Annotated in this window: 48 protein-coding genes, 1 tRNA gene and 1 pseudogene (1 of these 50 cut by a window edge); 26 read left to right on the top strand and 24 right to left on the bottom strand. The window is 64.1% G+C overall.

What is annotated here, in order from left to right:
• Window positions 1-383: 383 nt before the first annotated feature.
• Window positions 384-596, bottom strand: coding sequence for a DUF6894 family protein (locus tag AC5ZG5_RS29220; RefSeq protein ID WP_130226903.1), 213 nt, complete (start codon window positions 594-596; stop codon window positions 384-386).
• 385 nt (window positions 597-981) lie between these two features.
• On the opposite strand from AC5ZG5_RS29220, the gene AC5ZG5_RS29225 reads away from it, so the two are divergent.
• The 3 genes from AC5ZG5_RS29225 to AC5ZG5_RS29235 all read left to right on the top strand — a co-directional run bounded on the left by AC5ZG5_RS29225 (window position 982) and on the right by AC5ZG5_RS29235 (window position 2,107).
• Window positions 982-1,290 carry a hypothetical protein gene (locus tag AC5ZG5_RS29225; protein ID WP_456644871.1) on the top strand — a complete coding sequence of 103 codons (309 nt, stop codon included), beginning with the start codon at window positions 982-984 and terminating at the stop codon, window positions 1,288-1,290.
• Between the two features lie 220 nt (window positions 1,291-1,510).
• Window positions 1,511-1,828: a DUF2934 domain-containing protein gene (locus AC5ZG5_RS29230; protein WP_456671223.1), complete on the top strand. Its 318-nt coding sequence runs from the start codon at window positions 1,511-1,513 to the stop codon at window positions 1,826-1,828.
• Between the two features lie 99 nt (window positions 1,829-1,927).
• A complete protein-coding gene (locus AC5ZG5_RS29235; RefSeq protein WP_130232076.1) occupies window positions 1,928-2,107 on the top strand; it encodes a hypothetical protein in 180 nt (59 codons plus the stop codon).
• A gap of 312 nt (window positions 2,108-2,419) precedes the next feature.
• Here the strand turns inward: AC5ZG5_RS29235 and AC5ZG5_RS29240 are convergent.
• The 5 genes and pseudogenes from AC5ZG5_RS29240 to AC5ZG5_RS29260 form a co-directional block, all read right to left on the bottom strand.
• Window positions 2,420-2,975: pseudogene (locus AC5ZG5_RS29240) on the bottom strand (SOS response-associated peptidase family protein).
• A gap of 9 nt (window positions 2,976-2,984) precedes the next feature.
• Window positions 2,985-3,359 carry a hypothetical protein gene (locus AC5ZG5_RS29245; protein ID WP_456644873.1) on the bottom strand — a complete coding sequence of 125 codons (375 nt, stop codon included), beginning with the start codon at window positions 3,357-3,359 and terminating at the stop codon, window positions 2,985-2,987.
• Window positions 3,360-3,605: 246 nt separating this feature from the next.
• Window positions 3,606-3,681 (bottom strand) — tRNA-Lys (locus AC5ZG5_RS29250).
• A gap of 257 nt (window positions 3,682-3,938) precedes the next feature.
• Window positions 3,939-6,617, bottom strand: coding sequence for a glycosyltransferase (locus AC5ZG5_RS29255; RefSeq protein WP_456644874.1), 2,679 nt, complete (start codon window positions 6,615-6,617; stop codon window positions 3,939-3,941).
• 189 nt (window positions 6,618-6,806) lie between these two features.
• The gene (locus AC5ZG5_RS29260; RefSeq protein ID WP_028165526.1) at window positions 6,807-7,394 is read right to left on the bottom strand and encodes a hypothetical protein; all 588 of its coding nucleotides are present in this window, start codon (window positions 7,392-7,394) and stop codon (window positions 6,807-6,809) included.
• 244 nt (window positions 7,395-7,638) lie between these two features.
• On the opposite strand from AC5ZG5_RS29260, the gene AC5ZG5_RS29265 reads away from it, so the two are divergent.
• Window positions 7,639-9,264, top strand: coding sequence for a glycoside hydrolase family 17 protein (locus AC5ZG5_RS29265; RefSeq protein WP_456644875.1), 1,626 nt, complete (start codon window positions 7,639-7,641; stop codon window positions 9,262-9,264).
• On the opposite strand, the gene AC5ZG5_RS29270 is transcribed toward AC5ZG5_RS29265, so the two are convergent.
• Both AC5ZG5_RS29270 and AC5ZG5_RS29275 read right to left on the bottom strand, forming a co-directional pair.
• Window positions 9,224-9,604: a hypothetical protein gene (locus tag AC5ZG5_RS29270; protein WP_028165524.1), complete on the bottom strand. Its 381-nt coding sequence runs from the start codon at window positions 9,602-9,604 to the stop codon at window positions 9,224-9,226. The genes AC5ZG5_RS29265 and AC5ZG5_RS29270 overlap by 41 nt on opposite strands.
• Window positions 9,605-9,700: 96 nt before the next feature.
• A complete protein-coding gene (locus tag AC5ZG5_RS29275) occupies window positions 9,701-11,023 on the bottom strand; it encodes a hypothetical protein (RefSeq protein WP_456644876.1) in 1,323 nt (440 codons plus the stop codon).
• Between the two features lie 168 nt (window positions 11,024-11,191).
• Between AC5ZG5_RS29275 and glmU the strand changes: the two genes are divergently transcribed.
• The 4 genes from glmU (at window position 11,192) to AC5ZG5_RS29295 (ending at window position 16,583) form a co-directional block, all read left to right on the top strand.
• Window positions 11,192-12,550 carry a bifunctional UDP-N-acetylglucosamine diphosphorylase/glucosamine-1-phosphate N-acetyltransferase GlmU gene (gene glmU, locus AC5ZG5_RS29280; RefSeq protein WP_456644877.1) on the top strand — a complete coding sequence of 453 codons (1,359 nt, stop codon included), beginning with the start codon at window positions 11,192-11,194 and terminating at the stop codon, window positions 12,548-12,550.
• Between the two features lie 383 nt (window positions 12,551-12,933).
• Window positions 12,934-14,760 (top strand): glutamine--fructose-6-phosphate transaminase (isomerizing), encoded by a 1,827-nt coding sequence (gene glmS / locus AC5ZG5_RS29285; protein ID WP_456644878.1) that lies wholly within the window; start codon window positions 12,934-12,936, stop codon window positions 14,758-14,760.
• Window positions 14,761-14,852: 92 nt separating this feature from the next.
• Entirely contained in the window at window positions 14,853-15,635 is a 783-nt protein-coding gene (locus AC5ZG5_RS29290; protein ID WP_165435607.1) for a DUF502 domain-containing protein, read from the top strand.
• Window positions 15,636-15,725: 90 nt separating this feature from the next.
• On the top strand, window positions 15,726-16,583 hold the full coding sequence (locus AC5ZG5_RS29295) for a DUF1932 domain-containing protein (protein WP_456644879.1): 858 nt from the start codon (window positions 15,726-15,728) through the stop codon (window positions 16,581-16,583).
• 111 nt (window positions 16,584-16,694) lie between these two features.
• On the opposite strand, the gene AC5ZG5_RS29300 is transcribed toward AC5ZG5_RS29295, so the two are convergent.
• Together AC5ZG5_RS29300 and recG are read right to left on the bottom strand one after the other, a co-directional pair.
• Entirely contained in the window at window positions 16,695-16,982 is a 288-nt protein-coding gene (locus AC5ZG5_RS29300; RefSeq protein WP_130229499.1) for a GIY-YIG nuclease family protein, read from the bottom strand.
• 250 nt (window positions 16,983-17,232) lie between these two features.
• Window positions 17,233-19,341 (bottom strand): ATP-dependent DNA helicase RecG, encoded by a 2,109-nt coding sequence (recG, locus tag AC5ZG5_RS29305; protein ID WP_456644880.1) that lies wholly within the window; start codon window positions 19,339-19,341, stop codon window positions 17,233-17,235.
• A gap of 207 nt (window positions 19,342-19,548) precedes the next feature.
• Between recG and AC5ZG5_RS29310 the strand changes: the two genes are divergently transcribed.
• The 3 genes from AC5ZG5_RS29310 (at window position 19,549) to AC5ZG5_RS29320 (ending at window position 23,971) form a co-directional block, all read left to right on the top strand.
• Window positions 19,549-19,833 carry an FAD assembly factor SdhE gene (locus AC5ZG5_RS29310; protein ID WP_028163490.1) on the top strand — a complete coding sequence of 95 codons (285 nt, stop codon included), beginning with the start codon at window positions 19,549-19,551 and terminating at the stop codon, window positions 19,831-19,833.
• Entirely contained in the window at window positions 19,830-23,348 is a 3,519-nt protein-coding gene (mfd, locus tag AC5ZG5_RS29315) for a transcription-repair coupling factor (protein WP_456644881.1), read from the top strand. The genes AC5ZG5_RS29310 and mfd overlap by 4 nt, the downstream gene beginning before the upstream one ends.
• A gap of 179 nt (window positions 23,349-23,527) precedes the next feature.
• Window positions 23,528-23,971 (top strand): hypothetical protein, encoded by a 444-nt coding sequence (locus AC5ZG5_RS29320; protein WP_456644882.1) that lies wholly within the window; start codon window positions 23,528-23,530, stop codon window positions 23,969-23,971.
• A gap of 9 nt (window positions 23,972-23,980) precedes the next feature.
• Here the strand turns inward: AC5ZG5_RS29320 and AC5ZG5_RS29325 are convergent, their stop codons facing one another.
• Window positions 23,981-24,220, bottom strand: coding sequence for a hypothetical protein (locus tag AC5ZG5_RS29325; protein WP_456644883.1), 240 nt, complete (start codon window positions 24,218-24,220; stop codon window positions 23,981-23,983).
• Between the two features lie 465 nt (window positions 24,221-24,685).
• On the opposite strand from AC5ZG5_RS29325, the gene AC5ZG5_RS29330 reads away from it, so the two are divergent.
• Together AC5ZG5_RS29330 and AC5ZG5_RS29335 are read left to right on the top strand one after the other, a co-directional pair.
• Complete coding sequence (locus tag AC5ZG5_RS29330; RefSeq protein ID WP_456644884.1) at window positions 24,686-27,742, top strand: autotransporter outer membrane beta-barrel domain-containing protein; 3,057 nt, start codon at window positions 24,686-24,688, stop codon at window positions 27,740-27,742.
• A 299-nt stretch (window positions 27,743-28,041) separates the two neighbouring features.
• Window positions 28,042-29,436, top strand: coding sequence for an FAD-dependent oxidoreductase (locus AC5ZG5_RS29335; RefSeq protein WP_456644885.1), 1,395 nt, complete (start codon window positions 28,042-28,044; stop codon window positions 29,434-29,436).
• Between the two features lie 28 nt (window positions 29,437-29,464).
• On the opposite strand, the gene AC5ZG5_RS29340 is transcribed toward AC5ZG5_RS29335, so the two are convergent.
• The 3 genes from AC5ZG5_RS29340 to AC5ZG5_RS29350 all read right to left on the bottom strand — a co-directional run bounded on the left by AC5ZG5_RS29340 (window position 29,465) and on the right by AC5ZG5_RS29350 (window position 34,170).
• Window positions 29,465-30,691 carry a GGDEF domain-containing protein gene (locus tag AC5ZG5_RS29340; RefSeq protein ID WP_456644886.1) on the bottom strand — a complete coding sequence of 409 codons (1,227 nt, stop codon included), beginning with the start codon at window positions 30,689-30,691 and terminating at the stop codon, window positions 29,465-29,467.
• A gap of 211 nt (window positions 30,692-30,902) precedes the next feature.
• The gene (locus tag AC5ZG5_RS29345) at window positions 30,903-32,405 is read right to left on the bottom strand and encodes an AMP-binding protein (RefSeq protein WP_456644887.1); all 1,503 of its coding nucleotides are present in this window, start codon (window positions 32,403-32,405) and stop codon (window positions 30,903-30,905) included.
• A 49-nt stretch (window positions 32,406-32,454) separates the two neighbouring features.
• Complete coding sequence (locus tag AC5ZG5_RS29350) at window positions 32,455-34,170, bottom strand: extracellular solute-binding protein (protein WP_456644926.1); 1,716 nt, start codon at window positions 34,168-34,170, stop codon at window positions 32,455-32,457.
• A gap of 378 nt (window positions 34,171-34,548) precedes the next feature.
• Between AC5ZG5_RS29350 and AC5ZG5_RS29355 the strand changes: the two genes are divergently transcribed.
• Entirely contained in the window at window positions 34,549-35,379 is an 831-nt protein-coding gene (locus tag AC5ZG5_RS29355) for an invasion associated locus B family protein (RefSeq protein ID WP_456644888.1), read from the top strand.
• Between the two features lie 109 nt (window positions 35,380-35,488).
• Here the strand turns inward: AC5ZG5_RS29355 and hspQ are convergent, their stop codons facing one another.
• Window positions 35,489-35,821, bottom strand: a complete 333-nt coding sequence (gene hspQ, locus AC5ZG5_RS29360) for a heat shock protein HspQ (RefSeq protein ID WP_028166473.1) — start codon at window positions 35,819-35,821, stop codon at window positions 35,489-35,491.
• Between the two features lie 118 nt (window positions 35,822-35,939).
• Here hspQ and AC5ZG5_RS29365 point away from each other — a divergent pair, with 118 nt between their 5' ends.
• A complete protein-coding gene (locus tag AC5ZG5_RS29365) occupies window positions 35,940-36,893 on the top strand; it encodes an AEC family transporter (protein ID WP_456644889.1) in 954 nt (317 codons plus the stop codon).
• Window positions 36,894-36,899: 6 nt separating this feature from the next.
• Here the strand turns inward: AC5ZG5_RS29365 and AC5ZG5_RS29370 are convergent, their stop codons facing one another.
• Window positions 36,900-38,090 carry a UbiH/UbiF family hydroxylase gene (locus tag AC5ZG5_RS29370; RefSeq protein ID WP_456644890.1) on the bottom strand — a complete coding sequence of 397 codons (1,191 nt, stop codon included), beginning with the start codon at window positions 38,088-38,090 and terminating at the stop codon, window positions 36,900-36,902.
• A 134-nt stretch (window positions 38,091-38,224) separates the two neighbouring features.
• Here AC5ZG5_RS29370 and pcsA point away from each other — a divergent pair, with 134 nt between their 5' ends.
• From pcsA to AC5ZG5_RS29385, 3 genes are all read left to right on the top strand, one after another.
• A complete protein-coding gene (pcsA, locus tag AC5ZG5_RS29375) occupies window positions 38,225-38,965 on the top strand; it encodes a phosphatidylcholine synthase (protein WP_051397005.1) in 741 nt (246 codons plus the stop codon).
• The gene (locus AC5ZG5_RS29380) at window positions 38,962-39,687 is read left to right on the top strand and encodes a TerC family protein (RefSeq protein ID WP_456644891.1); all 726 of its coding nucleotides are present in this window, start codon (window positions 38,962-38,964) and stop codon (window positions 39,685-39,687) included. Before pcsA ends, AC5ZG5_RS29380 begins: the two co-directional genes overlap by 4 nt.
• A gap of 80 nt (window positions 39,688-39,767) precedes the next feature.
• Complete coding sequence (locus AC5ZG5_RS29385; RefSeq protein ID WP_028166468.1) at window positions 39,768-40,742, top strand: quinone oxidoreductase family protein; 975 nt, start codon at window positions 39,768-39,770, stop codon at window positions 40,740-40,742.
• 105 nt (window positions 40,743-40,847) lie between these two features.
• Here AC5ZG5_RS29385 and AC5ZG5_RS29390 read toward each other — a convergent pair whose 3' ends face one another.
• The 3 genes from AC5ZG5_RS29390 to rimO all read right to left on the bottom strand — a co-directional run bounded on the left by AC5ZG5_RS29390 (window position 40,848) and on the right by rimO (window position 44,510).
• Entirely contained in the window at window positions 40,848-42,044 is a 1,197-nt protein-coding gene (locus AC5ZG5_RS29390) for an acetylornithine transaminase (RefSeq protein ID WP_456644892.1), read from the bottom strand.
• Window positions 42,045-42,272: 228 nt separating this feature from the next.
• A complete protein-coding gene (locus AC5ZG5_RS29395) occupies window positions 42,273-42,914 on the bottom strand; it encodes a hypothetical protein (RefSeq protein WP_456644893.1) in 642 nt (213 codons plus the stop codon).
• 276 nt (window positions 42,915-43,190) lie between these two features.
• Window positions 43,191-44,510, bottom strand: coding sequence for a 30S ribosomal protein S12 methylthiotransferase RimO (rimO, locus tag AC5ZG5_RS29400; RefSeq protein WP_456644894.1), 1,320 nt, complete (start codon window positions 44,508-44,510; stop codon window positions 43,191-43,193).
• 196 nt (window positions 44,511-44,706) lie between these two features.
• Here rimO and AC5ZG5_RS29405 point away from each other — a divergent pair, with 196 nt between their 5' ends.
• The 5 genes from AC5ZG5_RS29405 to AC5ZG5_RS29425 all read left to right on the top strand — a co-directional run bounded on the left by AC5ZG5_RS29405 (window position 44,707) and on the right by AC5ZG5_RS29425 (window position 50,505).
• Window positions 44,707-45,297, top strand: a complete 591-nt coding sequence (locus AC5ZG5_RS29405) for an ANTAR domain-containing response regulator (RefSeq protein ID WP_027578578.1) — start codon at window positions 44,707-44,709, stop codon at window positions 45,295-45,297.
• Window positions 45,294-46,460 (top strand): CmpA/NrtA family ABC transporter substrate-binding protein, encoded by a 1,167-nt coding sequence (locus AC5ZG5_RS29410; RefSeq protein WP_456644895.1) that lies wholly within the window; start codon window positions 45,294-45,296, stop codon window positions 46,458-46,460. Before AC5ZG5_RS29405 ends, AC5ZG5_RS29410 begins: the two co-directional genes overlap by 4 nt.
• A gap of 345 nt (window positions 46,461-46,805) precedes the next feature.
• Window positions 46,806-48,584 (top strand): NirA family protein, encoded by a 1,779-nt coding sequence (locus tag AC5ZG5_RS29415; protein ID WP_456644896.1) that lies wholly within the window; start codon window positions 46,806-46,808, stop codon window positions 48,582-48,584.
• Window positions 48,581-50,176 (top strand): sulfite reductase subunit alpha, encoded by a 1,596-nt coding sequence (locus AC5ZG5_RS29420; RefSeq protein WP_456644897.1) that lies wholly within the window; start codon window positions 48,581-48,583, stop codon window positions 50,174-50,176. Before AC5ZG5_RS29415 ends, AC5ZG5_RS29420 begins: the two co-directional genes overlap by 4 nt.
• Window positions 50,177-50,352: 176 nt before the next feature.
• Window positions 50,353-50,505, top strand: a complete 153-nt coding sequence (locus tag AC5ZG5_RS29425; protein ID WP_456644898.1) for a hypothetical protein — start codon at window positions 50,353-50,355, stop codon at window positions 50,503-50,505.
• Window positions 50,506-50,645: 140 nt separating this feature from the next.
• On the opposite strand, the gene AC5ZG5_RS29430 is transcribed toward AC5ZG5_RS29425, so the two are convergent.
• Genes AC5ZG5_RS29430 through pxpB form a run of 3 tightly spaced genes read right to left on the bottom strand, consistent with a single transcriptional unit; the run spans window position 50,646 to window position 53,226 of the window.
• Complete coding sequence (locus AC5ZG5_RS29430) at window positions 50,646-51,419, bottom strand: LamB/YcsF family protein (RefSeq protein ID WP_456644899.1); 774 nt, start codon at window positions 51,417-51,419, stop codon at window positions 50,646-50,648.
• A 35-nt stretch (window positions 51,420-51,454) separates the two neighbouring features.
• On the bottom strand, window positions 51,455-52,498 hold the full coding sequence (locus AC5ZG5_RS29435) for a 5-oxoprolinase subunit C family protein (protein WP_456644900.1): 1,044 nt from the start codon (window positions 52,496-52,498) through the stop codon (window positions 51,455-51,457).
• Complete coding sequence (gene pxpB, locus AC5ZG5_RS29440; RefSeq protein ID WP_456644927.1) at window positions 52,495-53,226, bottom strand: 5-oxoprolinase subunit PxpB; 732 nt, start codon at window positions 53,224-53,226, stop codon at window positions 52,495-52,497. The genes AC5ZG5_RS29435 and pxpB overlap by 4 nt, the downstream gene beginning before the upstream one ends.
• A 210-nt stretch (window positions 53,227-53,436) precedes the next feature.
• Between pxpB and AC5ZG5_RS29445 the strand changes: the two genes are divergently transcribed.
• Window positions 53,437-54,135: a ribonuclease activity regulator RraA gene (locus AC5ZG5_RS29445; RefSeq protein WP_028166458.1), complete on the top strand. Its 699-nt coding sequence runs from the start codon at window positions 53,437-53,439 to the stop codon at window positions 54,133-54,135.
• 23 nt (window positions 54,136-54,158) lie between these two features.
• Window positions 54,159-54,563: a (R)-mandelonitrile lyase gene (locus AC5ZG5_RS29450; RefSeq protein ID WP_028166457.1), complete on the top strand. Its 405-nt coding sequence runs from the start codon at window positions 54,159-54,161 to the stop codon at window positions 54,561-54,563.
• 116 nt (window positions 54,564-54,679) lie between these two features.
• Here the strand turns inward: AC5ZG5_RS29450 and AC5ZG5_RS29455 are convergent, their stop codons facing one another.
• On the bottom strand, window positions 54,680-55,495 hold the full coding sequence (locus AC5ZG5_RS29455) for a DUF2147 domain-containing protein (protein WP_456644901.1): 816 nt from the start codon (window positions 55,493-55,495) through the stop codon (window positions 54,680-54,682).
• Window positions 55,496-55,680: 185 nt separating this feature from the next.
• Window positions 55,681-56,463: a transporter substrate-binding domain-containing protein gene (locus tag AC5ZG5_RS29460; RefSeq protein ID WP_456644902.1), complete on the bottom strand. Its 783-nt coding sequence runs from the start codon at window positions 56,461-56,463 to the stop codon at window positions 55,681-55,683.
• A gap of 92 nt (window positions 56,464-56,555) precedes the next feature.
• On the opposite strand from AC5ZG5_RS29460, the gene AC5ZG5_RS29465 reads away from it, so the two are divergent.
• On the top strand, window positions 56,556-56,563 hold the start of the coding sequence (locus tag AC5ZG5_RS29465) for a DUF1993 domain-containing protein (protein ID WP_283813282.1). The gene runs 511 nt beyond the window's last position; the window shows 8 of its 519 coding nt (coding positions 1-8); it begins with the start codon at window positions 56,556-56,558; its stop codon lies beyond the right edge, outside the window.

Here is a 56,563-nt window from a genome sequence, read left to right on the forward strand (position 1 = left end):
GGAGCAAGGAGGGCGGAGGGGGATGACGATGGGAGCTTGCCCCAACTTGTCTTTGCCGCGGTGCTGCGTCCACGCACTACGATCATCAACGCGCACCGATGTGCTTACCGCTTCGGTGGCTTGCGCGCAGAGAAAATCCCGTATCCCGCTGTCGTGCAGGCAAACTTAACGTCCACCGCTGTGGGCGGTTACTCTCGATGCTCCGTCCAGCTTCGCTCCCCGCACTGGCATTAGTAGATGCGTATGGTCAGCCCTCGCGTCGAGTCTAGCATCTGATGTGTAAGCTCTGGTTGAGCCCCGCATCTACAACAGCTTTCGTCATGGTTCCTGGATGCGTGGAGGCTGGGAGATCTGGGGCGTGTCGCCCATATCCGCCGCTCTGTTCATCCTTCTTCGCTCGTGATGCTGATCCGGTACAACAAGCGATCGCCAGCCTCGACATCGAGGCTCCAACTCTCCCCGGGCTGTAGCCATGTTTCGATGTCTCGGGTCAGCAACAGAGCTTCCTTCCAAGCAGCGCGATCGTCTCGAAGCTCGGTTCCGACTTCATCCCGAAACGGGAACTTTCCGTTGATGTGAAAGAAGAAACGGGGCATTGACCGCAACCACGACTTTCCGTCCCCAAACGCGACCTTCCGCAGACCGTTCCTAAACGGCTGGGCTAGGAACGTTAAACCGGCCGGGTGAATTGAAGTTGAGTGGGGCCAATCGGCGCCCGGGGGCGAGCGCGGACCAGTGTCATGGCTGAGCACGGAGATATTTGCCGCACGCGAGCTGAGCACTGCCGGCAACAAGCCGCGAAGACGGTCTCTTCGATAGACAAGCAGCAACTGCTGCGGCTTTCCGAAGAATGGCTGAGGCTCGCACAGCGCCCCTCATTCAGGGACGAGTTGGCTGCCGACGGCAGTGAGGCTATCGGCCCCGCTCTCAGGCATCCAACGGTTCACTGAGCGTTCGCAGTCAGATGAGAAGGAAAGAACCATGAAAACGATCTATTTCGCTTCGGTTTGTGGCGCCACTTTTTTGACAGTCACCAGCTTCGCAAACGCACAAGGAACGGGCGTTAGTGCAAACCGCGATCAGGGCGTCACGCCCAAGCAATGCTGGGATGTCAGCAGCAACATCATTCGCGAAAAGAACCCGAGCTCCGCTGGTGCATCATCTTCGGAAAAGGCACCTGAAACGACTGTGGGCTCAAGCACGCCGGGCGCAACCGGTTCTGGCGCTTCTGGCTCAACCGGCTCCACTGGAAATGCGTCGGCACGTCCGGCGGGAATGCCGGATTGCTGACACGCCGCGAAAGAGCTTTGCTCGTATAGATCACAGTGGCGGCTTGTTTCGTTGAGCGCGAACTTCACCGCCAATTGGTCCGATGACGATGAGCGGAGATCGGAATGATCCTAGTCGGGAGACCGCTATGTCGTGACTTACGCGAACAACTCGTTGCCAGCAGGCGTGATTTTCGCATACGGGGCGCACCTCATGGCCCCGCTTCTCAAACAAGCCAAAAATGAACAATTTTGCCGACTTATTTCCGGCGGAGGTGACCATGAGCCAGAGCACCGATCGCCAAGAGTTACAGCGCCAGCTCGAGCAAGCGAAGCGGCTGGCTTCCGAGATAACCGACCAAACGACCTATCAGCGGCTCAAGGCGTTCGTCGAGGATCTGGGAGAGAGCCTGCAACGGCGCTTAGCTGCGCGCCGGTCCAAGCAAGCAATCAGGGCTCGTGCCCACGAACTCTGGGAACAGCACGGGCGGCCTACGGGACGGGATCTAGAGTTCTGGTTACAGGCAGAGCGGGAACTTAGCGAGGATGAAAACGAGTGAGCGCGTATTCCGAAGCGAACGCACCTAGCCAAGCGAGAGTTCTGGCCCCCGTTTCTTAGGAGCGCGTGCTATTGTGTCGGCACACAGGAGGGAGACGCGATGTCGACGTCAAAGAAGCCGCTGAAGCCCGACGATTTTCCCGTGAGTGCCGAAGGCAAAACGATCAAGAAGCAGGACGGCACGCCGATCGCGACGACGGAAGATTCACCTATCGCTGATGACGTGGCCGAGCGCCTCAATGAGGACGAAGCCCGGCGCGAAGAAGATAAGTGGGCCTGATCTTCCGTCGTCGATGGACGACGGGCGGCCGCGTGCGATCAGTCATCGATTAGCGTGCCGATCAACTCGAGGAGCGCTCGGTGTTCTGGCCCATTAGCTCCGTCTCGAAGAAATTTACCTATGGCCGTGTCGGACACCTGCCCTCCAGAGCTTAGATTCGGCTGATGCCTTACGACGGGCATTTTGGAAGTCGGATCCCGCGCCAGGAACCAGGTGTCCCCGTTGCTGCTTTCGTACAAGATTCGTTCCGTCATGGAGATGTAAGCGGACCCACGACGTTCCGTTCCTCTCTGGCGTCGGCATAAGCAAACTTTATGCGGCGAGCCTATCTTCCTTGTCGGGCCCGCGCATGACGATCTTGAGCGTGGCATCCGGCAGCGGTCGTTGCAGGGCCTTGGCCTCATCCCATGGCGCGCGTAGCCAGACGTCGCGCTCCTCGTCAGTCGTGAGGATGACCGGCATGGCCTTGTCATGGATCGGTTTGACGACAGCGTTCGCCTCGGTCCTCATTCAGCGCGAACCAGACTACGTCCTTTTTCTTCGTGGCCGGATTTGGCTCCGGCGCATATTCAGCGAAGCTGTTGAGGGGGACCAGGCTACGGTTCTCCGGCTTGAGCCAGCCGCGCCAGTGCGGAGATTTGGTGTTGCCGATGTTCGTCACGGGCGGACCAGGTTTGCTCGGCGGAGGCGGCATGCCCCAGCCCATCAGCGCCAGCTCACGGCCGTCGCCGGCGTTGCGCACCACGGGTGCCGGATAATCCGGAAAGACGCCGGGCATCGGCGGCAGGTTGCCGACGTAGCGGTTTACGACCCGGAACAGCGCGCGGATTGCTTCCTGGTTGGTGGTTATCGAATAGAGATTGCACATCAGATGTCCTTAGCGTTTGCCCGGCCACCATGTCGATGGCGGATCCTGCGCGCTGATCTTGTTCGGCCGCAACGCGAGCAGGTGGCTGCGCTTGTAGGGATAGCCGAGTTCGTCTGAGCACAGCTTGCAGCGCATGTAGCGCTCGAGCTCGTGAATGGGTGTCGACTTGCGCCGGCGGATGATGTCGAGGGCGGCCGTCTGACGGGTACAGCAGCCCAGGCACTTCACCTCGAGATAGCTGTAGCCGGCATTGAGCGCGTCGCCGAGCGCAGGCGAGGGCTGCGCCGGTCCGTGAAAGGCCAGCATGCGCATGTTCCAGGCTTGGCATGCGAGCCGATCTGCGTCCTTGCGCGCCTTGGCCGCCTGCTCGGCAGCGGAGCGCACGGATGCGCCGCAGATGCTCTCGCGTGCTTGGTGCCCATGACATGAAAAATGCGCTGTGGGGTTCGCTGCGGCAAGCCGCTAGGGCTCGCGGCTGGCAGCATCACAAGCAACTAACGAGGTGTGCTCCGGCGATGGCCGTGAACGAAGTCCGAACGAGGGTTTGCCAACTCGGAGGCTGGAATTGTCGACCGTCAGCGCCGCGAACGGACCGAGAATAAGCTAAGTTGTTGATGATGTTTCGATTTGTGGTGAGCGCGGAGGGACTCGAACCCTCGACCCCATGATTAAAAGTCACGTGCTCTACCGCCTGAGCTACGCGCTCACTTCCTGGAGGTAACGATGTTCTAAACCGTCACCCCGTTCCAGCTCTTGTCTGACCATGATCCGCCGGAAACCGACTCCCGCCTTTCCGGATCATGCTCCAGCCCGCGCTGTGTAGGGGGCGGGGGCCGACGGGTCAATAGCGCAGAGGGCAGCAAATGCGTGGTCGTGCGGGCCCGGGATTGCCCTGAGATAGCTGGCGGTTAGTCCCGCTTCATCAAGCCCGGCCGCGAAATCAATCCACGGCCGGATAGCGCCTCAGTTGGCGTCGCGGCGGATTTCGGAGGCGGCCTGCTGGGAAGGAGCGGCGATCGTGGGCATGGCGACCGGGCGCAGACCGATCAGTTCCGCAGTACGGATGGCGCTGTTGCGCCAGAACGAGAACGAGTTGATGCGCGAATTCTCCAGGATCGCGATCGCGACCGCTGCGAGGAAAGGCAGGCTCTGCAGCACCAGCACGCCGGCGAAGATGTAGATCTCGCGGACCTGCTTGAAGCCGTTGGTGGCGATGAGGACCGCGGCGCCGACCCAGAGGAGGACGCCGATCACCGCTTCCCAGAACGCCTGGAATTCAATCGACATCCGCGACAGGCCGCCCTTGGAGGTGCGGGCGAACGCCAGGTGCTCGGTGATCAGTCCCTGCGCCACGGCGCGCGACACGGTCCATTGCACGCTCATCGCCGCGATCATGGCGCCCAGCATCTGGCCGGCCTTCACGTTTACCCGCATCCGGTACAGCGCCACGAAATGCACGAGCGAGACGACGAAGGAGGCGATGATCGGCAACGTCAGGATCTTGTCGGGGATGGCGATGTCGGCAAAGGCGACGATCGGCACCCAGATCAGGTTGAGGATCGCGACCAAGACGCCGAGGCTCTCGGCGCCCAGCCAGTTCAGCCAGCCCAGCGAAAATTCCCGGCGCTGGTTGGGCGAGAGCCGGCTCGCACCGGGCAGGAAGCGCCGCCAGTGCTTTTTCACGATCTGGAAGCCGCCATAGGCCCAGCGGTGTCGCTGCTTCTTGAAGGCCTCGTAGGTGTCGGGCAGTAGGCCTTCGCCGTAGCGCTGGTTGGTGTAATGCGTCAGCCAGCCGCGCTCGATGATGGCAAGCCCGAGATCGGTGTCCTCGCAGATGGTGTCGCTGGACCAGCCGCCGGCCATGTCCATCGCGGCGCGGCGGATCAGGCACATCGTGCCATGCACGATGATGGCGTTGTGTTCGTTGCGCTGGACCATGCCGATGTCGAAGAAGCCGGCATATTCGCCGTTCATGATGTAGTGCATCAGCGAGCGGTCGCCGTCGCGATGCTCTTGCGGCGCCTGCACCAGGCCGACCCGCGGGTCGGCGAAGACGGGCACGAGGTCCTTCAGCCAGTCCGGATGCACGACATAGTCGGCATCGATAATGCCGATGATCTCGGCGTCTGCCGCGGTGCGGTCCATGGCGATGCGCAAGGCGCCGGCCTTGAAGCCCTGGACCTTCTCGGCATTGATGAACTTGAAGCGCTCGCCGAGCGCGCGGCAATGATCCTGGATCGGCTGCCAGAACGCGGGATCTGGCGTGTTGTTGATGATGCAGACGCATTCGAAATTGGGGTAGTCGAGCCGCGACACAGCATCGAGCGTCTGCTTCAGCATCTCCACCGGCTCGTAATAAGCCGGGATGTGGATTGAAACCTTGGGGAAGGTGACCTGCTCGCCGATCGTGGCGGGCGCTACCGCTGCGCTCTTCTGGATCAGGCGCCGGGGACCGCGGCCGAAGGCGACATCGGCGATCTCCTCGATCCGCGCCATCGCGATCAGGATCAGGGGGACGAGAAGGATCAGGCCGAGCGTCATCGCGAACGCCGAGCCGAACACGAAATAGTGCCCGGCCCAATAGGCGAAGACGGTCGCAACCCAGGCGCCGACGCCATTGGCGGCAGCCGAGAGTATCAAGGCCTGCATCACCGTCGGTCGTTCCAGGCGCAGGATCGGCAGCGACATCAGGATGCCGACGAGGAGGGCGATTACCGCGAGCTTCCAGTAATTCTCGTTCACGATCGGCCCGGTCCAGGCGAATTTCGGCTCGCGGGACGCATTCAGGATGCCCCAGTACGGGCCGACGCCGCCTTCGAAGAATTTCCAGGGCTGATCGATCGCCTCGACGATGTTGTAGTCCATGCCGATGGCTTCGGCGCGGGTGACGAAATTGCGCAGCACCGAGGCCTGCTCGAACGGGCCGGGCTCCGCATTCCGGAGATTGTAGCCCGCACTCGGCCAGCCGAATTCGGCGATCACGATGCGCTTGCCCGGGAACTGGTCGCGCAAGAGCTGGAACATGGCGACCGCCTGGTCGACGGCCTGTTGGGCGGTGAAGTTCTCCCAGTAGGGCAGGACGTGGGCGGCGATGAAATCGACGGAATTGGCGAGCTGCGGATTGTCACGCCAGATGTTCCAGATTTCGCCTGTGGTGACGGGGACATTGACCGATTTCTTGACGCGCTTGATCATCTCGATCAGGTCGTCGATCTTCTGCTCGCCGCGGTAGATCACTTCGTTTCCGACGACGACGCCGATCACGTTGCTGTTGCGCCGGGCGAGGTTAATCGCGGCGTCGATCTCGCGCTCGTTGCGCTCGGAATTCTTGTCGATCCAGGCGCCGACCATGACCTTCAAGCCGAATTCGGCGGCGATCGGCGGAACCAGTTCAACGCCGCCCGTCGACGAATACAGGCGGACCGCGCGCGTCATCGTCGACAGCTTCTTCAGGTCGGCGCGAATCTTTTCGGCTTGCGGGATATTGTCGACGTCGGGATGTGCGCTGCCATCGAACGGCGCATAGGAGACGCTCGGCAGCATGCCGCGGAAGTCAGGAGCCTGCTGCTTTTCCTGCAGAAGGCCCCAGAGCGCGGCATGCACGGCGGTGACAAGCAACAGAACGGCGGCGACAGCGCGCATCGCGGCTAAACCATACGGGGCTGCTATGAAAGGAGAAAGCGAACCCGTCCCCTAGGTTCGACCGACATGGCGGTAAACTGCAAGATAATCCTGCCACGCGATTCCACAACTGATATGACCGCATGGCGTTTTGAGGGCGCCACGCAGCTCAAATGACGGAAGTCGCGTTCGTTCCAAAGTCGAAGGCGGTTATTTCGCGGCCGGCGACGGCGAGGCCGTCGGCGCTGGAGAAGGTGAGGCGGCAGGTGCCGGCGCAGCGTTGCCAGCCGTGGCGGGCGGCGCTTGCGGGTTGGGCGCTGCCGCAGCGGCTGCGGCCGCCGGAGGCTGGGCGCCGGGGTTGATCCAGCAAGCGTGGATGCGGCCATCGAGGCTGCGCGGCACCTTGTCGTCGATCGTGGCGCCAAACCGGGTCAGGCAGCGGAAGGTCGCCTGCACATGGCCGCCGGGGCAGCCGAAGCGATCGTAAAGGTCAAGGTGGCGGAAGGCGGTGTCGAGGTCATCAAGCCACATCAGCCGCACCACGCGCCGGCCGAGCCAGACGCATTCCGGGTTTCCGGCGGGGCCGTTGATCGCCTGCGTGGCCTCGACGAATTCGTCGGTCTTGCGCTGATTGTCCTTGGTGACGTCGGACGGAGCGTTTCCCTGCTTCGACTGCTCCTGCGGATTCGGCGTGCCGCTTTGGGAGAAAGCGGCACCGGTACCGATCAGAAGCGCGAGGCCGGCGGTGGCGAAATGGCGCAAGACCGCGATTTTGAACTGAAGCACCCGTCCACCCATACCTTCCCCGATCGATTTCCCGCCCAACAAATCATCTCAAACGGCCATGGCGTAATGCCGTCCAAATAGGTCTCCAGTGCGGCGGAGACGCTGGCGGAATCCCATGACCGGTATTTCAGATTTTGTCCAGCAAAGTCACAACTTTATCGCAACAGCGCAAAACTGTCGCAGGACAACCATGGTATTGCCCGACTCGTGCTCTTGGCAGACGGCGCCCGACCGGTTAATCGACGGTCCCCGGAGGATGGAACCGATTTCTCTTCGTACGCCACTGGCGCTTCTCCTGATATCGCTGGGTTTGATTGCGGCCGTGTGGTGGTGGCTCGCCACACCGATTACGCTTGCGCGTGCGCCGATCGACCCGAATGCAAAGCTGCAATGCGTCTCCTATGCGCCGTTCCGCGATACGCAGACGCCGCTGATCCCCACCACGCACATTCCGGCGGAGCAGATCGCGCAGGACCTGGCTGATCTCGCCAAGGTCACCGAGTGCGTGCGCACTTATTCGATCGAGAACGGGCTCGACCAGGTGCCAGGCATAGCGGCGAAGGTCGGACTGAAAGTCATCCAGGGCATCTGGCTCGGCAGCGACCGGATCAAGAACCAGACCCAGATCGCGGTCGCGGTCGGGCTCGCCAAGCAATATCCGGGTGTGATCACGGCGCTGGTCGTCGGCAACGAAGTGCTGCTGCGCGGCGAGATGACGACCGCGGATCTCGCCGCCTATGTCCGCGCGGTGAAGGCCCAGGTCCAGGTGCCCGTGACCTATGCCGATGTCTGGGAATTCTGGCTGCGCAACCGCGAGGTCTACGACGCCGTCGATTTCGTCACCATTCACATCCTGCCTTACTGGGAGGACATGCCAGTGCGGGCGAAATTCGCTGCTGCGCACGTGGATGCCATCCGTAAGCGGATGGCGGTGGCATTCCCGAACAAGGAGATACTGATCGGCGAGACTGGCTGGCCGAGCATGGGCAGGATGCGCGAGGGGGCGCTGCCATCGCGCACCAACCAGGCGCGGATCGTCTCGGAAATCCTCGATCTCGCCAAGCGCGAGGGCTTCCGCGTCAATCTGATCGAGGCCTATGACCAGCCCTGGAAGCGCCAGCTCGAGGGTACGGTCGGCGGCTATTGGGGCCTGTTCGACTCCGTCAATCGCGTGGTGAAGTACCCGCCCGGAGTCGCCATCAGCAATTACCCGCTTTGGAAATGGTACATGGGCGCCGGCCTGGGGCTGGGCTTCGTCACCTTCCTCGTGGCCTGGCTGGCGGTCCGGCGGCGGCCATGGGCGCCGCGGATCATGTCCTGGATCGCGGTCGGCGTCTCCGCAACCAGCGCCGGGATCCTGCTCGGGGTTGCCATCGACAAGATGATCTATGAGAGCTACGGGACCGGCGGCTGGATGCAATGGGGGACGCTGCTTGCGGCAGCCATCCTCGCGCCGATCCTGTCGGCTCACGCGCTGATGGAGGGCAAGTCGCTGCCGACCTTCCTCGAACTGCTCGGACCGCGCCAGTACCGGCACGGCACCTTGCTCACAGCGCTGCTCGGCCTGTCGCTGATCGTGACGACGGTGATCGGGGCAGAAACCGCACTCGGCTTCACCTTCGACCCGCGCTACAAGGACTTTCCGTTCGCCTCGCTCACCATGGCGGTGGTGCCGTTTGCGCTGCTGATGCTGCTCAACCGGCCGCAGGAAGGGGTAAGGCCGATCGCGGAGGCCGTGTTCGCCGGCCTTCTGCTGGTTGCGGCCGGCTATATCTTCCTCAACGAGGGTACCGACAACTGGCAGTCGGTCTGGACCTGCGCGATGTATGTGTTGCTGGCGCTTACGCTGTGGCGGGCGCGGGTCGCGCAAAGCCCAAAATGAGCAGGCCGATCGCGATCCCCGACAGCGCGACATTGTAGAGCACGATCCCGAACCCCGCCGCGATCAGCCCGCCGGTCATCAGGACGATCGACGGCCGCAGCACGTGCAGTGTCGCGATCACGAGCGCGACGATGCCGAACACCGAGTTCCGGAACAGGGTCGTCGCCAGCGCGCGCACCTTGCAGTTCATGGTCTGCAGGCCCGCATCGCAGGCGAGCGCGACAGTTGAGAATTCGATCACGAGATAGCGCACGTAAAGTGCGTAACCGACGGTGAGGAAACCGACGATCAGCAGGAACTGCACCTGATAGGGCGTAAGGCGAAACGGGGTCTTTGTCATCGCGCGAATATGGTCGGGAAAGGGGACGAGGACAAGCCGCTTCGGGCGGCATGAAAGCGAGTGAAAATGTCGCCGCAACGTCTTGCGGTCACGCCATTATTGCTCCTTGCGACCGAACATTGAGGTGATCGCCGAGACTGCGGAAGGCGGCTCCGGCTTCTTCGGCGGCTCCTCGACCACCACTGGAGCTGCCGCTCTTTTCGGTGCCGCGTGCCGGCGTGGTGCGGGCTTGTTGGGAGCCGTCGGCTCCGGCTCGTCCTTGAGCGTCAGGCGCTGGCCGTCGAAAACAGCGGTCTCGCAAGGGCGGCCGTTCTCGGCGAGCACCGCGCAGATTTTCGCCGCGGCCCCGGCGTCGCGCAGCGGGCCGGCAACCAGGCGAAGCTGCATGCCGAGCCCGTTGGCGCCTTCCTTGATGACGATGATCGGGCGCAGGTTGAACAGTGGAGCGTTCGAGCGCGATTTCAACAGGCCTCGCCACAACGCGCGCAGCCCCGGCACCGTATTGGCGGTGCCGAGATCGACCCCGAATTCGGTATGCAGCACCTCGGCTTTCGGCGCGCCGGCGTCCTCTTTCGCTTTCTCCGCGTCACCAGCGGCAGGTGCCGCGGCGACCACCTCGGGCATGGGGCTGGCGGTGACCGTGGCAGCGGGCATGGCCGGCTCGACTTGCTTGCTCGCGGCAGGAACGGGCGGTCCGATTATCGACGCCGCGCCGACGAGCGGCATCGCGGGCAATGGCGCTGCCGCGGCATCGGCCGGGTCCGGATTGCTGGCTGGCACGGGGGCGGCGGGTGCCGTGTTGGCAGCAACGACCGGCGGTTTCTCCACGGGCGGCTTCTCGCTCGCAGCGGCCAGTGGCTTGTCCGAAGCCAGCACCGGGGGCTTTTCGGCGGCTGGTTTCTCGGGCGCGGTTGGAGCGGGTGTCGTTGCCGCGACTGGGGCCACGACCGGAGCCGAGGCATGATGCGCTGCCGGCTCTTGCACCCACGCGGGATATGGCGAGTGGGCGGGCTGTGGTGCAGCCGCCGTGCTCTGCTTCGCGATCGTGCCGGTAACCGAATCCAGTCCTTGCTCCAGCACGGTGACGCGGGCGTAGAGCCGGTCGCGGTCCGAATTGAGCGTCTCGATCGCGGACGCAAGCCGCCGCGCCTCGTTCTGGCTCTCCTTGGTGAGCATCTGGATCTGCTGCGCCTGCCGCGCCACCTCCGCGGCGGCACCCTGGTCGCGCCGCCACCCAAGCGAGGACTGGTTGGCGAGGACCGCGAGCGTGACGGCGCCGACCGCGGCAAAACCCCAGGAGCCGAGTCGCCACAGCGTGCGGCGGTCGAATTCGTCTTCCTCGGCAAGCAGGCCTGTAAACAAACCGCCGGTGCTTTCCGCGCCGAGATCGCCTGCCAGATTGTCAGGATCTTTGGCCAAAACCCCTTTGGCCCTCCTCAAGGCCCGCCGAATCACGCCGCAAAGATTAACAGGAAATGCGCGGGGAACCTGATCCGTAGCCAACCCGGAAGGCGAATAGGTTTCCTCTCCCGGGGAAACCAATTAAGACGGCTTGGCGCGATCCGCGGACAATATTTGAGGGTTTTGATGACTGCTCGATCCAGCCAGACGGTGGTGCTCGCGGCCGGCGAGGGCACGCGCATGCGATCCTCGCTGCCGAAGGTGCTGCATCCCGTCGCCGGACAGTCGCTGCTGTCCCATGTGCTGCGTGCCGCGCCGAATGGCACAGGCGCTTCGCTGGCGGTGGTGGTCGGGCCGGACCATCAGGCGGTCGCGGATGAGTCGCGGCGGGTCCGTTCTGACGCCAGTACCTTCGTGCAGCGCGAGCGGCTCGGCACGGCCCATGCGGTGCTGGCGGCGCGCGAGGCGATCGCTGCTGGAGCCGACGATCTCCTGATCGCGTTCGGCGACACGCCGCTGATATCGGCGGAGACCTTCGAGCGACTGCGCGCGCCGCTGAAGAATGGCGCCGCGCTCGCGGTGCTCGGCTTCCGCGCCGCCAATCCCACCGGCTACGGCCGGCTGGTGGTCGAGAACGGCAGGCTCGTTGCGATCCGCGAGCAGGCCGACGCCAGCGCCGAGGAACGCAAGATCACGCTGTGCAATGCCGGCGTGATGGCGTTCGACGGGCGCAAAGCGCTCGGCATCCTCGATGAGATCGGCAATGCCAATGCCAAGGGCGAATATTACCTGACCGATGCCGTCGCCATCGTACGTGAAAAAGGATTGGAGGCCGTCGTGATCGAGACCAGCGAAGACGAAGTGCGCGGCATCAACACCAAGGCGCAGCTTGCGGAAGCCGAAGCGGTACTGCAGGCGCGGTTGCGCAAGGCTGCGATGGAGGCCGGCGTGACGCTGATCGCGCCGGAGACCGTCTATCTCGCCGCCGACACCAAATTCGGCCGTGACGTCACCATCGAGCCCTTCGTGGTGATCGGCCCCGGCGTGAGCATCGGCGATGGCGCGGTGATCCACTCCTTCTCGCACATCGTCGAGGCCACGATCGGCAACAAGGTCTCGATCGGTCCCTATGCGCGGCTGCGGCCCGGCACCTCGCTCGGCGACGGCTCGCGGATCGGCAATTTCGTGGAGACCAAGGCTGCGATCCTGGAGGAGGGCGTCAAGGTCAATCATCTCTCTTACGTTGGCGACGCCCATGTCGGCGCCAACTCCAATCTCGGTGCCGGCACCATCACGTGCAATTATGACGGCTTCCTCAAGCACAAGACCCTGATCGGCAAGGGCGCCTTCATCGGCACCAATTCCTCGCTGGTCGCGCCCGTGAAGATCGGCGCCGGCGCCTATATCGGCTCGGGCTCCGTCATCACCAAGGACGTGCCCGACGATGCGATGGCGGTCGAACGCAGCCCGCAATCCGTCCGCGAAGGCGGCGCGGCGCGCTATCGCGAGATCAAGATGAAAGCGAAGGCCGCGAAGGGAAGCTGACGCCGTAGATTGCTTGTCGCGTAGGATGGGCAGAGCGGAAGCGAAACCCATCGCTCTACCCATCTACGATGTCGTGCTCTCTTTCGACGGAACGACGCTGTCATTCCGGGACGATGCGATAGCATCGAACCCGGAATCCATTTCTCCCCCGCACCTGCGGCCCAATGGATTCCGGGCTCGTCCTTCGGACGCCCCGGAATGACTGCGGCGGTTTGTGGCGACAGGAAGGGGCAGGTTGGATCCGTCTGCCGCACCCGTTAATCTTTCCTTTAACGTTGTCTCAATCCGCAATAATTATTGAGTTTGTTGGTGCCCGCGTTTCCCGTTAAGGGAGCGTGTCGTCGGTTTGGCAAATTTTCGGCGATTTGGGGATTTTGATCCGCATGTGCGGCATTATCGGCATTCTCGGACGGGCACCGGTTGCGGAGCAACTGGTCGATTCGCTCAAGCGACTTGAGTATCGCGGCTATGATTCCGCTGGTGTCGCCACGCTGGAGGGCGACCATCTGGTGCGGCGGCGCGCGGAAGGAAAATTGAAGAACCTGGAAGCGCGGTTGCACGCCGAGCCGCTCGATGGCCACACCGGCATCGGGCATACGCGCTGGGCGACGCATGGCCGGCCGACCGAGGGCAATGCGCATCCGCATGCGACGGACAATGTCGCTGTCGTCCACAACGGCATCATCGAGAATTTTCGCGAATTGCGCCAAGAGCTCGAGAAGCAGGGCGCGAAATTCTCCAGCGAAACCGACACCGAGGTCGTCGCCCATCTCGTCAACTCCTACCTCCTGAAGGGCTATTCGCCGCAGGAGGCGGTGAAGGCGTCGCTGCCGCAGCTCCGCGGCGCGTTCGCGCTGGCGTTCCTGTTCAACGGCCACAATGATCTCTTGATCGGCGCCCGCAAGGGTTCGCCGCTCGCGGTCGGGCATGGCGACGGCGAAATGTATCTGGGATCGGACGCGATCGCGCTGGCGCCGTTCACCGATACGATCAGCTATCTCGAGGACGGCGACTGGGTGGTGCTGTCGCGCGAGGTCGGCGTGATCTATGACGAGCATGGCGCGGTCGCCAACCGCGAGGTGCTGAAGTCAGGCGCATCGGCATTCCTGGTCGATAAGGCCAACTACCGCCACTTCATGGCCAAGGAAATCCACGAGCAACCGGAAGTGGTTGGCCACACGCTCGCCCGCTATATCGACATGGCGACCGAGCGGGTCACGTTGCCGGTCAAGCTGCCGTTCGATTTCAAGGATATCCAGCGCGTCTCGATCACCGCCTGCGGCACCGCGAACTATGCGGGCTATGTCGGGAAATATTGGCTGGAGCGGTTCTCGCGCCTGCCGGTCGAGATCGATATCGCGTCCGAATTCCGCTACCGCGAGGCGCCTTTGCGGAAAGGCGATCTTGCGATCTTCATCTCGCAATCCGGCGAGACTGCCGACACGCTGGCCGCGTTGCGTTACGCGAAAGAGCAGGGCGCGCATACGGTTTCGGTGGTGAACGTGCCGACCTCGACGATCGCGCGCGAGAGCGAGACCGTGCTGCAGACGCTGGCCGGCCCCGAGATCGGCGTCGCCTCGACCAAGGCCTTCACCTGCCAGCTCATGGTGCTGGCCTCGCTCGCGGTCGCCGCCGGCAAGGCGCGCGGCGAACTGTCGGACGCGGACGAAGCCAAGCTCGTGCACGGCCTCATCGAGATTCCCCGATTGATCGCGGCGGCGCTGACCACGGAGCCGCAGATCGAGAAGCTCGCGCGCGAGATCTCCAAATCGCACGATGTGCTCTATCTCGGCCGCGGCACCAGCTATCCGCTCGCGCTCGAGGGTGCGCTGAAGCTGAAGGAGATTTCCTACATCCACGCCGAGGGCTATGCCGCCGGCGAGCTCAAGCACGGGCCGATCGCGCTGATCGACGAGAACATGCCGGTCGTGGTGATCGCGCCTTTCGACAAGGTGTTCGAGAAGACCGTCTCCAACATGCAGGAAGTGGCCGCCCGCGGCGGCAACATCATCCTGATGACCGATGCCAAGGGGGCGGCGGAGGCGACCGTCGATTCCCTGGTCACGATCGTGCTACCGGACATGGCGGCGGCCTTTACGCCGATAGTCTATGCCGTTCCGGTGCAGCTCCTCGCCTATCATACCGCAGTGGTCATGGGCACGGACGTCGACCAGCCGCGCAACCTTGCGAAGTCGGTTACGGTCGAATAGCCGCAACCGCCCGGATTACGTTGGCCCTTCAAAAACCTGCTAGGATGGCTTAGCTGGGAGATTCTGGCTGCGCCCTGCGACCTGGAACCATAATGAGCCCCGAGAATCCGCCTCCGATCCCGCCCCCGGGCGAACACTCGCCAGACGGCCCGCGCGGCCTGATGGCCCGCTTTCGAAACTATTTCCTGACCGGGCTGATCGTCACGGGGCCGGTCGCGATCACCCTCTATCTGACCTGGTGGTTCGTGACCTGGGTCGACGGCCTGGTGCGACCGTTCGTGCCTTCGGCCTATCGCCCTGAAACCTACCTGCCATTCGGCGTGCCCGGTTCCGGGCTGGTCGTCGCGGTGATCGCGCTGACGCTGCTCGGTTTCCTTACCGCGAATTTGATCGGACGGACGCTGGTCGATCTCGGCGAGCGGCTGCTGGGGCGGATTCCGGCGGTGCGCGCGATCTATCGCGGCCTCAAGCAGGTGTTCGAGACGCTGTTCTCGGGCAACGGATCGAGCTTCCGCCGCGTCGGCCTGGTCGAATTTCCCTCGCCGGGCATGTGGTCGATCGTCCTGATCTCGCAATCGCCGAGCGCGAACATCGCGGCGAGTCTGCCGGGCGAGGAGGAACACATCTCGGTGTTCCTGCCATGCTCGCCGAATCCGACCACCGGCTTTTTCTTCTACGTGCCGAAGAGCAAGATCATCGAAGTCGAGCTGAGCGCCGAGGATGCCGCGACATTGATCATGTCCGCCGGCGTCGTCCAGCCGGGCTCCGGCGATGCAAAGCGCGTCGCCGCGCTGGCCGGTGTCGCCAATGCCGCCCGCATCGCCAACTCCGCCTCCACGCTGCAGCCGAAGCCTGCGCCTGCGAAAGTGGAATAGGGCTCTCCCGATTTTGAAGGTGAGGCGAACTCGTGTTCGCCTTCGGATCGTTCTACAAGTGCGGTCTTACAAAACCCTTCAGGATCCATCATGTCCAATACGATCGCGATCCTCGCGCCGGGCGCCATGGGCAGCGCGGTGGCGCAACGCCTGGCCGAACACGGCGCCCGCGTCCTGACCTCACTTCACGGCCGGAGCGAAGCGAGCGCCAAACGCGCGGCTGCCGCCGGCATGATGGCGGCCGACGACGCTGATATCGCCGCTGCCGACATCATCTTGTCGATCGTGCCACCCGGCGAGGCGATCGCGCTGGCCGAGCAGTTGGCGGCCAATATCGCGAAACACCGAACGAGACCTGTCGTCGTCGATTGCAATGCCGTCAATGTCGAGACGGTGCAGAAAGTCGCCGACATCATCGCGGCTTCCGGCGCGCGCTTCGTCGATGGCGCGGTCATCGGCCTGCCGCCGAAACCAGGCTCAGCCGGACCGACATTCTATGTCTCGGGCGAACATGCGCAGGACCTCGCAGTGCTCAAGCAATTCGGTCTCGACTTGCGCATCGTCGAAGGGCCGGTCGGCGCTGCTTCCGCGCTCAAGATGTCGTATGCGGGCATCAACAAAGGCCTGACGGCCGTCGGCGCCGCCATGGTGCTGGCGGCCACGCGCGCGGGCGCCGCGGACGCGTTGCGCGACGAACTGGCACTCAGCCAGCCGCACATTTTGGCGCGGATCGGGAATGCGCTGCCCGATATGGTGCCGAAGGCGTATCGCTGGGTCGCCGAGATGCGCGAGATCGCCGCTTTCCTCGGCCCGGATCATCCCGCCAGTCTCGCCTATGAGGGATTCGCGCGGCTGTTCGAGCACATCGCTGCGGATGCGAGCGGCGCGGGCGAGGACGTCGCGAAGCTGCGGGCGTTCGCCGAGAGCTGCAAGGCGAAGAATAGCTAAAAAGCTACCACCGTCATTGCGAGGAGCGAAGCGACGAAGCAATCCATTGTCACCGCGTGCGTGGAGGCATGGATTGCTTCGCCGCGCTCGCGATGACGGGGTAAGAGCCAGTCAGATCAACGTGTCGTACAAATCTTTCCAATCCGGGTTCACAGCTTCAATCAGGGCGATCTTCTTCGCGCGGCTGCCGGCCTTGATCTGTTTTTCGCGCGCGATGGCGTCGAGCATGGTGTCGTGGAGTTCGTACCAGACCAGCACCTTGCAGCCGTATTTCGCCGTAAAGCCTTCTACGAGTCCTTCGCGATGCTCAAAGGCCCTCTTCGGCAGATACGATGTCACACCCGCATAGAGCGTTCCATGACGCTTGTTTGCGACGATGTACACGCACGGCTGCTTCATTCGTTCGCCCTCCACAACGCAAACTTACACCGTCATAGCGAGGAGCGAAAGCGACGAAGCAATCCATTGGCTTTCGAGACCGCGGAAAGGTGGATTGCTTCGCTTGCGCTCGCAATGACGGCGGTTGGGGTTGCGCGGTCCTGCTGCCACAAACACCGTCATTGCGAGGAGCGAAGCGACGAAGCAATCCACGTCCCCGCTTGCCGTACCATGGATTGCTTCGCTGCGCTCGCAATGACGGGGAAGAACGTCACCCCGCGCCGATCAGGGGGATCGCTTCGTCACGTTCGAACAGGTAGAGCAGGCAGCGCAAGGCGTCGCCGCGCTCGCCTTTCAGCTTCGGATTGTCCTTCATGATGCGTAGCGCTTCGTCGCGGGCCTGCGCGATGAGCTGGCCGTGCACCTCAGGGCGCGCGATGCGGTAGCCTGGAAGGCCGCTTTGGCGGATGCCGAGCACGTCGCCTTCGCCGCGCAGCTTCAGGTCTTCCTCGGCGATACGGAAGCCGTCGGTGGTTTCGCGGATCACTTTCAGCCGCGCTTTGGCGATCTCCCCGAGCGGCTCCTGGTAGAGTAGCAGGCAGGTTGACGCCTCCGAGCCGCGCCCGATCCGGCCGCGCAGTTGGTGCAGTTGCGCAAGTCCAAAACGCTCTGCGTTCTCGATCACCATGATGGTCGCTGCCGGCACGTCGACGCCGACCTCGACCACGGTGGTGGCGACCAGCAGCGTGATCTCATGCGCGGCGAACTGCGCCATCACGGCGTCCTTCTCCGCGCCCTTCATCTGGCCGTGGACGAGGCCGACACTGTCGCCGAAACGCTTCTGCAGGCTCTCGAACCGCTTCGTCGCGTTGGTCAGGTGTTCGGTGCCTTCGGCTTCGGATTCCTCCACCAGCGGGCAGATCCAGTAGACCAGCTTGCCCGCCGTCAGCGCGCGGCCGACGGCGTCGATGACGTCGCTGATGCGGCTCGCCGGCACGGCGCGGGTATCGATCGGCTGGCGGCCGGCCGGTTTTTCTCGCAATTCGGAGATGTCCATGTCGCCGAAATAGGTGAGCACCAGCGTGCGCGGGATCGGCGTGGCGCTCAGCACCAACACGTCCACCGCTTCGCCTTTCGATGTCAGCGCCAGCCGCTCGCGCACGCCGAAGCGATGCTGCTCGTCGACGATCGCAAGCGCCAGCGACTTGAAGATCACGTCGTCCTGGATCAGCGCATGGGTGCCGACCAAAAGGTCGATCTCGCCGGCTTCGAGCCGGGCGAGCAGTTCACGCCGCTCCTTGCCCTTCTCGCGGCCGGTGAGGATCGCGACACGAAGACCGGCGCGCTCCGCAAGCGGGGCGATGGTCTTGATGTGCTGCCGCGCCAGGATTTCGGTCGGCGCCATCAGCGCGGCCTGCTTGCCGACTTCGGCGACGGCCGCGGCCGCGAGCAGCGCCACCACGGTCTTGCCGGACCCGACGTCGCCCTGCAGCAGGCGCAGCATGCGCACCGGCTGGCGCAGATCTTCTGCAATCGCCGCCATAGCGGAGCGTTGCGAAGCCGTCAGTGCATAGGGCAGCGCGTCGATGATCTTGTTGCGCAGATGGCCGTCACCGGCATTGCGGTCGCCGGCAGGCCGGCGGAGTTGGGCGCGGATCAGCGCCAGCGCCAATTGCCCGGCGAGCAGCTCGTCGAAGGCAAGGCGCGACCAGAACGGGCCGTCAGGCAGGATGTCGGTGAGCTCGACCGGCACATGGACACGCTGCAGCGCTTCCGCGATCGGCGGAAAGCTGCAGCGGCGCAGCACCTCCGGGCTGATCCACTCTGGCAATGCGGGCAGTTTCTGCAGCGCCTGCGCGATGGCACGGCGGAGCGAGCCGATCGCAAGTCCCTCGGTCAGCGGATAGACCGGATCGATGCCGGAGAGTTTTGCAAAGCCCTCTTCATCGACGACGCGGTCGGGATGCACGATCTGGGGGATGCCGTCGTACATCTGCAAGGTGCCGGAGACATAGCGCTTGGTTCCGACGGGAAGCAGCTTCTCGACATAGCCCGGCTGGGCGCGGAAGAAGGTGAGCACCACATCGGCGGTGTCGTCGCTGGCATAGACGAGATAGGGCGCACGCGAATTGCGCGGCGGGGGCGGGCGATGGCGGTCGATCGTGACCTCAAGCGTCACCACCGTGCCCGGAACCGCGTCGCGGATCTTCGGCCGCGCGCGGCGGTCGATCACGCTTGCGGGCAGATGCAGCAACAGATCGACCAGCCGCGGCGTCTCGCTGCGGTCGAGCAGATAGCGGAGCAGCTTGTCCTGCTTCGGCCCGACGCCTGACAGGCTCGTGACCGGCGCAAACAGGGGATTGAGCAGAGCAGGGCGCATTCAGGTCTTTCGTCGTGCGAGACGCGTCATGCGCGGACTTGATCCGCGCATCCATCTTCAAGAGAGGATGGATTGCCGGGTCAAGCCCGGCAATGACGGGAGGCGTTGATAATTGGGAACAAGAAGGGCTGACATCGGTCATCCCAGTCGCTATATCACCCCCGCCCGGCACGTCCGGGCTTTTGGCGTTTGGATGGATTTGGCGACATGACGGGAACGACACGGTCGAGCGGCGGGCTCGACGACCGCCGCAAGCGGCTATTGTTTCGCTGCTGGCATCGTGGCACCCGCGAGATGGACCTCATCCTCGGCCGCTTTGCCGACGCCGAAATCGGTAACCTCTCGGAGGCCGAACTGTCCGAACTGGAGCATCTGCTCGAGGTGCCCGATCCCGACCTCTATGCCGCGCTGATCGGCGACAGGCCGCTTGACGAGGCAGGGGCGCTGTTTGCCCGCATCAAGGCGTTTCGCGCGGTGGAACACGACACATGAAACCACAAGCCAAATCGCCCGCCGCGCTGCTGGCCCCCGGGCGCGCGGTGACCTTTGCCAATGTCGCGGAGGGGGCCGAGGGGCTCATCATCGCCGATCTCGCGCGCGCGATCGCGGCGAAGCCGAAGCGGCCGGCGGTCAGCCTTGCCGTGGTCTGCCGCGACGGGGCGCGGATGCAGCAGCTTGCCCGCGCACTGGAATTCTTCGCGCCCGATCTTGCCGTGATGCAGTTCCCGGCCTGGGACTGCCAGCCCTATGACCGTGTCTCGCCGCATGGTGGCGTCCTGGCGCAGCGCCTGACCACGCTGGCACGACTGTCGCGGCTCGCCGGCAGCGACAAGCCTCTGATCGTGCTGACCACCGTGAACGCCATCGTGCAGCGGGTGCCGGCGCGCGAGGTGGTGGCGGCGCAGGCGCTGTCGGTCGCGCCGGGCCATGTCGTGCCGATGGACTCGATCGTCGCCTGGCTTGAGCACAATGGCTATACGCGCTCCTCCACCGTGCGCGAGCCCGGCGAATATGCGGTGCGCGGCGGCATCCTCGACCTGTTTCCGGCCGGGCTCGAGCAGCCCGTGCGCTTCGATTTCTTCGGCGATTCCCTGGAATCGATCCGCACCTTCGATGCCGAGACCCAGCGTACGCTCCTGGACATGCGCGGGCTCGATCTGGTTCCGGTCTCGGAATTCCAGCTCACCACGGAAACCATCCGTCGCTTCCGGATGGGCTATGTCGCCGCCTTCGGCGCGCCGGAGCGCGACGATGCGTTGTATGAAGCCGTCACCGAAGGCCGCCGCCATCCCGGCATGGAGCACTGGCTGCCGCTGTTCCAGGAGCGGATGGACACGCTGCTCGACTATCTCGACGGCGCGCCGATTGCGATCGAGCCGCAGGGCGAGGACGCCGCGCGCGAGCGCTTCAAGCAGATTGTCGACTACTATGACGCGCGGCGCGAGGCGATGGAGCATCCCGGTGGCGGCGCGATCTACAAGCCCCTGCCGCCGGACCAGCTCTATCTCACCGAGGCAGAATGGACGCAGCGCCTGAACGATGGCGCACTGGCGCGGCTGACGCCGTTTGCCGTGCCCGAAGGCAGCACGGAGGTGTTCGACGCCGGCGCGCGGCAGGGCCGCAACTTCGCGCCGGAGCGCGCCGATACCTCCATCAACGTGTTCCAGGCCGTCGCCGCCCATGTGCAGGCCCTGCAGGCGCAGCGCAAGAAGGTGGTGATTGCGTTGTGGAGCGAGGGCTCGCGCGACCGCATGGGCTCGATGCTTCAGGACCACAAGCTCCACAATGTCACCAACGTCAACACCTGGCGCATGGTGCAGGCGACGCCGCGCAACGAGGCAATGCTCGCTGTGCTCGGCATGGAATCGGGCTTCGAGACCGACGATGTCGCCGTCATCAGCGAGCAGGATATCCTGGGCGACCGCCTGGTGCGGCCGCGCAAGGCGCATCGCAAGCTCGACAACTTCATCTCGGAGGTCACGAGCCTGTCGGCCGGCGATCTCGTCGTCCATGTCGAGCACGGCATCGGCCGCTTCGTCGGCCTGCAGACGCTGGAGGTCGGGGGCGCGCCGCATGACTGTCTCGAGCTGCATTATGCGGCGGAGACAAAACTGTTTTTGCCGGTCGAGAACATCGAGCTGCTGTCGCGCTACGGCTCCGACAGCGCCAATGTCGAATTGGATCGTCTCGGCGGCACCGGCTGGCAGGCGCGCAAGGCGAAACTGAAGAACCGCATCCGCGAGATCGCGGGCGAATTGATCAAGATCGCGGCCGAGCGCATGCTGCATGAAGCGCCGAAGATGCCGGTGCAGCCGCATGTCTATGACGAGTTCTGCGCGCGCTTCCCCTATGAGGAGACCGAGGACCAGCTCGGCGCGATCAACTCGACGCTGAAGGACCTCGAGAGCGGCCGCCCCATGGACCGGCTGATCTGCGGCGATGTCGGCTTCGGCAAGACCGAAGTGGCGCTGCGCGCGGCATTTGCGGTCGCGCTCGACGGCAAGCAGGTTGCGGTGGTGGTGCCGACCACGCTGCTCGCGCGCCAGCACAGCAAGACCTTTGCCGAGCGCTTCCGCGGCTTCCCGGTCAATGTCGCGCAGGCCTCGCGGCTGATCCCGACAAAGGAGCTGACGCAGGTCAAGAAGGGGCTCACTGACGGCAGCGTCGATGTCGTCGTCGGCACCCATGCGCTGCTCGGCAAGTCGATCAAGTTCAAGGACCTGGGCCTTTTGATCGTCGACGAGGAACAGCATTTCGGCGTCGGCCACAAGGAGCGGCTGAAGCAGCTCCGGGCGCAGGTGCATGTGCTGACGCTGTCCGCGACGCCGATCCCGCGCACGCTGCAGCTTGCACTGACCGGCGTGCGCGAGCTCTCGATCATTGCCTCGCCCCCGGTCGACCGGCTCGCGGTGCGCACCTTCGTCGCGCCGCATGATCCCTTGATGATTCGCGAGGCGCTGCTTCGCGAGCGTTATCGCGGCGGACAGGCGTTCTATGTGGTGCCGCGGATCGAGGATCTCGCTGGTGTCAAGGACTTCCTCGACAAGAACGTGCCGGAGATGAAGGTCGCGGTGGCGCACGGCCAGATGCCGCCGACCGTGATCGAGGACATCATGTCGGCGTTCTACGACGGCAAATACGACATCCTGCTGTCGACCACGATCGTCGAGTCAGGGCTCGATATCCCCAATGCCAACACGCTGATCGTGCATCGCGCCGACATGTTCGGCCTTGCCCAGCTCTATCAGCTCCGCGGCCGCGTCGGTCGCTCGAAGCTGCGGGCCTATGCGCTGTTCACGCTGCCGGCGCAGCAGAAGATCACGGCGCAGGCCGAACGGCGGCTCAAGGTGCTGCAGTCGCTGGAGACGCTGGGCGCGGGCTTCCAGCTCGCGTCGCACGACCTCGACATCCGCGGCGCCGGCAATCTGCTCGGCGAGGAGCAGTCCGGTCACATCAAGGAAGTCGGCTTCGAGCTCTATCAGTCGATGCTGGAGGAGGCGATCGTCAACCTCAAAGCCGGCGTCGCCGAGCCTGCCGCCGACCGCTGGTCGCCGCAGATCACGATCGGCATGCCCGTGCTCATTCCGGAGGATTACGTCAACGATCTTTCGGTGCGGCTGTCGCTGTACCGGCGGCTCGCCGATCTCGACACCGAAGAGGAGATCGACAATTTCGCAGTCGAGATGCGCGACCGCTTCGGCGTGCTGCCCGACGAGGTGCGCTATCTGTTCAAGGTCGCCACCATCAAGGCCTACTGCCGCCGCGCCAATGTCGAGAAGGTCGATGCCGGCCCGAAGGGCGCCGTGATCTCGTTCCGCGACAATGCCTTTGCCCAGCCGGACCGCTTGGTTGCCTTCATCCGCCAGCATGGCCAAGCCGCCAAGGTGCGGCCCGACATGAAGGTCGTGTTCTTCCAGGAATGGAAGACTCCGGAGGAACGGCTTGCAGGGACAACGGAAATCCTGCGGCAACTTGCCAATCTCGCCGAGAACAAGAAGGCGGCGTAAGCTTGCCTTCCCTTCCGTGGGATGCCGGTCGCGCGCGCGGCCGATCCCGAGCTTTTGAGACAATAGCTGGCTGTTAATATTACTGCTTAACTACCAGTTAAGTATGCGTTGGCGGCACGAAAGCGCATGGCCTAGCGTGCGCCGAGTGCGGCTCCGTAACCGGCGAGTTGGTGCGTACCATGAGCTATCGAATCTGTGGCGCGTTGATCGCGTCTGTTGGCGCAGCAGCGCTTCTGTTCGCTGCGAATGATGCATCCGCGAGGTCGGGAGGAGCAGCGCGCGCCGGGGTTGCTTCGGCGCCGTCGGTCGTGCGCGGGCACGTTGGTCCTGCGTTCCGGCCGCATCGGAGAGGTTTTGTCGGTGGTTTCTGGCCGGGCGTAGCAGGCGACTTCTATGCGCCACCGGCCAGCGAAGGCATCGCCGGCACGCCGCAACCGCAATCGGTCTCGGGCGACTTCCGCAACACCTACACCTATGACGTCCCCTGGGACTGGGCCCATCGCTATCCGCCAATGGTTGAACCTTCCGATCGACCCTATGTCTCGAGCTGCCCCTCGGAGAGCGTGACGGTCCCCGGACGGCGCGGCGGTGAGCACACCGTCAACATCACGCGCTGCTACTGACCAAGAAGCTTACGGCTGCGCCTGGCTGCCCCACGCCTCGAGGCCGAGCTTCCAGAGCGGCGGCAGATCGGCGAAAGGCGGTGTGGTGTGGGCGATGACGATGGCCGCACGGCGGCTGTCCGAGTCGATCTTGCTGTTGATCGCCTTGACGTGCGCGTTGATCGTGGCGACGCCCTGGCTCGCGTGATGGAATTCGGAGAAGCTCACAACTTCCGCGTCGATCAGGCGAATGATGCTCGTGAACGGCACGCTAATCTAGGCGGCGCGTTCAGATCGGGCTCGGACTCGGAAAGGCGAATGATCTCGGCGTCGAGATCATTGTCCCTGTTGTCCATGGGATTCTGCGTTGCAGTTTCTGGTTGAGATTGAATCTATTTTGCGCGCAGTTTGCAGCAATCGGGAACCCGATCTGTTGCAGCAAAGCCTCGCTCGTTTTTCTTAACGCTCACGCCACCGCCTGTATACCCTTGCGGTTAGTAGTCAGATCGTGATTCATCGAAGACTGTTTGGGTGCGTGCGTTGTTTCCTCGGCGTCGTTGAGGAGCCAGCGTAAGTATCAACGTTGCTGAAGTCCAATGTCGCGAACTTTCTCGCGAACATCGGCATCGGTGATGGGCAAGTCGCCGCACAGGTTGACGTGATCAGAAGTCGTGCAAATGGCTTTGCGGCAACCACAGGCGCGTGCGGAAAATTGGTAGTGTCGTGGGGGCTGCAATGACGTGGAAATGTTCGGACCGCCAGTCGCGGGGCGACGGCTATCGTCATCGTCAGGTCCGGCGCGTCATGCGTGTCGGTTCCACAGCCTTTTGTGTGGTTATCGGCTTCACCATGGCGGCGTGGGCTGATGGCGGCCGGGGCGGCGCCGGGTTCGGCTGGTTCCCTGCTGCTGGCGGCGTTGGTTATACCGGGAATCCGGGCGATAGCGTGCGTCCTGATTCGTTGGCTGGGGCCGGCGGCGGCGGCGCTGGAGGCGGTGACGGCGGTAGTGCGTTCGGCGGTCTTCCTGGTGGCACCGGAGGTACGGCGGGCGATCCGAACGGCCATGACGGACAGACCGGCCTCCTGGGCGGAAGCGGCGGTGGCGGCGGATACAATGGCAACGGCGCCGGCACAACGATTCTGACCAACACTGGGACGATGGTCGGCGGCCGAGGCGGCAAGGGCGGCGACGCCAATTCGGGGGGCGCGGGCGGCGGCGGCGGTGGCGGGGCAGGCGGGTACGGAGCGGTGATCACCGGCAACGGCGTCAGCAGCAATAGCGGGACCATCACCGGTGGCAGTGGCGGCGACGGCGGCAAGTCGGGAATTTACGGTGGCCCCCCGTATCCTGACACCGGCGGTAGTGGCGGCAGCGGTGGCGTGGGCGTTCAATTCAGTGCCACAGGTGCCAGCTTCACCAACACCGGGACAATCGCTGGGGGCACCGGCGGGACGGCCGGCGCAGCCGTCGGCGCTGGAGGTGGTGGCGTCGGAGGCGCTGGCGGTGCCGGCCTTGTCGGGGCCGCACTTTCGGTTGTCAACACTGGCAACATCACCGGCGGCATAGGCGGCAGCGGCGCCGTGGGATATGGCGGCGTCCTGGCTCCCGCTGGGAGCGGCGGCGCTGGCGTGTCTCTGAGTGCCGCCTCGTCGCTCGACAATCGCGGCATCATTCGCGGCGGTCTCGGAGGCGGCAGCGGTGGGGCGGGGGGCAGTGGTGGCGGAGCCGGTGCCATTCTGTCGGGTTCATCGCTTACCAACACAGGATCGATCATCGGGGGAGATGGCGGGAGCGGCGGCACCCTCGGCGGCGGCGCCGGCATCGTCGGCACGGATGCGACTGTCATCAACAACGGCGCGATTTCAGGCGGCTTGTCCAACGACGGTATGACCCGCGCCAACGCTCTCACATTTCTTGGTGGGGCAAACACACTCATCTTCGGCAGCTCGACGCCGGGCCTGACTGGCAATATTGCAATCCAGGCCGGCACGCTGACGTTTGACCAGTCGTCGGACATGACGCTCAGCAATGTGATCACCGGAGGCGGTGCTCTCATCAAGGCCGGTTCGAAGACCCTGGTTCTCAACGGCCAAAGCACCTACACCGGTCCAACCACCGTCAATGCCGGCAAGCTCGTGGTCGGCGATGACAACCACGCCGGCGCGAGCCTCGCCAGCACCGTCACTGTGAACGGCGGCGGCACGCTCGGCGGCATCGGTACCATCGGCGGCCTCGCTGTTGCGAATGGCGGCGCCGTCGCGCCCGGCAATTCGATCGGCACCCTGAACGTCGCCGGCAATGTCAGCTTCGCGGCGGGCTCGATCTACCAAGTCGAGACCAATGCGGCCGGCCAATCCGATCGGATTGTCGCTACCGGGACCGCAACCCTCACGGGGGGCACCGTGCTGGCGCTGGCGCAGAGCGGAATCTTTTCGCCGCAGACAGCCTACACCATCCTCACCGCGAACGGCGGCGTCACCGGCACGTTTGCGGATGTCAGCAGCAGCCTCATCTTCCTGACGCCGACTTTGAGCTACGGTGCCAACGACGTATTCCTGAGATTCGCCCGCAGCAGCACCGCATTCCCCGACGTCGCGGAGACCCCAAACCAGCGCACGGCGGCCGGCGCCTTGCAGGAGAGTTCACTGACCAGCCCGCTGGTGATTGCCGTGCTCAACCAGAGTGCGGCCGGCGCGCGGCAGGCGTTCGATGCGCTGTCGGGCGAAGTGCATGCCAGCGCGCAGACCGCAATGATCGACGACGCCCGCTATCTGCGCGAGGCCGTGCTCGGACGGTTGCGGCAGGCTTCATTCACCGGCGACGCGGGGCCGATGGCCGCGCTCACCTCCGGAGGCCCGCAGTTGGCCGCGTCGGCCAGTCCTGCGCTCGCCTATGCAGGGGTGGGCAAATCGGCTTTCCCGATGAAAGCGCCGCCCGCAGTGCCCGCAGTGCTTCCCGAGACGGCGTTCTGGGCGCAGGGCGTCGGCGCCTGGGGCCGGCTCGACGGCAACGGCAATGCCGCTGGCATGACGCGCGATCTTGCCGGCTTCTTCAGCGGCGTCGATCATCGCTTCGCTCCCAACTCGATCGTGGGCATCGCCGGCGGCTACACCAGTTCAACCGTCCGCGTCAGCGACCGGACGAGTTCCGCTGATGTCGAGACCGCCCATCTCGCCGGCTATGTCGGTGCGACCTACGGTGCGCTCAGCCTGCGCGGCGCTGCGGCGGCAAGCTTCAGCACGCTCGATACCAGCCGTTCGATCGTCTTCCCGAACTTCTTCGACACCGCGCGCGCCCGCTACGACGCCACCACGGCGCAGGTGTTCGGCGAGGTGGGTTATGGGCTGACCGTCGGACAGGTTGCGCTCGAACCGTTTGCGGGGCTCGCCTGGGTCCATCTCGACACCAACAGTTTCAATGAGACCGGCGGTAGCGGCATCGCCGCGTTGCTCGGCTCCGGCACCAAGGAAGACGTCGGCTACTCGACGCTCGGCGCGCGCATCGCCACCAGCTTCCTGCTGACGAACGGCATGTCGCTGACGCCGCGCGCCTCGGTGGCGTGGCAGTACGCGCTCGGTGATGTCACCCCGACGGCGGCGCTGGCGTTCCAGAGCACGGGCGCGAACTTCATGGTCGCGGGCGTGCCGCTCGCGCGCAACGCGGCGCTGGTCGAAGGCGGGCTCGACTTGCGGGTCACGCCGCAAGCCAGCGTCGGCATCTCCTATGTCGGCCAGCTCGCGGACCGCGTGCAGGATCATTCGGTCAAGGGCAGCTTCTCCTGGAGATTCTAGAGCCCGATCCGGAAAAGTAGAAACCGGCTTTCCCTCGCGACAACGCGAAGCGCTCGCGCGGAGATCATGATCTAGGAGCGCACTAGCAGAGGCGCGACGCAAACCCCACCACGCGCGACGAGTGTCGTGCGGGGAACTTCGGCGTGGCGGCAGCCAGGGCAGCGCTCTCCACCCCGAAGGTTCCAGCCGCAACCATAAGAGCGCGATCACGATCAGCGGCGCATAGCGGTGGCGCCTCTGGCGCACTCCTATGTCCCCGGAGGTAAGGGTCCGTTTCGGAGACAACAGGGAGATGATCCATGTCTCAGGCTGAACACTTCGATGTCGTCATCCTCGGCAGCGGTCAGGGCGGCAAGCAGCTCGCATGGCATCTTGGCCGTTCCGCCAAGAAAGTCGCCGTGGTCGAGCGCCGCTGGGTCGGCGGCTCCTGCCCGGCAGTCGCCTGTCTCCCGTCGAAGAATGAAATCTGGAGTGCGCGGGTCGCTCACCTCGTGCGGAACGCTGCGCATTTCGGGACACTGACTGGCGCCGTCAAAACCGATATGGGCAAGGTGCGCGCTCGCAAACAGGGCATGGTCGACCGCGAGATCGCATTCCACCTAAACGCCTACAAGGAGAGCGGCGCAGAACTCATCATGGGCAGCGGCCACTTCGTGGGTCCGAAGACCCTTCAGGTCGCGTTGAACGATGGGGGTACCCGCTTGCTCGCGGGTGACGAGGTTGTCCTCAATGTTGGTACGCACGCAGCCATTCCTGAGATCGCCGGTCTCAAGGCCGCGCGTGCGCTTACTCATATCGAAGCGCTAGAGCTCGACTACGCGCCGTCGCACTTGATCGTACTCGGGGGCGGCTATGTCGGTGTCGAAATGGCACAGGGCTTCCGTCGGTTCGGCAGCCGGGTGACAATCATCGAGCCGGGTCGCCAGCTCATGGGACGGGAAGATGCCGATGCGGCCGAAGAGATTCAGCGCATTCTGAGCGGCGAGGGGATTGACGTGTTGCTGAACGCCCAACCTATCAGCGTCCATGGCGTTTCCGGCGATACAGTGTCGGTGAGCGTGCGTACTGCCAAGGGCGAAGAGAAGATCGAAGGCAGCGACTTGCTTGTGGCAGTTGGCCGGGTCGCCAATACCGCCGGAATCGGGCTCGACGAAGCCGGAATAGAACTCGATGCCCGCGGCTTCATCCGGGTCAACGAACGACTGCAAACGAGTGCGCCCAGTGTCTGGGCGATCGGCGAATGCTGCGGCAGCCCCCAGTTCACGCATGTCTCGATCGATGACTTCAGAATTGTAAGGGACAACATGGCCGGCGGCAGCCGCAGGACCGACGATCGCCTCATTCCCTATGTCGTGTTCACCGATCCGCCGCTCGCACGTGTCGGCCTCTCCGAGCAGGAAGCCAAGCGGCAGGGTCTCCCTGCGCGTGTCGCGAAGCTGCCGATGAGTCATGTCCTGCGCACGGAGGCAACCGACGAGACCGATGGCTTCATGAAGGTGGTCGTCAGCGCGAATGACGACCGTGTCCTCGGCTTCTCAATGATCGGTTCCGAGGCCGGCGAGGTCATGGCCGTCATCCAGACCGCAATGCTCGCCGGCTTGCCGTACCCAAAGTTGCGTGATGCCGTCATCGCCCATCTCACCATCGCGGAAGGATTGGGGCCGCTATTCGCAAACGTGCCGCCGCGGTCTTGATCGGACGACGCGGGCGCTCCTTGCGCCGCTATGATGCCGCGCGGTGCGCCTCGTCGTGGAGCCGCGCGAGCAGCGATCTTGCCGTGTCGTTCGACAGCAGCGTAGCGACGCTCACGCTGGGATCGGAACGCATATCGTGCGTGCCATGGCTGGTGTGGCGCATGACGCTGGACAGGCGACGCGCGATGGCATGGGCGTTGCGCAAGTCGGCGCCCGCGAATACGACGATGACCGATCCGTCTTCCTGGGCCGCGCCGAAATCCATCTGGCGCATCAGGCGGCTGATAATGCGCGCGCCGTCGAATTGCGCGCGGGGATGGTCGGGATCGAAGGCGAAGCGCGCCACACTCAACGCGCCGCCGTGCTCGGTGGCTTGATAGACGGCGGTGGCGAAATCGCGCTCAAAGGCAATGCGGGTGAGCAGGCCAGTGCGCGCATCGATCAGGCCCTCGGCGTCGATCGCGCGCAGCGTCCGGCTCAAATGCACTTCGAATGCGTGCTGGCGCACCAAGGGCAGAGCGATCGCGGCGACGTCGGCCGGCTCGCGGGCAACCAGCTCGAGATGGGGCAGTTCGTAGCTGGGGGCAAGCCCGTCCGGCGTTACCACGACCGGCAGATTGCGGAAGCGGGCGTCTTCGGCAAGCACCGTCAGGAAGGCATCGATCACACGCAGCGTAAAGCCTTCGCCGAGAACGATGCCATCGACGTCGCGAGAATTGAGATGCTTGGCGGCCGCCTCGATGCTGAGCGCGCCGACCACGCCGCAACGCTCGCCGAGCACAACCGAGAGCGCCGGGTAGGCGCCGCCGCGGCCAATCAGGAGCACGGTCGCGTCGCGGCTGGTGTCGATATCCGACAGCAGGATCGGCGAGGGCGGTACCAGGCGCCGCATCACGGTGGAATGCAGCGAGCGGATGCGCAGCACCGCGTTCAGACGCGCGACCAGGCGGCTGGGATGCTTCTCGGCATGAAAGAACGGAATGGCATTGTCGGGCAATGCCGCTTCGGGATTGACGGCGATCAGCGGCAGATAGGGCTGGCGTGGCGCGATGATCGCTGCCAATTCGGCAAGTCCCGCCTCATCTCTGCTCGAGGCAGCGGCGATCACGGCGGCTGGCTGTACCTGGGTGACGGCGCGCGCGGCGTCAGTCCATGTGGTCTCGATTACCGGGAACAGCCTGCTCTCATCGAGCGCGCGCGCAAAGGCTGGCCGACCCGTGGTCGAGGCAATCAGGATCGGGCCTTGCTGGGGCATTCGGCAACTCGGATCGGGCGGAAGCGTTGGCAGCGATGCTAGTTGCCGCCGCTTAATGCAGCGTCAACGTTAGTTCATGATCCGATTTGACGGAATCGGATCATGAACTCATCTCCTTGTTTGAGCATGATCTCCGCGCAAACGCTTCGCGTTTGTCGCGAGGGAAAACCGGTTTCCACTTTTCCGGATCATGCTCTAACGCGGGGTTTGCTCAGATGCCGCCGGTCCGATCGCGAAAGGCTTCGACCATCAATGGATTGAGGCCGAGTTCTGTCATGGCGTTGCGGGCGCGCGCATTGTCCTGGGCGCGCCCTGCGAGGCGATGGCCGGCGAGGCGGTCGGGCAGAGCGGTGAGCAACGCGCCCTGGCCGAGTCGGCGCGACCATTCCTGCAGGTCGTTGGCGAGGAAGCGGTAGCCACCAACCGCCATGATGCCGGACGGAGGCGCGGTGATATTGATGGCGCCCGTCGAACGGTCGAGCCGCGCTGCGTATTCAGTGTCGACGTAGTCGCGGGGGGGCGGCGCTATCAACGTGTCGTTCGGCACTTGCGGCGGTGCGTAGGCTGCGGCGGGCACCATCGGCCCACGCAGGCCAAGCGTACCTGTTGGCGTCAGCAGGATCTCGCCGGCAATGGAGGAGCCCGGAAGCTCGCGCGGCGCGCCATGCGGACCCGGTTTGATCGGCGCTGGCGAACCGTCCTCGGCGGTCCGGCGCGCGCCAAACAGGCCGGCTTCGCCGAACAGATAGACGTCCGTCAGCGTCGCGCGCTGCGCGGTCCAGGACGCGCCGGCGGCGACCTGTTCGGGCGCCCGCCACAGCCCGATCACGTTGCGCAAGCTCGGCATGTTGACGTCGAGGTCAAGTTCAGCCAGCCGCAGCGCCAGAGGCGCAGGCGTAATCAGCGTGTCGCAGGCATGGTCGTTGATCTGGGTCTGCAGCACCTCTTCATCGAAGGGGTGGTGCAGCACCAAAGTGCCGCCGGTGAGCAGCCAGACCGCAAGCGAAGAAGCCAGGCCTGCGAAGGACATCGGGGTAAAAGTTGACATGATGGTTGCGCCCTGCGGCACGTCGCTTTCCAGCGACATCGCAAGTCCGCCGGCGATCACGGCGAAATGGGCGCGCGGTACCGGACGGAAGCCATCGGCGGTCACATCGAAGGAGATCAGCGAGGCCTTGCGGCCGTCCTGGATCACCGCCCGCGTGGTCGAGGATTCCCGCAGGATAGCTTGGTCGAGCGACGCCATGCCTTCAGGCAGGTCGCTGCCGAAACCGCAGACATGGCGGATCGAGAACGCTTCCGCCGCCGCGTTCATCGCGAAGTCGGCGTAGATGACGCCGTCGATCCGGCTCGTCGTCACGATTGCCCGCGCGGCGGTGCGGTTCAATGCCGCGGTCAGTTCGGCGTGCCGCCAAAGCAGCGGCATCGGCGCGACCACCAGGCCGCAGCGATGGGCCGCCAGCACCGTCAGCGCGAATTCGACCGTGTTCGGCAATTGCACGGCCAGCACGGAATTGGCCGGCAATCCCGCTTCAATGAAATGCGCCGCTAGCGCCGAGATCGCGCGGTCGGCTTGCGCATAGGTCAGCCGCTTGCGCGTCTGGCCGGTGATGCGCTGCTTGTTGAGCGGATCGACCAGCGCCAGTGCGTCCGGCTGCCGCGCCAGCACGCGCTTGAACAGGGAATCAAGAGTGGGCGAAGCGGATTGGGTCACGGGTTCAACGTCGGTTGCATCAACTTCGGTTGCATTACTTGGCCTGCGGCTACTTCGGTTGCGGCTCTGGCTTCTGCCACCAGGTCTCCGGCAGGTAGCCGGTCAGGGCAGTGCTCTCTGGTCGTTCTATCCGATTCCAGCGCGCGATCCATTGCTCCGCGATGTTAAACAGGGGAATTGCGTAGAAGCCGGACATCAGCGTGCGGTCCAGCGCCCGCACCGCCGAGACGAAGGCGGGCTGCTCCCGCGCCTCCAGCAGCGCGGCGATCAGGGCGTCGATCGCCGGATCCTTGGCGCCCATGTAATTCCGGGTGCCGGGGATATCGGCGGCCTGGCTGCCCCAATAGAACGACTGCTCGTTGCCGGGCGACAGCGATTGATCCCAGCGGTTCTGGAGCATGTCGAACTCGTAGCCGAGCCGGCGCTGGTCGAACTGGACCGGATCGACCGCGCGCACCCGGGCCTCGATGCCGGCACGCTTGAGGTCGCGCTGGTAGGCGAGCGCGATCCGCTCCTGGTCGCGGGTCGTCACCAGGATCTCGAATGCAAACGGCGCCTTGGTCGCGCGGTTGCGCAGCACAGTGCCCTCGAGCTCGTAGCCGGCCTCCGACAGCAGTGCGAGTGCGCCGCGCAGCGCGGTGCGATCGCGGCCTGAGCCGTCACTGACTGGCAGGTGATAACTGCCGTCGAGAATGTCGGGCGCAATATGCGCGTTCGCCTGCTGCAGCAATTCTCGTTCGCGCTCGTCGGCAGGGCGGCCATAGGCGGACAGTTCCGAGCCGGCGAAGAAGCTGCCGCTGCGGGCATAGAGGCCGAAGAAGTAGTTGCGGTTGATCCATTCGAAATCGAACAGGAGCGTCAGCGCCTTGCGCACGCGGACGTCTGCAAATAGCGGACGGCGGGTGTTGAACACCAGGTATTCGGAAGGTTGCGGCGTTCCGGTCTTGATGGTGTCGCGGATCACCTCGCCGTTGCGGGCCGCGGGGAAATCATAGCCGTCATGCCAGCGCAGCGGCTCGGCCTCGACGCGGAAATCGTAGAGCCCGCGCTTGAAGGCTTCGAACTGGCCGTTGGCCTCGCGGTAGAAATCGAGCCTGATCTCGTCGAAATTGTAGAGGCCGCGATTGATCGGAAGGTCGCGGCCCCAATAATCCGGATTGCGCACCAGCGTGACGCTCGCGCCCGGCTTCACCGCGCCGACGCGATAGGGGCCGGAGCCGATCGGCCCCGTCAATGTTGTGTCCTCGAAGGTCGCCGGATCGACCGCGTGTTTCGGCAACACCGGCATCAAGCCGAGAATCAGCGGCAGTTCGCGGTCGTTGGCGCCTGTGAGATCGAAGCGCACCGTGAGCGGATCGGGGGAATCGGCTTTCGCGACTTTCGCATAATATTGCCGGTGGTTGGGACGGCCGTGATCGCGCAGGAGCTCCCAGGAGAACAGCACGTCTTCGGCCGTGACGGGCTTGCCGTCAGAGAAGCGGGCGTGGGGATCGAGATGGAAGGTAACGTAGCTTCTCGCATCGTCGGTCTCGACGGTCTTGGCGAGCAGGCCGTAGAGCGTGAACGGCTCGTTGTTGCCGCGCGCCAGCAGGCTCTCGACGACGAAGCCCCTGATCTGCTGCACCGCGAGACCACGAACGATCAGCGGGTTGAGGCTATCGAACGTCCCGAGAATGCCCCAGGTCAGTCGGCCGCCCTTGCGCGCGTCGGGATTGGCGTAGGGCATATGGGTGAAATCGGCCGGCAATGCCGGCGCGCCGTGCATCGCGATCGCATAACTTTCCGCCGCCTGCGCCGGGCTGGTCCCGACCAGCGCGAGCACGATGGCAAAACCCAGCGCGGCGAGGGCGCCACGCCCAGATGCAACCCAAGAAACGCGCGGAGCAACGCGTCGGTCTGATTCGCGAAATCTCACGGAACGAGCTTTACCACAGGACCCTGCAACTCGCCGTGACGTTGGGGCAAACCTGCTTGCCGGCATTGATCTTTTCGTCTGCCGCTGTATTGAAGGCGTGCAATTGAACAAGGCGGCAGCGCCTGTCACGTATCCGCCTCAATTGACTAGGAGACAGCCGCCCCAAACGGCTAGGTGTCGGTGCCTGCAGCGGTTTCGGGCGCCGCCGTTGAGAAAGGGTTTTCCGCAATGAATTTCCGTATCTTGGCCGCGTCGGCCCGGCCGCGTGGGCGAATTTTCGCCGCCTTGGCAGCGACGGCCCTGTCCGCGGCCGTGCTTGTTCCCGAGGCCGGAGCTCAGCAGCCGGCGGCTCCCGCCGCGCCAGCGGCACCGAAGGCTGCTCCCAAGGCGGCGCCGAAGGCTGCCCCCAAGGCGCCCGCGCCGGCGGCCCAAGGTCAGCCGCCCGCCCAGGCCGCTCCGACCGCGCAAGCCCAGCCGCAGCAGCCGCCGCCCCAGGATCAGCAGGTTCAGCTCATCTACGCGCCCTGGACCAAGTTCTGCCTCAAGGGCCAGGATGCCAACGCCAAGCAGGTCTGCTTCACGGGCAAGGACGGCCGTATCGAGTCCGGCCAGCCGGTGATCGCTGCCGTGATCATCGAGCCGGAGGGTGAGCCGAAGAAGATCCTGCGCGTCACGCTCCCGCTCGGCATGCAGCTCGTGCACGGCACCCGCATCATCGTCGACAACAACCCGCCGCAGCAGGCGCCCTATGTGATCTGCTTCGCCAATGGCTGCATGTCGGACTATGAGGCAACCCCCGAGCTGCTCAACAGCCTGAAGAAGGGCCAGAACCTGGTGGTGCAGGCGATCAACGCCAACGGCGCGCCGCTGACGCTGCCGCTGCCGCTCGTCAACGAATTCGCCAAAGCCTATGATGGTCCGCCGACCGACCCGAAGGTGTTCGAGGAAAACCAGAAGAAGCTGCAGGAAGAGCTGCAGAAGCGCGCGGAAGAGGCCCGCAAGAAGCTTGAGGCCAATCCGCCGGCGACGGGCGTCTCCAGCCCGCCCCCCGCGAAGTAACAGCGGGAGCTTCCCGATACGTCAAAGGCGCTCCGGCAGGAGCGCCTTTTTTGCTACGGGAACGATCTGATCCGCGCCGCCGCGATGCAGCATCCGTGTCGCGTGCGAGCTAATTCAGCGAAGGATTGCGCGGACGGTAGCCGCCGGACTTGTCTTGGATAAATATCTCGGCCACTTGGGAGTGCCGGACCGGTTCGCCGGAATTGTCCGGCAGCAAGTTCTGTTCGGAGACGTAGGCGACGTATTCGGTCTCGGCGTTTTCGGCGAGCAGGTGATAGAAGGGCTGATCCTTGTGCGGCCGCACCTCTTCCGGGATCGACAGCCACCACTCCTCAGTGTTGTTGAACTCCGGATCGATGTCGAAGATCACCCCCCGGAAGGAAAACACCCGGTGGCGGACGATCTGCCCAATCTGGAACTTAGCGGTACGCGCTTTTATCATAGCTCGTCGATAGACCATGATGACGGCGGATGCTAGGGGCAAGCGCGCGAATTAACCTTTCGCCTCCTGCCGAATTTTCCGGCATTTCCTTTGGAAAATCCCCAAAAAGACGCCTTCCGTGGTCGATATCCTCAATCTTGCGCTGCCTTACTTCGGGCTGATCTTCATCGGTTTCGCCTGCGGCAAGGCCAAGGGTCTGCCCGAGTCGGGGCTTGCCTGGATGAATTTCTTCCTACTCTACGTCTCGCTGCCGGCGCTTCTATTCGGCATCATGTCGAAGACGCCGTTCTCGGAACTCAACAATCCGCCGTTCCTGGTGGCGACCACGCTCGGAACGATGATCGCCTTCTTCCTGGCGATGCTGGTCGCCAAGCTCCTGGGGCGGCTGTCGCTGCGCGAGGCGACGCTCGCGGGGCTCTCCGGCGCTTATGGCAACATCGGCTATATGGGGCCGGGTCTGGCGCTCGCGGTGTTGGGGCCGAAGGCTGCAGCGCCGACCACGCTGATCTTCTGCTGTGACAGCATCTTCCTGTTCTCGATCGTGCCGCTCTTGATCGAACTGACGGACCGCGAGCATCCCTCGCTGTTGCACGCGCTCGGGGTAACGGCGCGCCAGATCGTGCTGAACCCGCTGATCATGGCGGCGTGCTTCGGCGCACTTGCCGCGGCCCTGCACCTGCGTTTTCCGGTTGCACTGGATAATACGCTCTTGTTCCTGCAGAACGCGGCGGCGCCGGTGGCGCTGTTCGTGCTCGGCGTCACCGTCGCGCTGCGGCCGCTCGATCGAATTCCGTGGGACGTGCCGGGAGTGATCGCCGTCAAGCTTCTGGTCCATCCGCTGCTCGCGTTCGGCTTGATGCTGGCGTTCGGTCCCTTCGCTCAGCCTTGGGCTGCGACCGCGGTGCTGATGGCCTCATTGCCGCCGGCGCTCAACGTATTCGTGATCGCGCGGCAGAACGACACCTGGGTCAAGCCGGCGTCCGTCGCCGTGCTGGTCGGCACCTTTGCCTCCGTCGTGACGCTGACCAGCGTAATGTGGGTGCTGCAGACGGGAAAGCTAAGCTTTCCCTAAAGAGCTTCAGCTCACGCGCCGCCAAGACGGCGCGAGTCCCTCGCGCATGGCGAGCCGCCGCAGCGGGCCTATCGATCCGATCAGGTGCAGGCCAGTGGCGCGGATCGACTGCATCGGGAGGAAATCGCTCAGCAGCGAGCGGTTGGCGAGATCGATGACGAAGGTCCGGCTCATGATATCGCCGCGCCGGGCCGACTGGTAGCGCGCCAATACCTGCGGCGAGCCGGGGTCCTCGCCATGCGCGAGCGCTTCGCCGGCGAGCCTGGCGATATCGGCTGCGTCCCGCAGCCCGAGGTTGAGGCCCTGCGCGCCGATCGGCGGCACCACATGGGCGGACTCGCCGACCAGCGCGACCCGGTTCCTGGCAAACTGCCTGGGCTGTTCGATCGCCAGAGGAAACAGATTACGCCCCGGCTCGACCTCGACGCGGCCGAAAATCGAATGCGACTGCTTCTCGGCGGCGTCAGACAGTTCCGCATCGGAGAGCGCCTTCAGCCGCTCGGCTTCCGCGGCCGAGGAAACCCAGACCACGCTGCAGCGGTTGCCGGGCAGGGGCACGAACACGACGGGGCCGTGCTGTGTGTGGAATTCGGTCGAGATGTTCTTGTGCGGGCGCGAGTGGGCAATGTTGAAGGTGAGGGCCGACTGCTTCAAGTCGCGGCGGCTGATTTCGATGCCGGCCGCGTCGCGCGACTGCGACTGCCGGCCGTCGGCTCCGACCACCAGCCGCGCTGCCAGCGGCTCGCCGCGGCCGATCCGGATCGTGACCATGGTGTCTTCCGGATTGATGATCTTGGCTTCGTCGTCGATGCGGGTCAGACCAGGCAGTTCGGCCGCACGTTGTTCGAGCGCCGCGACCAACGAGCGGTTGTCGATATTGAAGCCGAACTGCTCAAGATCGATCTCGTCGGACGCGAACCTCACTTCCGGGGCGCGGATCAGCCGCCCGGTGTCATCGACCAGCCGCATCACCTTCAGCGCCGCGGCCTTCTCGGCGAGACGCCGCCAGACATCCAGCCGCTCGAGCAGGTCGACGGAGGCGCCGAGCAGCGCCGTGGTGCGGTTGTCGGCGTAGGGCGCGCGGCGGGCGAGCAGGGCGGTCTTCGCCCCGGCATCCGCAAGCGCGATGGCGGCGGTCAGCCCAGCAGGGCCACCGCCGACGACCACGGCGTCATAGACATGCGGTGCATCACTCATATCGGAACATTTGACGGGATTGGCGGCATTTTCAAGCCATCAAATTCGATAAAATCTTTCCACCGATTTGCGCGGCGGAACGCCGCAAGCGCGGATATGCAAACACAGGCGATTCCTGATAGCACTGCCCGGCGATGGAAATCGACCAGACCAGCCAGCCAGCTACGTTTCCGGCATCGCTGCGGATGCGGATGGCGGCGTTCTCCGTGCATATCTTCACAGCGATGGGGGCGGGCGTCGCGCTGCTCGCGCTGATGGAGGCCGTGCGCGAGCACTGGGCCAATATGTTCGGCTGGCTCGGGGTGGCGCTGGTCATCGATGCGATCGACGGTCCGATTGCGCGCAAGCTCGACGTGGTGCGGCTGCAGCCGAACTGGTCCGGCGAGGTGCTCGACCTCGTCGTCGATTTCGTCACCTATGTCTTTGTTCCCGCCTATGCGATCACGGCCAGTCATTTGCTGCTGCCGCTGGCGGCGCCGATCCTCGGCATCGGTATCGTGATCTCGAGCGCGCTGTACTTCGCGGATCGCAGGATGAAGTCCGCCGACAATCATTTCCGCGGCTTTCCGGGCCTTTGGAACGCAGTGGCATTCTACCTGTTCCTGCTGCATCTGCCGCCGGCGTGGTCGAGCCTTGCCGTGGCGATTATGATCGCGCTCACCTTCGCGCCATTCCACGTGCTGCATCCCCTGCGTGTCACGCGGCTGCGCTGGCTGACACTGTGGCTGATGGCCGCCGGAGCGGTGCTGGCGCTGTACACGCTCGCCCGTGACTTTGACGTCGGCACGCCGATCATCGTGGCACTCTGCGTGATCGCGGCCTATGTCGCCGGCAGCGACGCCGTCATCCGGTTGATGAGGTCACTCAGAGCATGATCGAACTTTTGGCCAGCCCGGAAGCGTGGGCGGCGCTACTCACGTTGACTGCGCTGGAGATCGTGCTTGGCATCGACAACGTGATTTTCCTGTCGGTGCTGGTCTCCCGCAACCCGCCGCACCAGGCAAAGCGCGCGCGTCAGATCGGATTGTTCCTGGCGCTCGTGTTCCGCATCCTGCTGCTCAGCCTCCTGGTGTGGCTGATCGGGTTGACGGAGCCGGTGATCACGGTGAGGGGGCTCGCGCTGTCCTGGCGCGACATCATCCTGATCGGCGGCGGGCTGTTCCTGATCGCAAAGGCGACGCATGAGATCCACGGCGAGGTGGAAGCGCGGGAAGGTGACGAAGAGGCGGCTTCCGGCCGCAGCGCGTTCTTCTGGGTGATCGTCCAGATCATCATCATCGACATGGTGTTCTCGCTGGACTCGATCATCACCGCGATCGGCATGGCGCAGGATCTGGAGGTCATGATCGCCGCCGTCGTGATCGCCTGTATCGTCATGTACGTCTCGTCGGGGCCAGTGGCGCGTTTTGTCGCAGAGCATCCGACCACCAAGATGCTGGCGCTGGCGTTCCTGCTGTTGATCGGCGTGGCGCTGGTCGCCGACGGTTTCCACTTCCACATCCCGCGCGGCTACATCTATTTTGCGATGGCATTCGCAGCCGCGGTGGAGACGTTCAACGTGCTGGCGAGGCGTAACCGCAAGAAGGCGGTCAAGTAGCCGATCCAGCCCGTGAGTTGACAACAAGGCGCCGATGGCATTCGGTTCCGTGGCTACGGAATAAGTTGAGGAGAGCCGATATGACCAAGGCCGTGCGCGTGCACAAGGTGGGAGGCCCGGAAGTCCTCACTTACGAGGATGTCGAGGTGCCGGCACCTGCGGCGGGCGAGGTGCGGATTCGCCAGCACGCGATCGGGCTCAACTTCATCGATACCTATTTCCGCACCGGCCTCTATAAGGCGCCCGGTCTTCCCTTCATCGCCGGCAACGAGGCGGCAGGCGAAGTGGTGGCGGTCGGACCCGGCGTGACCAATTTCCATCCCGGTGACCGCGTCGCCTATTATTTCAACCTCGGGGGCTATGCCACCGAGCGCGTCATCCCCGCCGACAAGGTGGTGAAGCTGCCCGACCATATCACCTATGAGCAGGGCGCCGTGCTGATGCTGAAGGGGTTGACGGTCTGGTATCTGCTGCACAAGACCTTCAAGGTGGAGCCGCATCACCGCGTGCTGATCCACGCGGCGGCCGGCGGCATCGGATTGCTCGCCTGCCAATGGGCGCGCGCGATGGGCGCCCACGTCATCGGCACCGTCGGCTCAAAGGAGAAGGCCGATCTCGCGCTCGCCAACGGCTGCGATCACGTCATCCTCTACAATGAGGAGGATTTTGTCGCGCGGGTGAAGCAGATCAGCCGGGGCGAGCTCTGCGACGTCGTCTATGATGGCGTCGGCAAGACCACCTTCCCGGGTTCACTGTCGTGCCTGAGGCCGCGGGGCCTGTTCGTGAGCTTCGGCAACGCGTCCGGCCCGGTGCCGCCATTTGCGCTCGCCGAACTGAACAATCACGGCTCGCTGTTTGCGACCCGGCCGAAGCTCAACGACTACGTCGCCACCCGAAAGGAATTGCTCGAAGGCGCCGACACGCTGTTTGCCGCCGTGATCAATGGCAAGCTGCATGTACCGATCAACCACGCCTACGCGCTGAAGGATGCCGCGCGAGCGCATATCGATCTGGAGAGCCGCGCGACCACGGGGGCGTCTATCTTGCGGCCGTAAGTCGCCGCCGTCATTGCGAGCGAAGCGAAGCAATCCATCCCTCCATGCGTGCGGACGGAATGGATTGCTTCGTCGCTTCGCTCCTCGCAATGACGATCGAGACGGTCACGCCACGCGCCGCGCGGCTCCCACTTGCGTGAGGATCGCGTCCAGACCCTCGATCATCTCCCCGATCTCGGTCCGAGACACGTTGAGCGCGGGCATGAAGCGCAGTGCGTCGGGTTGCGGCGCGTTGATCAAGAGGCCTTTCGAGAACGCTTGCGCCACGATCGCTGCGCCGATCGGGAATTTTAGATCGAGCGCAAGCAACAGTCCGCGTCCGCGCACTTCGCCGAGGCCGTGCCCGGCCGAGAGGCGCTGCAATTCGCTTTCAAGGAACAGGCCGGCGTCGGCGGCGGACTTCAGGAATTCCGGCTTGCCGACCTGCTCGAGCACGGCAAGCCCCGCCGCGCACATCAGCGGATTGCCGTTAAAGGTGCCGCCCTGGTCGCCATGCTCGAAGCAGGCCGCATGCTCGGTCGCGAGCAGGGCGGCCAGCGGCACGCCGCCGCCGATGCCCTTGCCGAGCGTCATGATGTCAGGTGCAATCCCGGCATGCTCGTAGTGAAAGAGCTTTCCGGTGCGGCCCATGCCGGTCTGGATCTCGTCGACGATCAGGAGCAGGCCCTGCTCGCCGGTCAGCGCACGCAGCTCTTTCAGGAATTGATCGGTCGCGGGCCAGACGCCGGCCTCGCCCTGGATCGGCTCCAGCATCACGGCAACCGTATTCGATGAAATCAGCTCCTTCACCGAGGCAATGTCGTTGAGCCGCGCTTTGCGGAAGCCAGGCACCTTCGGCTCGAAGAGTGGTTCGAATGCTTTCTTGCCGGAGGCCGACATGGTCGCCAGCGTGCGGCCGTGAAAGCCGCCCTCGAAGGTGATGATCTCGAAGGCGCCGTTCTTGTATTTCGTCCCATATTTGCGCGCGAGCTTGATCGCGCCTTCATTGGCTTCCGCGCCGGAATTGGCGAAGAACACCTCGTCGAAGCAGCTCTTCTCGACAAGCGCATTGGCAAGCTTGAGGCTGGGTTCATTGTAGAAGGCCGGGCTCGGGGTCAACAGACACTTGGCCTGTGCGGCCAGTGCTTCCGCGACCGCAGGCGGCGAATGGCCGAGGCAGTTGACGGCCCAGCCCTGCATGAAATCGAGATAGCGGCGGCCAGAATCGTCCCAGAGATAGGAGCCTTCGCCGCGGACAAACACGGTGTTCGGGCGCGCGGTGATGTCCATCAGCGCGTCGAACGGAGGCAGGGCGTTGGGCATGTCAGGCTCCTTGATTGGCTGGGATGAAAGGGCAGGCGGCAACGCAAGAAGGCCGCACTTTTGAGGGTGCGGCCTTCTCGAAAACCTTAGGCTGAACTAGCTAGTCAGCGCTGGCGTCGGACATGGCGCAACCCATCATCGTCGCGGGTGCGACGACGGAAAGTGGCGCGGCGGATGGTCCGGTTCAGCTTCATGGCGATGGGCCATACAGCGCAAGGGCAGGGAATGTCAAGTCGCGCGCGGCGCCTCTTCGGTCTCCTCCTCGCCCCAATCGGCATCGACAATCGAGGTGTCGATCAGCTCGCCGCGGAGCAGGGCAAGCGGCGATTTGTAGTACAGCGCGATGTTGTGGAACGGATCGGTCAGGACCTTCCAGACCCAGATCAGCCCGGTCGGCACGTCCTTGATGACGAAGAGCTGAATCATGCGAGCGAGCCCGCCGGCGATGCCGATCGCGAGCCACACCGTACCGACGTGGCGGATGAAATCGAGCCTGGTGACCGGCGGTGAGAACAGGCCGAACAACGTCGGAAAGGCAAACAGCGCGACCGGCGCGAGGCCCCAGACGACCAGCAGGACGATCTTGCGGCTCTGGTTGTAGCCGACCTTGATCGCTTCCTTGTATTCGTTGGTGACCTTGTTCACGGCGTCATAGCCGTTGGGCTCGAAGAAGAAATGCCCGGTCTGCCGCGTCAACATCGCGAGCCAGCCGACCAAGCCGGCCATCGCCGGATCGGCGAACAGCAGCCCGTAGCTGACCAGGAATATGAGAGCGCTGATCAGGTGCAGCGTCTGATTGATGCGGCTCTGGTGGTAGTAGCGGTAATCGTCCCAACGTTGCGTTCGCAGTGTGTCCGAGATGCGGCTCATCATTCACCCCTTAAGATTTGAAGGTGCGCGAGCCATAGGCCGAGTCCGTGAATGGAGCGTGACATCTTGAAGTTGTTATAATTGTAGATGCGCATCTAAGATTGGGCGCGCGACAGCGGCTTCGCAGGCTGCGAATTTATCGGGCGACGCCAATTCCTTGCCGCCGAGGTGGCAGCATGACTCTCTGAATTTTGAATATCGTTTCGCGGGCGCCCAACGAGCATTGCGCTGGATCAAAACATCCGAAGTGGCCGCAACTATTGATGTAGAAGTCGCTCAGAATCCGACGACGCTGCCGTGCAGGTCGTATTCGTCCGAGCGCTCGATCTTCGCTGTGACGATCTCGCCGACCTTGAGCGGGCGGCGGCTCGAGAGATAGACCGCGCCGTCGATCTCCGGCGCATCGGCCTTCGAGCGCCCTCGCGCGACGGTGGGGCCGACCTCGTCGACGATGACCTGCTGGCGCGTGCCGACCTTGCGCTTCAGCCGACGCGCGGAGATCTTCTGCTGGCGCGCCATCAGCGCGTTGTAGCGCTCCTGCTTGACCTCATCCGGCACGGCGCCGGAGAGCGCGTTGGAGGTCGCACCTGCAACCGGTTCGTATTTGAAGCAGCCGACGCGGTCGATCTCGGCTTCGTCAAGCCAGTCGAGCAGATAGGCGAAATCTGAATCGGTCTCACCAGGAAAGCCGACGATGAAGGTCGAGCGCAGCGCAAGCTCCGGGCACTGCTCGCGCCATTGCTTGATCCGTGCCAGCGTCTTGTCCTGCGCGGCGGGGCGCTTCATGGCTTTCAGGACATCCGGGCTCGCATGCTGGAACGGGATGTCGAGATAGGGCAGCACCTTGCCCTCGGTCATCAGGCCGATGACCTCGTCGACATGCGGGTAGGGATACACATATTGCAGCCGCACCCAGGCGCCGAGTTCGCCGAGCTCTTTTGCAAGGTCGAAGAATTTGGCACGCACGGCGCGATCCTGCCATGGGCTCTCGGCATATTTCAGGTCGACGCCATAGGCCGAGGTGTCCTGCGAGATCACCAGCAGTTCCTTCACCCCGGCTTTCACCAGCCGCTCGGCCTCGTGCAGCACATCGTTGGCAGGCCGCGACACCAGGTCGCCGCGCAGCTTCGGAATGATGCAGAAGGTGCAGCGATTGTTGCAGCCCTCGGAAATCTTCAGGTACGCATAATGGCGCGGCGTCAGCTTGACGCCCTGCGGCGGGACCAGGTCGAGATGCGGGTTGTGCGCGGGCGGCAGCGCGCGGTGCACGGCGTCGAGCACGCTCTCATATTGCTGTGGACCGGTGATCGAGAGCACGCCGGGATAGGCGCGCTCGATCTGCTCGGGTTCCGCGCCCATGCAGCCGGTCACGATCACCTTGCCGTTCTCCGCCATGGCCTCGCCGATCGCCGAGAGCGATTCCTGCTTGGCGCTGTCGAGGAAACCGCAGGTGTTGACGATCACGATATCGGCGCCGTCATGCTTGCGCGCGAGCTCATAGCCCTCGGCCCGCAGCCGCGTGATGATGCGCTCGGAATCCACAAGCGCCTTGGGGCAGCCCAGACTCGTAAAGGATATGCGTGGCGCTGGTTTCATGAGAGCCCCGAAACTTTACATTCGCTGTCCCAGGGACGTCCAAGCGAAACGAACGACATTTTTGGCGCGGCCGCCTGCTGCATATCTAGATCTGCCTGATTGATGGGCAGGAGCTAGTCCCAATTGTCCATAATTACAAGGCTTTGAGCTGGCTTCCATCGTGCTATGGATAGTTTTTAGAGAACACGAGTGAGCGATGGCCGCCGAGTCGTCTCCGAAAATCGTCATCGTCGATGAAAGTCCGATCCGCGCCGCGATCCTGGAGGAGGGCCTGCGCGAGGCCGGTTATACCAGCGTCGTGCATATCAGCGAGATGCACAGCCTGCTGGCGCGAATCTATGCCGTTGACCCCGACATCATCGTGATCGACCTGGAAAATCCCAGCCGCGACGTGCTGGAACAGATGTTCCAGGTCAGCCGGGCGGTGCGGCGGCCGATTGCCATGTTCGTCGACCAGAGCGACGCCGCCTCGATCCAAGCCTCCGTCGAGGCGGGCGTGTCGGCCTATATCGTCGACGGGTTCAATAAGCAGCGTATCAAGCCGATCCTCGACCTCTGCGTGTCCCGCTTCAATGCGTTCGCGCGGCTGCAGGACGAACTGGACCGCACCAAGCATGCCCTGGAAGAGCGCAAGGTGATCGACCGTGCCAAGGGCATCCTGATGAAATTGAAGGGCCTCACCGAAGACGAAGCCTATGTGCTGCTGCGTTCCACGGCGATGCGCGAAAAGAAGAAGATCGGCGAGATCGCGCAGTCGATCCTGACCGCGTCGGAGTTGCTCAAATGACCACACCGCTTCGCATCGGTTTCATTCCGCTGGTCGACGCCGCCGCGCTGATCGTCGCCGCCGACAAGGGTTTTGCCGCCGCCGAAGGGCTCGACATCACCCTGGTGCGGGAGGTGTCGTGGTCGAACGTCCGCGACAAGCTCAATATCGGCCTGTTCGATGCCGCCCATCTGCTGGCACCGGTCGCGATCGCCTCAAGCCTCGGCCTTGGCCACGTCAAGGTACCGATCGTGGCGCCCTTCAATCTCGGCCTCAACGGCAACGCGATCACGGTCTCGCCGTCGCTGCATGCTGCGATCATGGAGGAACTCGACGGCGACCGTTTCGACCCGATGGCGACGGCGCTTGCGCTTTCGCGCGTGGTTGCGAAGCGGCGCAAGAGCGGGGCGGAGCCGCTGATCTTCGGCATGACGTTCCCGTTCTCGACCCATAATTACCAGTTGCGGTTCTGGATGGCGGCTGGAGGTGTCGACCCGGACGAGGACGTGCGGCTGGTGGTGCTGCCGCCGCCTTACATGGTCGACAGCCTCGCCAATGGCCATGTCGATGCGTTCTGCGTCGGCGCGCCCTGGAACTCGATCGCGGTCGATCTCGGCATCGGCCACATCCTGCATTTCGTTTCCGACATTCTGGTCACCGCGGTCGAGAAGGTACTGGCGATCAGGCAGAACTGGGCGGAGAAGAATCCTGACGTCGTCGCAGCGCTGGTGCGGGCGCATCTGCGCGCCGCTGAATTCATCGAGCAGCCGGAAAACCGTGCCGAGGCGGCTGCGATCCTGGCGCAGCCGGAGCGGATCGGCGTCGACGCCGAGGTGATCCAGCGCACCCTCGACGGGCGGCTCAAGATATCGCCCGACGGCGCCAAGCGCGAAAGCGGTCGCTACCTGTTGGTAGGCCGGCACGGCGCAGCGCGGCCCGATCCGGCGCAGGCCGCGTGGCTCTATGCGCAGATGGTGCGGTGGGGACAGGCGGCCATGAAACCGGACGCCCTGAAGACGGCCATGGACGTGTTCCGGCCCGACCTCTACGACGCGGCTGTGGGACGTCGTCCGGCATCCACCGATGCGCCGGAGCCGATCGGCGCTTTCGCCGGGCCACCCTTCGATCCCAACGATATCCGGGGGCATCTGGCCGCGTTCAAGATCGGTTACTGGAAGCCGTAAGGCCTGTGCTGCGATCGTAGGCAGTAGCCGCAGCTCGGCTAAATTTTGAGCGGGCTGCTCGAAAATTCGCAACGCGGCTAGCCTCCGGGCTCCCGGCCTGTTCGGCTAATCCAGTGAAATAACGAGATATTTTCTTCGACGGCGTCTGGCACGCAACTTGAATGTTGCAGTGCGGCCAGCCTGTCGCAGATGCCTGCTGGCTCACGTCCAAGATGGATTTCCGCAGCAACGAAGCTGATCGGACCGTTCCCAGGAATCAAGCAAGGCAGTGCCAAGCTGGTTCCGAGCGGTCGCTTTCCACCGTTGATGCCACTCGCCGTGGCCGCAGGAGCTTCGTCGCAGACCATGAAAATCGAGCCTGTTGCAGTCGACTTCACCGACGAGCAGAAGCGCTATCTCGAAGGCTTTACCACCGGCCTGCAGATCAGCCGGGTCGGCCGCGGGCTTGGCGGGGGCGCCGCCAAAGCCAGTGCCGAGCCGACCGGCCCGGATGCCGCGCATATCAAGGCGCAGGACAAGGTCATCGCCTCAGGCAAGAAGCTCGTCGACCAGGAAAAATTCAAACGCGACGAGCATCCCTTCGATGCCTACCCGCGCCTGAAGCAACAGGCGCTCGACAACGCGCCGCCGTCGCCTGCCGATAATTTCCGCTGGCGCTATTTCGGCCTGTTCTACGTCGCGCCGGCGCAGGATTCCTACATGTGCCGCCTGCGCATTCCGAACGGCATCCTGAAGCACTGGCAGTTCGCGGGCCTGGCCGATCTCGCCGAAGAGCTCTGCGGCCCGTACTCCCACGTCACCACGCGCGCGAATTTGCAGGTGCGCGAAATCCCGCCGAAGAACGCGGTGAAACTGATCGAGGGCATACAGGATCTCGGCCTTTGCTCGCGCGGCTCCGGCGCGGACAATATCCGCAACGTCACGGGCACACCGACCGCCGGCATCGATCCGCAGGAGCTCTTAGATACCCGCGCTTACGCGCGCGAGTGGCACTATCACATCCTCAACGAGCGCTCGCTCTACGGCCTGCCGCGCAAGTTCAACGTCGCCTTCGATGGCGGCGGCCGGATCGCAGTGCTGGAGGAGACCAACGACATCGCCTTCACGGCGGTGGAGGTGAAGGACGGGTTCGGCGTGGAGCGAGGGGTCTGGTTCCGGCTCGGCCTCGGCGGCATCACCGGGCACAAGGATTTTGCAAAATACTCCGACATCATCGTCAAGCCGGAGGAGGCGACGAAGGTGGCGGACGCCATCGTCCGCGTCTTCATCGATCTCGGCGACCGCACCAACCGCAACAAGGCGCGGCTGAAATATGTCCTGGACGGGATCGGCCACGATCAATTCCTCAAGCTGGTCGAGGAACGACTGAAGCAACCCTTCACCCGCGTGCCGGCTGAGGCGCTGGCGCCGCGGCCTTTGACGGACCGCATGGCGCATATCGGTGTGCACAAGCAGAAGCAGGAGGGATTGAACTGGATCGGCGTATCGCTGCCGCTCGGCAAGGTCACCTGCGAGCAGATGCGTGGGCTGGCCAAGATCGCGCGCGATCTCGGCGATGGCGAGATTCGTCTGACCGTCTGGCAGAACCTTTTGATATCAGGCGTGCGCGACCAGGAGCTTGAACTCGCGATCGCCGCGATCAAGACGATCGGACTCGCGGTCGAGGCCTCGCATGTCCGCGCCGGGCTGATTGCCTGCACCGGCAATGCCGGCTGCCGCTTTGCCGCCTCGAATACCAAGCGCCACGCCGCAGAGATCGGCGACTGGTGCGAGCCCCGTGTTGCCATGGACAAGCCGGTCAACATCCATGTCACCGGCTGCCATCATTCCTGCGCCCAGCACTACATCAGCGACATCGGCCTGATCGCGGCGAAAGTGGATGTCGGCGAGGACGCCGATCCGGTCGAGGGTTATCATCTCTTCACCGGCGGCGGCTTCGGCCCCGATGCCGATGTCGGGCAGGAGGTCTATCACGACCTCAAGGCCGAAGACGCGCCGAAGACGATCGAGAAGCTGCTGAAGGCCTATCTCGCGCATCGTTCATCTGCTGACGAACCCTTCCTTTCCTTCGCGCGCCGCCATGATGGCGAGACGCTGCGCAAACTCGCCGAGGCATCCGCATGAACCAGATTACGCCTCCACCGAAACTGGACATCATTCCCGCCAGCGCGCCGTTTTCTGAAGCGCAGCGCTCCTGGCTCAACGGCTTCTTTGCCGGACTTTTGTCGCCGGACGTCGCGACGCCATTGTCGGCAGAGCAGGGCGTGGCCGTCATGCAAGGCGCAATCGGCGACGGCGATGACGGCGAAGCGCCGTGGCATGATCAGACCATGCCGATCGCCGAGCGCATGAAGCTCGCCGAGGGACGGCCGCTGCGGCGCCGCATGATGGCGGCGATGGCGCAGCAGGATTGCGGGCAGTGCGGCTACAACTGCCACGACTATTCCGAGGCCATCGCCGGCAAGAGCGAAGCGCGGCTCAACCTCTGCGTCCCCGGCGGCAAGGACACCGCGCGGATGCTGAAGGCTCTCTATGAAGAGCTCGACAAGGCGCCTGCTGCACCGTCCGAAGCAGCGGCTGCCGCCGCAACGCCTGCCGGCGAGCCCGGACGCTCGCGGGACAATCCAGTGCCGGCAAAGTTCGTCTCACGGCGACTGCTCAACAAGCCCGGCTCCGAGAAGGAGACCTGGCATATCGAGTTCGATCTCGCCGAGAGCGGGCTCGACTACGTGGTGGGCGATTCCTTCGGCATTTTCGCCAGGAACGATCTCGGCCTGGTCGACCAGATCATCGCATTGCTTGGCGCATCGCATGTCACCGAAGTCCGCGGCAAGACATTGCGCGACGTGCTGCTCAACGACGTCTCGCTGTCCCCTGCGCCGGACTCGCTGTTCGAACTGATCACCTATCTGACCGGTGGCGCGCAGCGCGAGAAGGCGCGAGCGCTGGCGCAAGGCGAGGATCCTGACGGAGATGCGGCGACGCTCGACGTGATGGCGGTGCTGCAGAAGTTCCCGAAGGTGCGGCCACACCCGGAAGCTTTCGTCGAGGCGCTGGAGCCGCTGCAGCCGCGCCTCTATTCGATCTCCTCATCGCACAATGCAACGCCCGGAAAATTGTCGCTAACGGTCGACTGCGTGCGTTACATCATCAACAAGCGCAAGCGGCTTGGGCTGGCCTCGACGTTCCTGGCCGAACGCATCAATCCCGGTGACGAGCTGAATGTCTACGTTCAGAAGGCGCACGGCTTTGCGCTGCCGCAGGATCCGAAGACGCCGATCATCATGATCGGGCCGGGCACCGGTATCGCGCCGTTCCGCGCCTTCCTGCTCGACCGCCGCGCCACCGGCGCGCAGGGGAAGAACTGGCTGTTCTTCGGCCATCAGCGCAGCGATTGCGATTTTTTCTATGCCGATGAACTCAACGCGATGAAGACGGCGGGCCTGCTCACGCGGTTGTCGCTCGCCTGGTCGCGCGATGGCGAGAAGAAGTTTTACGTGCAGGACCGCATGCGCGAGGTCGGCCGCGAGCTGTGGACTTGGCTTGCCGAAGGCGCACATGTCTATGTCTGCGGCGACGCCAAGCGCATGGCCAAGGATGTCGAACGCGCGCTGGTCGATATCGTCGCCCAGTTCGGCGCCCGCTCGGTGGACGAGGCGATCGCCTTCGTTGCCGACCTCAAGAAGAAGAGCAGGTTCCAGCTCGACGTTTACTGAGCGGTAAATCCGAGCTCAAATCCGAACGAATAATATTCTTCTCCGCCTGCCACGCGGAGAAGTTTTCCCTTCCGGGGAACTGGCTGGAAGTGCCGGCATCGCTATTTTTCGGCTCGTCTTGCGTTCGAGCGCGAACGCTATTCCATATGCGGCAAATGTTGCATTGGAGATCGACGATGCGCGAGCTATCGGCGGAAGCCCGCCTGGATCTTTACGCGCGCAGCCTGTCGCGGAAATCGGGGACGGGGTTTCACACGGTTGCGCTCTACAGCGCTTTCGCCGTGATCGCAGCGATCGTGTTCGGCACGCTGTCGGTCCATCCGTTCTGAGAACATTGCTTGGCTCGGTCGTCTCCGGCCGTCATTGCGAGGAGCGATAGCGACGAAGCAATCCATGCCTCTGCAAGTGGTGAGATGGATTGCTTCGCTTGCAACGACGCAGGCGGACGCGCCGCCACTTCAGCGGATTGTCAATGTGCCGTCTTGAACGGCGCGACCGCGATCCCCGCATCCTTCAAGGCCTGCCGCACGCCGCGCGCGATTTCGACCGCCCCGGGCGTGTCGCCGTGGATGCACACGGTATCGGTGCGCATCTTGATGACCTTGCCTGACGCCGAGACCACCGCGCCGTCCTGAACCATCCGCACCACGCGATCGGCGATCGCCTTGGGATCGTGCAGCACCGCGCCTGGCTTCTTGCGTGAGACCAGATTGCCGTCGTCCTCATAGGCGCGATCGGCGAACACTTCATGCGCCATGCGGAGGTTGGCTTCCTCGCCGGCGCGCACCAGTTTCGAGTTGGCGAGCACGACGAAGATCAGGCTCGGATCGACCGCCTTGATCGCGCTCGCGATCGCCTTCGCCGTCATGTCGTCCTCGCAGGCGACGTTGGAGAGCGCGCCATGTGCCTTCACATGGGTCACCTTGTGGCCGGCCGCGGTCGCGATCGCCTGCAGCGCGCCGATCTGGTAGGCGACGAGGTTCTCGATCTCCGATGACTTGAGGCCGGGAACCGGACGGCGGCCGAAGCCGTGCAGGTCGCGGTAGCCGGGATGCGCGCCGATGCTCACCCCGCGCGCCTTCGCCAGATCCACGGTGCGGCGCATGATGTCGGCGTCGCCGGCATGGTAGCCACATGCGATGTTGACGGAGGTCGCAAGCTCGATCATCGCGGCGTCGTTACCCATCTCCCATGGGCCGAAGCTTTCGCCGAGATCGCAGTTGAGGTCGATGGTAGCAGTCATGGTGCTGGTCCCGCTTTGCGTCGGTTGGCTTTTGGTTAGCTAGTCGCTGATTCCGCGACCTGCCATGTCGCGGCATCGACCGCGTTGACGGCGTGGCCCGCGACGTTGGCCGCGCTCAGTGCTTCGAGGTTGAGATCAAGGCCTTCGAGCGGGCGCAGCCGATCCGGCAGGGTAGCGAGCAATTCGGCGAATTTTCGAGCTTCGGCCTGCGCCTCGGCCATAGTGACTGTCTTGAAGCGGAACGCGTGTCCGGCGGAAATCTGGGCGAAGCGACCTAAATCCGCGGAGATGACGGTGGCGATCTTGGGATAGCCGCCGCTGGTGCCGCGGTCCGGCATCAGCACGATCGGCTGGCCGTTGCCGGGCACCTGGATGCTGCCGTTCACGGTGCCATCGGAGACGATGTTGTGGCCGTGCAGATGCTTGATCACCGGACCTTCGAGCCGGTAGCCCATGCGGTCGCTGGTCGCGGAAATCTTCCATTCGCTGTCGAGGAACAGCTTTTTGTTGTCCTCGGAGAATTCGTCGTCCTGCGGACCGAACAGGATGCGGATCGGTGCGTCCGGCCGTTCGGGCAACGCGATCCGCCGCTCGGCCGCACCGCTGGCAGTTTGCACCTGGAGCTCGTCGCCGCTCTGGAGCGGGCGCGGATAGGGGCTGCCGAGGCCTGCGCGCGCGTTCACGGCGAGGCTGCCGAACATCGGCTCTCCCGTAATTCCGCCCTCGATCGCGAGGTAGCTGAACGCGCCGCGCTTGGCAAAACCGAGCATCAGCGTCTCGCCTTCGGCGAGGGTCGCCGAGGTATCGAACGCCACGGCTCGTCCCGCGACGTCGGCGCTACGCGAGGCGCCCGCAAGCGCAATACGTACCGCGCCGCAACGTGCGGTGAAGCTCGCACCGAACGGTCCGATCTCCACTGCAGCAGCGAAGGGCTCATTGCCGACCAGCGTATTCGCGGCGGCGAGGGCGAGGCGATCCATTGCACCGCTCGGCGTCAGCCCATAGCGCTGCGAGCCGGGACGGCCGCCATCCTGCACGGAACTCGCCGGACCGATCGAGGAGACGATGAGCTTGCTCATGCGGCGACCAGTTCGGCGACGAACTCGCCGGCTTCCGCGGCGCGGTCCTGCTCGGCGAAGGTCTTGGCATCGACCGCCGTGAAGCTGACGGTGTCGCCCGGCTCGAGCAGGAAGATCGGATCGCGGTGAAGCTGATAGGTGCGGACGGCGGTGCGGCCGAGCAGGTGCCAGCCGCTGGGTCCGGCGATGCACTGGATTCCGGTCTGCACGCCGCCGATCGAAATCGTGCCGGCCGGCGTCAGCACACGCGGATTCTGGCGACGCGGCATGTGCAGGAACTTGTCCAGGCCGCTGAGATAGGACCAGCCGGGAGTGAAGCCGATCATGGCGACGCGGTAGTCGCCGCCGACATGGCGCCTGACGATCTCGTCAGGCGTGGTGTCGAGGGTCTTGGCGACGTCCTCGAGGTCGATGCCATGTTCGCCGCCATAGGCCACCGGGATGCGCCAACGCCGGGTTCTTGCGGCGGCCGGATCGGGGCGCCGTGCCAGCGTGAGCAGTTGTTCCCCGAGCGCTTCGAAGTCGATCTGCACGGGATCATAGTGCACGAGCAGCGAACGATAGGTCGGAACGGTCTCGGTCACGCCGGCGATCGGCGCCGCGGCAAGGGTACGGTCGAGCGCCAGCACCCGCCGATTGGCGGCGTCATCGATATCGCGGCTGAATTCCACCGTGATGGCGCTGTCGCCACTCGGGAGAAGACGGGGTGGGGCTTCGCGCGCGGCCATGGCATCATTGCTCATCGAGCATCAAGCTAGCGTGTTTTGCTGCGCAGTGGAATTCGGCTAGCGAAAAATCACCAAGCAACTTCAATAAATTAAACCGAGGGCCGGCGATAAGATAGCGTAATCGATGATCGCATTCTCGCCCTTGACGCGAAGGCCGCGGCTCGCAAGATGCGCGCGCCAATTCATTCCCACCGGAGCCGATCTTTCAAGATGTCCCTCACTGCAGAAGCGATCGCGACGCTGTCGCACGTGTCCACCGCCACCATCACCACGGTCCTGCTCAAGAAGGGGCTGCGTAACGTCTGGATGCGCGGCACCAAGCCGCTCAAGCCGGGCCAGAAACGGCTGGTCGGGTCGGCCTTCACGCTGCGCTTCGTGCCGGCGCGCGAGGATCTGGCGACGCCGGAATCCTGGTCGTCACCGATCTCGACCCGCACCGCGATCGAGGCAATGCCGGAAGGCTGCATCGCCGTGGTCGACGCGATGGGCGTCAGCGACGCCGGAATCTTCGGCGACATTCTCTGCGCGCGGATGGTGAAGCGTGGCGTCACCGCGCTGATCACCGACGGCGTGGTGCGCGACCTCGAAGGCGTGCTCGGCACGGGACTGCCGGTGTGGTGCAACGGTTTTGCCGCGCCGCCATCCGTCGCCGGACTGACCTTCGTCGGCTGGGGCGAGCCAATCGGCTGCGGCGGCGTGGCGGTGTTCCCGAACGATGTCGTGGTCGCCGACCAGGATGGCGCGGTGCTGATCCCGCAGGCCTTCCTCGACCAGGTGCTGGCCGAGGGACCGGAGCAGGAACGGATGGAAGCCTGGATCGTCAATGAGGTGAACAATGGCGTGCAACTGCCGGGCCTCTATCCGATGAATGCCGAAACCAAGGCGCGCTACGCCGCGAGCAAGAAATAACTTCAGAAAAGCGAGGTAAGCCCATGGAAATCCATATCGCTGGCACGCGGCCGACCCGTCGCGGGCCGGCCGAATATTTCACCGGCACGGTGCTGCAGGATCCCGTCATCATGGCGCCCGCGCCGGCGCGGCTGAACTCGTCGCGCGTCTCCTTCGAGCCGGGCGCGCGCACGGCCTGGCACACTCATCCGCTCGGCCAGACGCTCTACGTGATCTCCGGCATCGGCCGGGTCCAGGCCGAGGGCGGTCCAATCAGGGAGATCAGGCCGGGCGACGTAGTCTGGATTCCGCCGAACGAGAAGCATTGGCATGGCGCGTCGCCAACCAATGCCATGACCCATATCGCGATGCAGGAAGCGCTCGATGGCGTCTATTCGAACTGGATGGAGCACGTCACCGACGAGCAATACAATGTGAAGGTCGGGTAGTTTTCCCAAGGACGCGAGAGTTCCGTAGCCCGGGTGAAGCGCCAGCGTCACTCGGGACCGCTCGTGCCAGACGGACACTTCCCCCATCCGGGCTACGCAGCATTCGTAAGGCTAGATCAGTTCACCCGCGTCCAGGTCTGGCCGCCGCAGAACATGCCGCCGAAGGCGCAGCCTTGCACGCGCAGGGTGTCGGAGCCCTTGAGCGCGATCGTCGAGTCATAGGTGCTGCCGGTGTTCGGATCGAGGATGCGGCCGCTCCATTTGTCCTTGGCAGGTTTCATGTTGATCAGGACCTGCTCGCCATTCTGGTTCGAGGTCTCGTCGACAGCATAGCCGCAGAGGTTGGCGCCGCACTGCTCGATGCGGATCTTGCCCTCCTTTTCCTCCGTCAGCCACATGCCGATCGGCGAATTGGCTTGCGCTGCCGCCGCTGGTGTCACGGGCTTCGCGACCGGCGCTTGAGTGGCTGTGGCGACCGTCGGAGCCGGGGCCGGAGCGGGCACTGCGGTCTGCTGGGTCTGCGGTGCTGGCGCGCTGGGCGGTGAGGGCTGAGGCGCGGTCGCGCTACCGCTCGGCGCAACGGCTATTGTCGTGGTCGAGGGTGCGGTGGAAGCTGCCGCCGGCGGCGCAGCAGGGACGGGCGGTGCGGCCGCCGGTGCTGCTGCTTGTCCGGACGGAGCGGGAGCCGCCGCAGCCGGCGCGGATTGCGAATCGGTCTTCGCCTCCTGCTGCTGCGATTTCTGCTTGCGAGTGCCTTCCTCACCCTTGGCGCGCTTGGATTTGCGGCCGGTATTGTCGTAGACGCCGGGGATCGAGACGGTGCCGCGATCGGGATCGATGCGGATGGTGCGGCCGCCATATTCGAAGGTGTACTGGGCCTGCGCTGCGGTGCTGGCAAGCAAAAGCGCAGCAATAGCCAGAAGCTTCTTCATGATGACCTCCAGAACAGGAATCCCCGGTCAGTGAAGCTACACATCAGTAACTTGATGCAACGTGACCTAGATCACTTTCAATACGTAATCAAAACGTAAGTCGTGTACCACCAGCTTTGGTTCAAACGGCTGACCGACAGTCTAGTTAGGGCTCGCCTCGTGGTCAAACTTGCAGTCCGGTCGGATCATTCAAACCAGGCAGCATAAACGCGCTTGAAGGTACCGTCCTTCATTGCGATGTCCAGCCATTGATCCACGAACAACTTCAGCGCGACGTCGCGCTGCAGCCAGTAGGCCTTTTCCGCAAAGTCGAACGGGTGATCGGGATGCACCGCGCAGAGCACGCCGGGGTGGAGTTTCTGCTGGTAGCGCGTCTCGGACGCATCCGTCATCATCAGGTCGGCATCGCCCTTGGCAATCTCGTCGAAGATCCTGGTATTGTCATCGAAGACCTTGATCTCGGCGTTCTTCACATGCGCCCGCGCAAAGCGCTCGTTGGTGCCGCCGGGATTGACGATGACGCGCGTGCCGGCATGGTCGATTTCGGCAAGCGTCTGGTATTTGTTGATATCGGTGCAGCGGGTGATCGGCGTCTTGCCTTCGCGCATGATCGGGATCGAGAAGAAGCCTTTCTTCTGGCGCTCCAGCGTGATCGAGATGCCGCTCATCGCAATGTCGAAGCGGTCGGCTTCCAAATCCTTCGTCATCTGCGGCCAGGCCGTTTTGACATATTCGACCCTGACGCCGAGCGCCTTGCCGAGCGCTTCCGCCATGTCGACCTCGAATCCCCTGAAGCCGGGCGTCGTCCGGTCAACAAAACTAAACGGCGCATAGTCGCCGGTCATGCCCACACGCAACGTCCCGCGCTGGATGATGTCGTCGAGCCGCGAAGGCGACGCCGCTGGCTGAGCACGCGCGGAAGCTATCATCAACGTGGCAGCCGCAAGGCCGACGAATGCGCGCATCATCAAAGTTTCCTCCATCGATTGCCTCGACGATAATCTGTTGCCACGGCTTTAGATGGAATGAGCGTGTCGAGCCAGTCAAAGGAAGTCAAATCGTGACAAT

The organism is Bradyrhizobium sp. Ses1, from assembly GCF_059512365.1.

Coding starts and splice junctions, on each gene's coding strand:
- AC5ZG5_RS29220 (WP_130226903.1), bottom strand. CDS start 596: ATGCCCCGTTTCTTCTTTCACATCAACGGAAAGTTCCCGTTTCGGGAT.
- AC5ZG5_RS29225 (WP_456644871.1), top strand. CDS start 982: ATGAAAACGATCTATTTCGCTTCGGTTTGTGGCGCCACTTTTTTGACA.
- AC5ZG5_RS29230 (WP_456671223.1), top strand. CDS start 1,511: ATGAACAATTTTGCCGACTTATTTCCGGCGGAGGTGACCATGAGCCAG.
- AC5ZG5_RS29235 (WP_130232076.1), top strand. CDS start 1,928: ATGTCGACGTCAAAGAAGCCGCTGAAGCCCGACGATTTTCCCGTGAGT.
- AC5ZG5_RS29255 (WP_456644874.1), bottom strand. CDS start 6,617: ATGCGCGCTGTCGCCGCCGTTCTGTTGCTTGTCACCGCCGTGCATGCC.
- AC5ZG5_RS29260 (WP_028165526.1), bottom strand. CDS start 7,394: ATGGGTGGACGGGTGCTTCAGTTCAAAATCGCGGTCTTGCGCCATTTC.
- AC5ZG5_RS29265 (WP_456644875.1), top strand. CDS start 7,639: ATGGAACCGATTTCTCTTCGTACGCCACTGGCGCTTCTCCTGATATCG.
- AC5ZG5_RS29270 (WP_028165524.1), bottom strand. CDS start 9,604: ATGACAAAGACCCCGTTTCGCCTTACGCCCTATCAGGTGCAGTTCCTG.
- glmU (WP_456644877.1), top strand. CDS start 11,192: ATGACTGCTCGATCCAGCCAGACGGTGGTGCTCGCGGCCGGCGAGGGC.
- glmS (WP_456644878.1), top strand. CDS start 12,934: ATGTGCGGCATTATCGGCATTCTCGGACGGGCACCGGTTGCGGAGCAA.
- AC5ZG5_RS29290 (WP_165435607.1), top strand. CDS start 14,853: ATGAGCCCCGAGAATCCGCCTCCGATCCCGCCCCCGGGCGAACACTCG.
- AC5ZG5_RS29295 (WP_456644879.1), top strand. CDS start 15,726: ATGTCCAATACGATCGCGATCCTCGCGCCGGGCGCCATGGGCAGCGCG.
- AC5ZG5_RS29300 (WP_130229499.1), bottom strand. CDS start 16,982: ATGAAGCAGCCGTGCGTGTACATCGTCGCAAACAAGCGTCATGGAACG.
- recG (WP_456644880.1), bottom strand. CDS start 19,341: ATGCGCCCTGCTCTGCTCAATCCCCTGTTTGCGCCGGTCACGAGCCTG.
- AC5ZG5_RS29310 (WP_028163490.1), top strand. CDS start 19,549: ATGACGGGAACGACACGGTCGAGCGGCGGGCTCGACGACCGCCGCAAG.
- mfd (WP_456644881.1), top strand. CDS start 19,830: ATGAAACCACAAGCCAAATCGCCCGCCGCGCTGCTGGCCCCCGGGCGC.
- AC5ZG5_RS29320 (WP_456644882.1), top strand. CDS start 23,528: ATGAGCTATCGAATCTGTGGCGCGTTGATCGCGTCTGTTGGCGCAGCA.
- AC5ZG5_RS29330 (WP_456644884.1), top strand. CDS start 24,686: ATGACGTGGAAATGTTCGGACCGCCAGTCGCGGGGCGACGGCTATCGT.
- AC5ZG5_RS29335 (WP_456644885.1), top strand. CDS start 28,042: ATGTCTCAGGCTGAACACTTCGATGTCGTCATCCTCGGCAGCGGTCAG.
- AC5ZG5_RS29340 (WP_456644886.1), bottom strand. CDS start 30,691: ATGCCCCAGCAAGGCCCGATCCTGATTGCCTCGACCACGGGTCGGCCA.
- AC5ZG5_RS29350 (WP_456644926.1), bottom strand. CDS start 34,170: ATGCACGGCGCGCCGGCATTGCCGGCCGATTTCACCCATATGCCCTAC.
- AC5ZG5_RS29355 (WP_456644888.1), top strand. CDS start 34,549: ATGAATTTCCGTATCTTGGCCGCGTCGGCCCGGCCGCGTGGGCGAATT.
- hspQ (WP_028166473.1), bottom strand. CDS start 35,821: ATGATAAAAGCGCGTACCGCTAAGTTCCAGATTGGGCAGATCGTCCGC.
- AC5ZG5_RS29370 (WP_456644890.1), bottom strand. CDS start 38,090: ATGAGTGATGCACCGCATGTCTATGACGCCGTGGTCGTCGGCGGTGGC.
- pcsA (WP_051397005.1), top strand. CDS start 38,225: ATGGAAATCGACCAGACCAGCCAGCCAGCTACGTTTCCGGCATCGCTG.
- AC5ZG5_RS29380 (WP_456644891.1), top strand. CDS start 38,962: ATGATCGAACTTTTGGCCAGCCCGGAAGCGTGGGCGGCGCTACTCACG.
- AC5ZG5_RS29385 (WP_028166468.1), top strand. CDS start 39,768: ATGACCAAGGCCGTGCGCGTGCACAAGGTGGGAGGCCCGGAAGTCCTC.
- AC5ZG5_RS29390 (WP_456644892.1), bottom strand. CDS start 42,044: ATGCCCAACGCCCTGCCTCCGTTCGACGCGCTGATGGACATCACCGCG.
- AC5ZG5_RS29395 (WP_456644893.1), bottom strand. CDS start 42,914: ATGAGCCGCATCTCGGACACACTGCGAACGCAACGTTGGGACGATTAC.
- rimO (WP_456644894.1), bottom strand. CDS start 44,510: ATGAAACCAGCGCCACGCATATCCTTTACGAGTCTGGGCTGCCCCAAG.
- AC5ZG5_RS29405 (WP_027578578.1), top strand. CDS start 44,707: ATGGCCGCCGAGTCGTCTCCGAAAATCGTCATCGTCGATGAAAGTCCG.
- AC5ZG5_RS29410 (WP_456644895.1), top strand. CDS start 45,294: ATGACCACACCGCTTCGCATCGGTTTCATTCCGCTGGTCGACGCCGCC.
- AC5ZG5_RS29415 (WP_456644896.1), top strand. CDS start 46,806: ATGAAAATCGAGCCTGTTGCAGTCGACTTCACCGACGAGCAGAAGCGC.
- AC5ZG5_RS29420 (WP_456644897.1), top strand. CDS start 48,581: ATGAACCAGATTACGCCTCCACCGAAACTGGACATCATTCCCGCCAGC.
- AC5ZG5_RS29425 (WP_456644898.1), top strand. CDS start 50,353: ATGCGCGAGCTATCGGCGGAAGCCCGCCTGGATCTTTACGCGCGCAGC.
- AC5ZG5_RS29430 (WP_456644899.1), bottom strand. CDS start 51,419: ATGACTGCTACCATCGACCTCAACTGCGATCTCGGCGAAAGCTTCGGC.
- AC5ZG5_RS29435 (WP_456644900.1), bottom strand. CDS start 52,498: ATGAGCAAGCTCATCGTCTCCTCGATCGGTCCGGCGAGTTCCGTGCAG.
- pxpB (WP_456644927.1), bottom strand. CDS start 53,226: ATGGCCGCGCGCGAAGCCCCACCCCGTCTTCTCCCGAGTGGCGACAGC.
- AC5ZG5_RS29445 (WP_028166458.1), top strand. CDS start 53,437: ATGTCCCTCACTGCAGAAGCGATCGCGACGCTGTCGCACGTGTCCACC.
- AC5ZG5_RS29450 (WP_028166457.1), top strand. CDS start 54,159: ATGGAAATCCATATCGCTGGCACGCGGCCGACCCGTCGCGGGCCGGCC.
- AC5ZG5_RS29455 (WP_456644901.1), bottom strand. CDS start 55,495: ATGAAGAAGCTTCTGGCTATTGCTGCGCTTTTGCTTGCCAGCACCGCA.
- AC5ZG5_RS29460 (WP_456644902.1), bottom strand. CDS start 56,463: ATGATGCGCGCATTCGTCGGCCTTGCGGCTGCCACGTTGATGATAGCT.